The sequence below is a fragment of the Mesorhizobium sp. M1396 genome, from assembly GCF_040317725.1.
Classification (GTDB): domain Bacteria; phylum Pseudomonadota; class Alphaproteobacteria; order Rhizobiales; family Rhizobiaceae; genus Mesorhizobium.
This window is the reverse complement of sequence record NZ_JAMYLA010000036.1, coordinates 1-56621: the sequence shown is the minus strand read 5'-3', so window position 1 is coordinate 56621 and position 56621 is coordinate 1. Positions and strand designations below refer to the sequence as shown.

The 56621-nt window shown below is 62.8% G+C and carries 52 protein-coding genes, 1 tRNA gene and 1 pseudogene; 19 read left to right on the top strand and 35 right to left on the bottom strand.

What is annotated here, in order from left to right:
• Positions 1 to 58 precede the first annotated feature (58 nt).
• From dhaL to NKH02_RS22485, 7 genes are all read left to right on the top strand, one after another.
• Complete coding sequence (gene dhaL / locus NKH02_RS22515) at positions 59 to 661, top strand: dihydroxyacetone kinase subunit DhaL (protein ID WP_352869023.1); 603 nt, start codon at positions 59 to 61, stop codon at positions 659 to 661.
• On the top strand, positions 658 to 1047 hold the full coding sequence (gene dhaM / locus NKH02_RS22510) for a dihydroxyacetone kinase phosphoryl donor subunit DhaM (RefSeq protein ID WP_027040441.1): 390 nt from the start codon (positions 658 to 660) through the stop codon (positions 1045 to 1047). Before dhaL ends, dhaM begins: the two co-directional genes overlap by 4 nt.
• Positions 1048 to 1068: 21 nt before the next feature.
• Positions 1069 to 1371, top strand: coding sequence for an HPr family phosphocarrier protein (locus tag NKH02_RS22505; protein ID WP_352881572.1), 303 nt, complete (start codon positions 1069 to 1071; stop codon positions 1369 to 1371).
• Positions 1355 to 2941 carry a phosphoenolpyruvate--protein phosphotransferase gene (ptsP, locus tag NKH02_RS22500; RefSeq protein WP_352881570.1) on the top strand — a complete coding sequence of 529 codons (1587 nt, stop codon included), beginning with the start codon at positions 1355 to 1357 and terminating at the stop codon, positions 2939 to 2941. Before NKH02_RS22505 ends, ptsP begins: the two co-directional genes overlap by 17 nt.
• Positions 2942 to 2952: 11 nt before the next feature.
• Positions 2953 to 3375, top strand: a complete 423-nt coding sequence (locus tag NKH02_RS22495; RefSeq protein WP_352881567.1) for a hypothetical protein — start codon at positions 2953 to 2955, stop codon at positions 3373 to 3375.
• Positions 3376 to 3470: 95 nt separating this feature from the next.
• Entirely contained in the window at positions 3471 to 4457 is a 987-nt protein-coding gene (dhaK, locus tag NKH02_RS22490) for a dihydroxyacetone kinase subunit DhaK (RefSeq protein WP_352881564.1), read from the top strand.
• A gap of 70 nt (positions 4458 to 4527) precedes the next feature.
• Positions 4528 to 5547 carry a nucleotidyltransferase family protein gene (locus NKH02_RS22485; protein WP_352881563.1) on the top strand — a complete coding sequence of 340 codons (1020 nt, stop codon included), beginning with the start codon at positions 4528 to 4530 and terminating at the stop codon, positions 5545 to 5547.
• A 7-nt stretch (positions 5548 to 5554) separates the two neighbouring features.
• Here the strand turns inward: NKH02_RS22485 and NKH02_RS22480 are convergent, their stop codons facing one another.
• The 4 genes from NKH02_RS22480 to NKH02_RS22465 form a co-directional block, all read right to left on the bottom strand.
• A complete protein-coding gene (locus NKH02_RS22480) occupies positions 5555 to 6442 on the bottom strand; it encodes a phosphoenolpyruvate carboxykinase (ATP) (protein WP_352881561.1) in 888 nt (295 codons plus the stop codon).
• Positions 6443 to 6528: 86 nt separating this feature from the next.
• Positions 6529 to 6963, bottom strand: coding sequence for a lasso peptide biosynthesis B2 protein (locus NKH02_RS22475; protein WP_352881581.1), 435 nt, complete (start codon positions 6961 to 6963; stop codon positions 6529 to 6531).
• A gap of 20 nt (positions 6964 to 6983) precedes the next feature.
• Positions 6984 to 7268, bottom strand: coding sequence for a PqqD family protein (locus tag NKH02_RS22470; RefSeq protein WP_352881558.1), 285 nt, complete (start codon positions 7266 to 7268; stop codon positions 6984 to 6986).
• Positions 7269 to 7711: 443 nt separating this feature from the next.
• Complete coding sequence (locus tag NKH02_RS22465; RefSeq protein WP_352881557.1) at positions 7712 to 8488, bottom strand: DUF2259 domain-containing protein; 777 nt, start codon at positions 8486 to 8488, stop codon at positions 7712 to 7714.
• Positions 8489 to 8649: 161 nt separating this feature from the next.
• On the opposite strand from NKH02_RS22465, the gene NKH02_RS22460 reads away from it, so the two are divergent.
• The gene (locus tag NKH02_RS22460; RefSeq protein WP_352881554.1) at positions 8650 to 10557 is read left to right on the top strand and encodes a propionyl-CoA synthetase; all 1908 of its coding nucleotides are present in this window, start codon (positions 8650 to 8652) and stop codon (positions 10555 to 10557) included.
• Positions 10558 to 10840: 283 nt separating this feature from the next.
• Here NKH02_RS22460 and NKH02_RS22455 read toward each other — a convergent pair whose 3' ends face one another.
• The 6 genes from NKH02_RS22455 to NKH02_RS22430 form a co-directional block, all read right to left on the bottom strand.
• A complete protein-coding gene (locus NKH02_RS22455) occupies positions 10841 to 13228 on the bottom strand; it encodes a polysaccharide biosynthesis tyrosine autokinase (protein ID WP_352881552.1) in 2388 nt (795 codons plus the stop codon).
• 237 nt (positions 13229 to 13465) lie between these two features.
• Positions 13466 to 14362, bottom strand: a complete 897-nt coding sequence (locus tag NKH02_RS22450; RefSeq protein ID WP_352881550.1) for a UTP--glucose-1-phosphate uridylyltransferase — start codon at positions 14360 to 14362, stop codon at positions 13466 to 13468.
• A 71-nt stretch (positions 14363 to 14433) separates the two neighbouring features.
• Complete coding sequence (locus NKH02_RS22445) at positions 14434 to 15384, bottom strand: glycosyltransferase family 2 protein (protein ID WP_352869061.1); 951 nt, start codon at positions 15382 to 15384, stop codon at positions 14434 to 14436.
• Positions 15374 to 16324, bottom strand: a complete 951-nt coding sequence (locus NKH02_RS22440) for a glycosyltransferase family 2 protein (RefSeq protein ID WP_352869064.1) — start codon at positions 16322 to 16324, stop codon at positions 15374 to 15376. The genes NKH02_RS22445 and NKH02_RS22440 overlap by 11 nt, the downstream gene beginning before the upstream one ends.
• The gene (locus NKH02_RS22435; RefSeq protein ID WP_352881548.1) at positions 16324 to 17319 is read right to left on the bottom strand and encodes a glycosyltransferase family 2 protein; all 996 of its coding nucleotides are present in this window, start codon (positions 17317 to 17319) and stop codon (positions 16324 to 16326) included. The genes NKH02_RS22440 and NKH02_RS22435 overlap by 1 nt, the downstream gene beginning before the upstream one ends.
• A gap of 25 nt (positions 17320 to 17344) precedes the next feature.
• Positions 17345 to 18517 carry a glycosyltransferase gene (locus NKH02_RS22430; RefSeq protein WP_352881545.1) on the bottom strand — a complete coding sequence of 391 codons (1173 nt, stop codon included), beginning with the start codon at positions 18515 to 18517 and terminating at the stop codon, positions 17345 to 17347.
• Positions 18518 to 18808: 291 nt separating this feature from the next.
• Here NKH02_RS22430 and NKH02_RS22425 point away from each other — a divergent pair.
• A pseudogene (locus NKH02_RS22425) lies at positions 18809 to 19858 on the top strand (polysaccharide pyruvyl transferase family protein); the annotation flags it as partial.
• A 225-nt stretch (positions 19859 to 20083) separates the two neighbouring features.
• Here the strand turns inward: NKH02_RS22425 and NKH02_RS22420 are convergent.
• From NKH02_RS22420 to NKH02_RS22390, 7 genes are all read right to left on the bottom strand, one after another.
• Positions 20084 to 21550, bottom strand: coding sequence for a lipopolysaccharide biosynthesis protein (locus NKH02_RS22420; RefSeq protein WP_352881542.1), 1467 nt, complete (start codon positions 21548 to 21550; stop codon positions 20084 to 20086).
• Positions 21547 to 22629 (bottom strand): glycosyltransferase, encoded by a 1083-nt coding sequence (locus tag NKH02_RS22415; protein WP_352881540.1) that lies wholly within the window; start codon positions 22627 to 22629, stop codon positions 21547 to 21549. Before NKH02_RS22415 ends, NKH02_RS22420 begins: the two co-directional genes overlap by 4 nt.
• 483 nt (positions 22630 to 23112) lie before the next feature.
• On the bottom strand, positions 23113 to 24192 hold the full coding sequence (locus tag NKH02_RS22410) for a glycosyltransferase (protein WP_352881538.1): 1080 nt from the start codon (positions 24190 to 24192) through the stop codon (positions 23113 to 23115).
• 31 nt (positions 24193 to 24223) lie between these two features.
• Entirely contained in the window at positions 24224 to 25555 is a 1332-nt protein-coding gene (locus NKH02_RS22405) for a UDP-glucose dehydrogenase family protein (protein ID WP_352881536.1), read from the bottom strand.
• A gap of 67 nt (positions 25556 to 25622) precedes the next feature.
• On the bottom strand, positions 25623 to 26486 hold the full coding sequence (gene exoK / locus NKH02_RS22400; protein WP_352881533.1) for an endo-1,3-1,4-beta-glycanase ExoK: 864 nt from the start codon (positions 26484 to 26486) through the stop codon (positions 25623 to 25625).
• 150 nt (positions 26487 to 26636) lie between these two features.
• Entirely contained in the window at positions 26637 to 27032 is a 396-nt protein-coding gene (locus NKH02_RS22395) for a hypothetical protein (protein WP_352869085.1), read from the bottom strand.
• 288 nt (positions 27033 to 27320) lie between these two features.
• Positions 27321 to 28340 carry a glycosyltransferase family 2 protein gene (locus NKH02_RS22390; protein WP_352881531.1) on the bottom strand — a complete coding sequence of 340 codons (1020 nt, stop codon included), beginning with the start codon at positions 28338 to 28340 and terminating at the stop codon, positions 27321 to 27323.
• Here NKH02_RS22390 and NKH02_RS22385 point away from each other — a divergent pair.
• The gene (locus tag NKH02_RS22385) at positions 28279 to 28632 is read left to right on the top strand and encodes a hypothetical protein (protein ID WP_352881586.1); all 354 of its coding nucleotides are present in this window, start codon (positions 28279 to 28281) and stop codon (positions 28630 to 28632) included. The two genes, NKH02_RS22390 and NKH02_RS22385, sit on opposite strands and share 62 nt — an antisense overlap.
• A 302-nt stretch (positions 28633 to 28934) precedes the next feature.
• On the opposite strand, the gene NKH02_RS22380 is transcribed toward NKH02_RS22385, so the two are convergent.
• Positions 28935 to 29207 (bottom strand): exopolysaccharide production repressor protein, encoded by a 273-nt coding sequence (locus NKH02_RS22380; RefSeq protein ID WP_352869092.1) that lies wholly within the window; start codon positions 29205 to 29207, stop codon positions 28935 to 28937.
• Positions 29208 to 29809: 602 nt separating this feature from the next.
• On the opposite strand from NKH02_RS22380, the gene NKH02_RS22375 reads away from it, so the two are divergent.
• Together NKH02_RS22375 and NKH02_RS22370 are read left to right on the top strand one after the other, a co-directional pair.
• Positions 29810 to 30487, top strand: coding sequence for a sugar transferase (locus NKH02_RS22375; protein WP_352869095.1), 678 nt, complete (start codon positions 29810 to 29812; stop codon positions 30485 to 30487).
• Positions 30488 to 30587: 100 nt separating this feature from the next.
• Positions 30588 to 31853, top strand: a complete 1266-nt coding sequence (locus NKH02_RS22370; protein ID WP_352881528.1) for a polysaccharide biosynthesis/export family protein — start codon at positions 30588 to 30590, stop codon at positions 31851 to 31853.
• Between the two features lie 194 nt (positions 31854 to 32047).
• Here the strand turns inward: NKH02_RS22370 and NKH02_RS22365 are convergent, their stop codons facing one another.
• Positions 32048 to 33358: an O-antigen ligase family protein gene (locus NKH02_RS22365; protein WP_352869097.1), complete on the bottom strand. Its 1311-nt coding sequence runs from the start codon at positions 33356 to 33358 to the stop codon at positions 32048 to 32050.
• Between the two features lie 126 nt (positions 33359 to 33484).
• On the bottom strand, positions 33485 to 33640 hold the full coding sequence (locus NKH02_RS22360; RefSeq protein WP_352881583.1) for a hypothetical protein: 156 nt from the start codon (positions 33638 to 33640) through the stop codon (positions 33485 to 33487).
• Between the two features lie 194 nt (positions 33641 to 33834).
• Between NKH02_RS22360 and NKH02_RS22355 the strand changes: the two genes are divergently transcribed.
• The 3 genes from NKH02_RS22355 to NKH02_RS22345 all read left to right on the top strand — a co-directional run bounded on the left by NKH02_RS22355 (position 33835) and on the right by NKH02_RS22345 (position 38105).
• Positions 33835 to 35184: a glucoamylase family protein gene (locus NKH02_RS22355; RefSeq protein ID WP_352881526.1), complete on the top strand. Its 1350-nt coding sequence runs from the start codon at positions 33835 to 33837 to the stop codon at positions 35182 to 35184.
• Positions 35174 to 36703, top strand: coding sequence for a mercuric reductase (locus NKH02_RS22350; protein ID WP_352881524.1), 1530 nt, complete (start codon positions 35174 to 35176; stop codon positions 36701 to 36703). Before NKH02_RS22355 ends, NKH02_RS22350 begins: the two co-directional genes overlap by 11 nt.
• A gap of 226 nt (positions 36704 to 36929) precedes the next feature.
• Positions 36930 to 38105 (top strand): glycosyltransferase family 4 protein, encoded by a 1176-nt coding sequence (locus tag NKH02_RS22345; protein WP_352881522.1) that lies wholly within the window; start codon positions 36930 to 36932, stop codon positions 38103 to 38105.
• A gap of 81 nt (positions 38106 to 38186) precedes the next feature.
• Here NKH02_RS22345 and NKH02_RS22340 read toward each other — a convergent pair whose 3' ends face one another.
• Together NKH02_RS22340 and NKH02_RS22335 are read right to left on the bottom strand one after the other, a co-directional pair.
• On the bottom strand, positions 38187 to 38762 hold the full coding sequence (locus NKH02_RS22340) for a DUF1349 domain-containing protein (RefSeq protein WP_352881520.1): 576 nt from the start codon (positions 38760 to 38762) through the stop codon (positions 38187 to 38189).
• A 103-nt stretch (positions 38763 to 38865) separates the two neighbouring features.
• Entirely contained in the window at positions 38866 to 40305 is a 1440-nt protein-coding gene (locus NKH02_RS22335) for an aldehyde dehydrogenase family protein (protein WP_352881517.1), read from the bottom strand.
• Positions 40306 to 40569: 264 nt separating this feature from the next.
• On the opposite strand from NKH02_RS22335, the gene NKH02_RS22330 reads away from it, so the two are divergent.
• Positions 40570 to 41229, top strand: coding sequence for a TetR/AcrR family transcriptional regulator (locus NKH02_RS22330; RefSeq protein WP_352881515.1), 660 nt, complete (start codon positions 40570 to 40572; stop codon positions 41227 to 41229).
• A 143-nt stretch (positions 41230 to 41372) separates the two neighbouring features.
• Here the strand turns inward: NKH02_RS22330 and NKH02_RS22325 are convergent, their stop codons facing one another.
• From NKH02_RS22325 to ssuD, 11 genes are all read right to left on the bottom strand, one after another.
• Positions 41373 to 41858 carry a hypothetical protein gene (locus NKH02_RS22325; protein WP_352869115.1) on the bottom strand — a complete coding sequence of 162 codons (486 nt, stop codon included), beginning with the start codon at positions 41856 to 41858 and terminating at the stop codon, positions 41373 to 41375.
• Between the two features lie 121 nt (positions 41859 to 41979).
• Positions 41980 to 42540 (bottom strand): FMN reductase, encoded by a 561-nt coding sequence (gene msuE, locus NKH02_RS22320; protein ID WP_352881512.1) that lies wholly within the window; start codon positions 42538 to 42540, stop codon positions 41980 to 41982.
• A gap of 65 nt (positions 42541 to 42605) precedes the next feature.
• The gene (locus NKH02_RS22315) at positions 42606 to 43853 is read right to left on the bottom strand and encodes an SfnB family sulfur acquisition oxidoreductase (protein ID WP_352881509.1); all 1248 of its coding nucleotides are present in this window, start codon (positions 43851 to 43853) and stop codon (positions 42606 to 42608) included.
• 24 nt (positions 43854 to 43877) lie between these two features.
• Positions 43878 to 44684 (bottom strand): ABC transporter ATP-binding protein, encoded by an 807-nt coding sequence (locus tag NKH02_RS22310; protein ID WP_352881506.1) that lies wholly within the window; start codon positions 44682 to 44684, stop codon positions 43878 to 43880.
• An 80-nt stretch (positions 44685 to 44764) separates the two neighbouring features.
• On the bottom strand, positions 44765 to 46102 hold the full coding sequence (locus NKH02_RS22305; RefSeq protein ID WP_352881503.1) for an ABC transporter substrate-binding protein: 1338 nt from the start codon (positions 46100 to 46102) through the stop codon (positions 44765 to 44767).
• 82 nt (positions 46103 to 46184) lie between these two features.
• On the bottom strand, positions 46185 to 47225 hold the full coding sequence (locus NKH02_RS22300; protein WP_352881501.1) for a branched-chain amino acid ABC transporter permease: 1041 nt from the start codon (positions 47223 to 47225) through the stop codon (positions 46185 to 46187).
• A 3-nt stretch (positions 47226 to 47228) separates the two neighbouring features.
• Complete coding sequence (locus NKH02_RS22295; RefSeq protein WP_352881498.1) at positions 47229 to 48128, bottom strand: branched-chain amino acid ABC transporter permease; 900 nt, start codon at positions 48126 to 48128, stop codon at positions 47229 to 47231.
• The gene (locus NKH02_RS22290; RefSeq protein WP_352881495.1) at positions 48125 to 49060 is read right to left on the bottom strand and encodes an ABC transporter ATP-binding protein; all 936 of its coding nucleotides are present in this window, start codon (positions 49058 to 49060) and stop codon (positions 48125 to 48127) included. Before NKH02_RS22290 ends, NKH02_RS22295 begins: the two co-directional genes overlap by 4 nt.
• A 124-nt stretch (positions 49061 to 49184) precedes the next feature.
• A complete protein-coding gene (sfnG, locus tag NKH02_RS22285) occupies positions 49185 to 50288 on the bottom strand; it encodes a dimethylsulfone monooxygenase SfnG (RefSeq protein ID WP_352881493.1) in 1104 nt (367 codons plus the stop codon).
• A gap of 162 nt (positions 50289 to 50450) precedes the next feature.
• Entirely contained in the window at positions 50451 to 51902 is a 1452-nt protein-coding gene (locus tag NKH02_RS22280; protein WP_352881491.1) for an FAD/NAD(P)-binding protein, read from the bottom strand.
• Positions 51899 to 53071 (bottom strand): FMNH2-dependent alkanesulfonate monooxygenase, encoded by a 1173-nt coding sequence (gene ssuD / locus NKH02_RS22275; RefSeq protein ID WP_352869144.1) that lies wholly within the window; start codon positions 53069 to 53071, stop codon positions 51899 to 51901. Before ssuD ends, NKH02_RS22280 begins: the two co-directional genes overlap by 4 nt.
• A 328-nt stretch (positions 53072 to 53399) precedes the next feature.
• Here ssuD and NKH02_RS22270 point away from each other — a divergent pair, with 328 nt between their 5' ends.
• Positions 53400 to 53855 carry a GntR family transcriptional regulator gene (locus NKH02_RS22270; RefSeq protein ID WP_502913854.1) on the top strand — a complete coding sequence of 152 codons (456 nt, stop codon included), beginning with the start codon at positions 53400 to 53402 and terminating at the stop codon, positions 53853 to 53855.
• Positions 53750 to 54073: a GntR family transcriptional regulator gene (locus NKH02_RS34560; RefSeq protein ID WP_502913853.1), complete on the top strand. Its 324-nt coding sequence runs from the start codon at positions 53750 to 53752 to the stop codon at positions 54071 to 54073. The genes NKH02_RS22270 and NKH02_RS34560 overlap by 106 nt, the downstream gene beginning before the upstream one ends.
• 208 nt (positions 54074 to 54281) lie before the next feature.
• Here NKH02_RS34560 and NKH02_RS22265 read toward each other — a convergent pair.
• Positions 54282 to 54357, bottom strand: a tRNA-Ala gene (locus NKH02_RS22265).
• Between the two features lie 172 nt (positions 54358 to 54529).
• On the bottom strand, positions 54530 to 54922 hold the full coding sequence (locus NKH02_RS22260) for a TIGR02300 family protein (RefSeq protein WP_352881489.1): 393 nt from the start codon (positions 54920 to 54922) through the stop codon (positions 54530 to 54532).
• Between the two features lie 207 nt (positions 54923 to 55129).
• On the opposite strand from NKH02_RS22260, the gene aroA reads away from it, so the two are divergent.
• Positions 55130 to 56488, top strand: a complete 1359-nt coding sequence (gene aroA / locus NKH02_RS22255; protein WP_352881486.1) for a 3-phosphoshikimate 1-carboxyvinyltransferase — start codon at positions 55130 to 55132, stop codon at positions 56486 to 56488.
• Positions 56489 to 56621 lie beyond the last annotated feature (133 nt).

Here is a 56621-nt window from a genome sequence, read left to right as displayed (position 1 = left end):
GTCGAGTGACCGTTCTTTCGATACTGCCGGAAAGGTGGAAACCAGGAATGCGAGTGACATGGCGGCGCTGAACCTTGCCGGGTTGATCGCGGCCGCCGCGGATGCGATTGCCGCTCACGCCGAAGAGTTGACGGCGCTCGACCAGGCGATCGGCGACGGCGACCACGGGCTGAACATGAAGCGCGGCTTCGAGGCGGTGCGGGCCGAGGCCGAAGCGTTTGCTGCCAAGCCATTGCCCGAGGCCCTGAAGGCGATCGGCACCAAGCTGGTGATGACGGTCGGTGGCGCCTCCGGTCCGCTGTTCGGCACCCTGTTCCTGGCGCTCGGCAAGGAGATTTCGGCGGCGCCCGACCGTGCCGATCTGACGGCGGCTTTTGGCAAGGCGATCGAAGCGGTGGCCGCGCGTGGCAAGTCGCAGGTTGGGCAAAAAACCATGCTCGACGTGCTGCAGCCGGTGCATGACGCGCTGGTCGAGGGAAAGACTGGATCGGAAATCGCTGACTTCGCCGACGCCGCGGCTAAGGCGACCGTGTCAATGAAGGCCCTGCGTGGCCGCGCCTCGTTCCTCGGCGACCGCTCGATCGGCCATATGGATCCCGGCGCGCGTTCGACCGCGCTTCTGGTGCGCACGATCGTCGAAACGCTGGAAGGTCAGCCATGAGCAATGTCGGCATCGTCATCGTCTCGCATTCGCCGCTGGTCGCCGAGGGCACGGCCGACATGGTGCGGCAGATGGTGGGCGACGAAGTGCCGCTTGCATGGTGCGGCGGAAACGGCCATGGCGGGCTCGGAACCAATGTCGAGGCGATCATGGGCGCCATCGACAAGGCCTGGTCGGAAGCCGGTGTCGCCATCCTGGTCGATCTCGGAGGCGCCGAGACGAACTCAGAAATGGCGGTGGAGATGATCGGCGAGCCACGGTCGCAAAAGATCATCGTGTGCAACGCGCCGATCGTCGAGGGCGCGGTCATGGCGGCAACAGAGGCCTCCGGCGGCGCCTCGCTGAAAGAAGTGGTGGCGACGGCACATGAATTGTCGCCGTCGTGAGTGAACGGGAAGCTTGACGACATGTCCGCAGCAGCCGAAGCGACCGTTGTGATCACCCACGAGGTGGGCCTGCACGCGCGTCCTTCGGTGAAGTTCACCAAGCTGGCCAAGACTTTTGCCGCCGAGGTGGAAATAGCGCTGGCCGCCAACGGGCCATGGTTCGACGCCAAGAGCATCGTCAAGGTGATGGCGGCCAAGGCGCCGAAAGGCACGCTGCTGCACATCAGGGCGATCGGCGACGGCGCCAATGATGCCGTCGACGCGCTGGTCGAACTGGTGCGCCGCGATTTCGACGAAGGCACGGACCATGTTCGGACCGCTTAGGCTGCAAGGCATTTCGGCCTCGGCCGGCTATGCCGAGGGGCCGCTGTTCGATCTCGACCGGATTGCCGCATCCTATGTCGGCAAGGCCACAGCCGCCGAAGAGAAGGCCGCGCTTGAGAGCGCAATCGCCAGTGCGGCCGCTCGTCTCACCGCATTGATCCAAACCGCCGACGGCGACGCCGCCGATATTCTTGAATTTCAAATCGCCATGCTGGAAGACGATGCGCTGAGCAGCCCGGCCTTTGCCGCGATCGGGACTGGTCAACCCGCCGATGTGGCGTGGCGACAGGCACTGGATGCCGAGATCGCCGGCTACGATGCCTCAGACCAGGACTATTTCCGCGCGCGTGCCGCCGACATACGCGACATCAGGGACCAGGTGCTCCGGGCGCTGACCGAGGATGGCGACATCCAGGCACCGGCCGGCGCCATTCTCTATGGCGATGACATCGCGCCGACGCGCTTTCTCGAAACCGACTGGAGCAGCGGCGGCGGCATCGCGCTGAAGGCGGGCAGCACCGCCAGCCACGTCGCCATGCTGGCGCGCTCGCGCGGCATTCCCATGGTAGTCGGGCTGGGCGCTTCGCCGGCTCACCTTGCGGGCATCGCCCTGCTCGACGCCGAACATGGCGGCATCGTGCTGTCACCCTCCAAGGACGATATCGCCGCCTTTCGCCAATCGTCGTCGTCGTTCTCGATGCGCCGCGACCGGGCTGGAACGTTCCTGGCACGGCCGGCGGTGACCAAGAACGGCACGGTGGTGCGCGTGCAGGTCAACATCGCCGACCCGTCCGAAGTCGACGGCATCGACATCGCCACCTGCGACGGTGTCGGCCTGATGCGCACCGAATTCCTGTTCGGCAGGACGCTTCCGGATGAGGAGACGCAATATCGCGCCTACCGCAAGGTGCTGGAGTGGGCCGGCGGCAAGCCAGTGACGATCCGTACCGTCGATGCCGGCGGCGACAAGCCGGTTCCGGGCTTCACCGTCGAGGAGAGCAACCCGTTTCTTGGCCTGCGCGGCATCAGGCTGTCGCTGGCAAGACCGGAGGTTTTTCGTGTACAGATTCGTGCGCTGTTGCGCGCCGCCGTGCACGGCAGTCTGAAGGTGATGTTCCCGATGATCGCCGTTATTGTGGAATACAGGCAGGCAGCGGCGATGTTCGCCGAGGAACAGGCAGCACTTGCCGCGCGCGGCATCGCGCACAGGATGCCGCCGCTCGGCATCATGGTCGAGGTGCCTTCGGTGGCGATCGTGCCGGAAGCCTTTGCCGAGGCCGCCTTCTTCTCGATCGGCTCCAACGATCTCACCCAATATGTCATGGCTGCGGCCCGCGACAACGCCGCCGTGGCACATCTCAATTCGGTCCGTCATCCGGCCGTGCTGCGGCTGATCGCTGCCGTGACCGCGTTCGGCCAGCGTGAAAAGATTCCGGTCAGCCTGTGCGGCGATGCCGGCGGCGATCCCGCCTCGATCCCGTCGCTGCTCGAGGCCGGCCTGCGCGATCTTTCCGTCGCGCCGGCGCAACTCGCCATGGCCAAGGCGGCCATCGCCGATATTTCGGTCTAGGCGCGGCTGGCATGATCGACAAGAAGCCCGAACCCGGTTCCGAAGAGGCAATCCGCGCCTACAAGACGATCCTGTCGCACGTCATCGACCAGCGGCCGTCCGGTATGCGCCAGCGCCTCGCCGACGCGCTCGGCAAGCATCGCAGCTTCGTCACGCAGATTTCGAGCCCGGCCTATTCGATCCCGATCCCGTCAAAACATTTGCCGGCTATATTTTCGGTGTGCCATTTCAGCCCGGCAGAGCGCGATCAGTTTCTCGCAGCCTATCATCAGGCGCATCCGGGAAAAATGTCGGTCGCGGCAGGCATGCGCAAGACGCGGCATGTTTCATTGATCGTGCCGGATTTCGGCGACGACAAGCAGAACGCCGCGCTCGACAGGGCTGTCAACGATTTCATCCAGAAGATCACCAGCATCACCGGCAAGGGTGGCTGACCCCTTGGAGTTTGTACGCAATTCCGGACGGAAAACCGTTACACACTTTTCCTGGAATTGCTTCGATGTCACGCCTATTTCGGGAGGAGACGGCCGTGAAGAAATTCATGAATTCGGTGGACACGGTGCTGACCGAAAGCCTCGACGGTTTCGTTGCCGCCCATGCCGACATCCTGGTGCTGGGCGACGAGCATAAATTCATCCGCCGCAAGACCTTGCGGCCGGGCAAGGTGGCGCTGATCTCCGGCGGCGGCTCCGGTCACGAGCCGCTGCATGGCGGCTTTGTCGGTCACGGCATGCTGGACGCCGCCTGCCCCGGCCAGGTGTTCACCTCGCCGACACCGGACCAGATGCTGGCGGCGGCGGAAGCCGTCGACACCGGCGCCGGCTGCCTGTTCATCGTCAAGAACTACGAGGGTGACGTGATGAACTTCGACATGGCGGCAGAGATGTCGGAAGGCATCCAGCAGGTCGTGACCAATGACGATGTCGCCGTCGAGAATTCTTCTTATACGACCGGCCGGCGTGGTGTCGCCGGCACGTTGGTGGTGGAAAAGATCGTCGGCGCGGCGGCCGAACATGGCCTGGCGCTGGCGTCGTTGAAGGCAGTGGGCGACCGCGTCAACGCTGCCACCCGCTCCATGGGCGTGGCGCTGACCAGTTGCACCGTTCCGGCGGCGGGCAAGCCGACTTTCGACATCGGCAACGGCGAGATGGAATTCGGCGTCGGCATCCATGGCGAGCCCGGCCGCCGGCGCGATGCGTTGAAAAGCGCCGATGCTATCGCGCAGGAGATTTGTGCCGCGATCCTGGGCGATCTCGGCGACGGGGCGAAAGGCCCGGCGCTGCTGTTCGTCAATGGCTTCGGCGGCACGCCGCTGATGGAACTCTATCTGATGTACAACAGCGCGCGGGCGATTTTCGAGAAGCACGGCGTGACGGTGACCCGTTCGCTGGTCGGCTCCTACGTCACCTCGCTCGACATGGCCGGCTGCTCGATCACACTCACCATGCTCGACGACGAGACGACGGCATTCTGGGATGCGCCGGTGCGCACGGCGGCACTGCGATGGGGCATGTAACGCTGGCTTCCACTCCGCTTTTCTGCAACCATCCTGGACAATCCCTTTAGCCGCAACATTGTCCGGGTTGATGCTGCCATCTCTCACGCCACCCGAAGAAAAGCTGCTGCTGCGCTACGCCGATCCGGAAGCGTCGGCCTTCGACGCCGATAATTTGCCGGCAAAGTCCCTGACGGCGCTGCTCGACAATGCCGAGTTCCATGGTGTCCTGCCGATCATGCTGCGCAAGCTCAGCGGCGACGCGCGGCTGCCACCGGATCAGGGGCTGCGGGACAGACTGGAGGATCTGCGCCAGAAGGCGACGATCGCCACCGGCCAGTCGATGCTGCTGCGGTACCATGGCGACCGCATCATGAAGGGGCTGGCGGCGGACAACGTTCCGGCGCGGATCGTCAAGGGGCCGGTCTTCGCGCGAAAGCTCTACCGCAACGTCGCCGACAGGCCGTTCACCGACATCGACATACTGGTCGAGCCGGCCAATCTGGCGCGGGCAAACCGGGTGATCGCGGCATGCGGCTTCGAGCTTGGCAGCAACGAGGCGCAATCCTACGAGCTGCAGGAGTTCAAATGGCTGGAAAGGGAGAATTCGAGCCTGCTGGTCGAACTGCATGGCGATCTGGTGCATGACACCGGCATGCGGCGGCGCCTGTCGCTGGGTTTCCCTGAATTGCGCGCCATCGACGGCGAGGCGACGGACACGCCGGCGGCGCTTTTGACGATTGCCATCGTGCATGCCGCCGGCGGCCACAAATTCCACCGGCTGCAGCTTTGCGTCGACGTGCTGCAAGGGGTGCGGGCGTTGCAGTCGGCGGAAGCGGAAGCGCGCCTGTTCGACGCTGCCCGCATGACCGGCATCGAGCTCGAATTGGCTGTTGTGCTCAATGTGACCGGCGAACTGTTCGAGGAGACCCGCGCGCTTGAACTCGCCGGCCGCATCAAGCCCGATCTCTCGATACGATTGGCCAGACGGTTGATCACCACGAACACGCTGCTCGGCGTCAATTCCAGGGACAAGCTTGGTTCGCGCCTGCGCCGCGACGCCTTCCGATGGATCCAGCGGCTGGCCAAGGCCAGGCCACAGCTTGCCTGACTTGACGTCAATCCGGGGTAGAGCTGATCAGCGCCGCCGCGTCGGCCGGGTGCGCGCCCACCTCCAACCGGAAGGTCGGCACCGAATTGACCAGCCCGGCGATGGTCGCCAACCGGCGTTTTTGCATTGGCAGCAGCCCGGTCATGCCCGTGCGGACATTGTCCACTGCCAGCGCCACCATTGCGTCGGTCCTGGCCATGGCGACGAGCCGGGTCTGGCTGTCGGCGGAGCGCGCCAAGTGCAGAAGGGCCGCTACCGGCCGGGCGGACGCGTTTTCGACCCGCACGATCCCGGCCAGCCTTTCAAGCGAGACCGGCTGTTCGCCGTTGCGATCCCACGTCTGGCCGAGGCATGGCGCCACCCGCGGAATCATCTGCGCCGTCTTCCGGTGGATCTTGACGGCGCGCGGCAAGCCCCAGGCCACGACCTTGCTTGAAGCGACATTCACGATCATGGCGTCGTCGGAGCAGAGGCCAAAGCCCTGCGTTGCCAGAGCCAGCGACGTCGTGGTCTTGCCGGTGCCGCTCGGGGCATGGATCAGCACCACCGCATCATGTTCCGGCAGTGTCAGGCCCGCGGTATGCAGCATATGCTGGCCGCCAGCGTCGAGCGCGGCGTCGAGCACCAGCATCCAGGCCGTCCAGGCGACTTTCGTGCCGGGGCGCACCCGGAGCTCGGCCCAACCCTCGTCGCTCTCGATCGAGACGGTGAGACGTTCGGGAAAGACGAGATGGATGGTGGCGCCGGCCTCGATCATCCGGCAGTGGCCATCCTCCGGGACCTCACCATCGAAAACGAGGGATCCGTGGGGTGTCTCATCCAAGGTGTCGGTCTCGGTGATATCAAGGCGAAAGCCCGGCTCGACGGGTTCGGCGATACGCAGGCCGGCGAACATCCTGTCGAAATCCCGCCACAGCTCGGTGCGCTCGGCCGATATGCCGAGAATCTGGCCGTTGAGGGCGTAGCACGCTGAAGGTCTGGTCAAGCGGGACGCACCTTCGTGGCATCGGCATGGTGACGGTAGATCTCGACCATGCCGGGAAGGCTGTCGCTGACCACCGGCCTGCCGTCGAGGCAGACCCAGCAATGCGCCGACATGCGTGGCGCCTGCATCGACTGGGGATCAACGCCGAAGCGCAGGTCCGGATCGAAGCCGGCAAGGCGCAGGAAACGATGACCGAGCAGACCCTCTCTCAGACACCTGCCGTCGCGCATCAGCCAGGGATGGCGGACGGTGCGGTTGACTCTGGCGACGATGTAAGCGGACGGCAAGCCGCGATAGGGCGTCGACGAGGTGAGCGGCGCCCATTTGAGCACGTCCTCGAAGCTGCGGTTGGCGACCAGGACCGGCATCAGCCGCGCGCTTACCCAGAGATGGCAGCGAAACAAGGCGCGCATGAGCGGACCGTCGGCCATCAGGCGCGTATCTTTAGCCATCAAGCACCCGGCGCGGCGAGGATACCTTCCTCGATCAGATCGGTGGCCAGTGCCGCCATATCCTGATCGAGCGTCCCCTTGTCGACCTCGAACTCCCCGCAAAGCAGGTCGACGATCTGGTCGAGGTTGCGCGCGCCGTCCACCTTGTCGAGGAAGGCTTCGGTCGTGCCGTTGCATGTGTAAAGCTGGCCGCTGCGCGCCAAAAGCACGACTGCGCCATCGCCGACATGCTGGACCGAAGCGTCTTCCGCCAGCCGCAGAACCGTTCCAGAGGCAATTTCCATCACCAACCCCACCAAGCCATGCAAAAACCCCGGATTTCAGATAGCGCGGCGATGGAACGCTGTCTATCAGCCGATCATGGAGACCGGCGGCGGGCAGCCGCGGTTTTGCGTTCCGACAGATCCTCGTCCCGGTCGCGAAATCGCATCCGCGGCCTGCTCCCGGCCGGAATCGTCCCAGAAATCGACGCCAAGGCGAGGCACAGGCAAGGGAACCGACCAGCTCGGCCGTTGCTTTTCTTCCCTGGAGTAAGGTAAAGCCTGCCTGGGTCTTGGGGAGATAGCGTATGGGTTACAATTGGGAGCGGGCTCCGACGAGCTTCGAACGTCACAGAAAAGCGCTGGCGACGGCAATTTTGATCGCCGGCGGCATTGGTCTCATGCTTGTGGCCCTGCCTATCTAGAACAATCAATAGTCATCGACAGGGCAACTTTGGGCCGTCGTGTCAGCGCGGTTGCCCGGTCACGGCGAGGAAGCGGCGATCACGCCCCTCAAAACCCTGGCTGAAACGCTGTACCAGCACGACGATCACCGCCGGCTTGCCGGCCGGGGTGAATTCGTAGGATTCCGACAGGCTGTAGGAGGTCGGGCAGTTTCTTGAGCCCGGCACGGCCTTGTCCTCGTGCAGGATCTTGAACGGCTTGCCGTCTTGCCCTTGCAGCGTCAGCCGGAAGCCGAGCGCCTTGCCGGATGTATCGCCTTGCCGCGCCGCATCGAAACTCGCCGAACAATCGCCCGTGCTGGCCGCCAGGATCTGGTCGAGCTGGATGGTCGAAATATCCGTTTCGCCATAGAGCGGCGCCAGCCACTTCTGCGACACCTGTTCGAGGCGGGAAATGTCGTTGTAGGCAATCATCTCACCTGGAAAGGTGAACTCATCGGAAGCTGTCTGATCGCCGCGCGATGCGATGGCATATCTGGCAAGAACGGGCGCCGCCCTGACGGCGGCCTGCGCCCTCGCCTGTTCCAGGGTCAGCGTCGCCTCCTCCGACGCGTCGACGACGAGGATCGGCTTGCCGACGAATTCATCGGTGCGCGTGTCGATGATGTCGATCTCCGACCAGCCGGAGTCCGAGGCGCCGGCATCGAGCGTTCCATATTGCTCGAAGGCGAAATAGACACCGTCGGGCGAAAAACCGATGATACGCCGTGCCGCGGCGTCGCCGGCCTGAGCGGCTCCGGTGGAGATCGCGAGCACGACACCCAGGAAGGATGGAAGCAAGGATCGCCTGGCAAACACCGCGGCTCCAATCCCATATCGCAATTTCATAGCAGCTTGCCCCCAAGCACCAGGTCGATGTCGTCAGCACAATGGCGTACATTTGCGGCCAAGGTTAGAGCGCGCTATCTGGAGGGAAGAAAATCGTTCCTGGGGAGGGCCTTATGGCTTCACGCTATCACGAGGTCTATGACGGCTGGAAACGCGACCCGGAGCAATTCTGGGCTGACGCGGCCGGCGCCATCGACTGGTATTCGCCCTACGACAAGGTGTTCGACGCCACTGCCGGGGTCTATGGCCGATGGTTCACCGGCGCCACCTGCAACACCTGCTACAACGCCATCGACCGCCATGTGGCGGGCGGACGCGCCGACCAGATCGCGCTGATCCATGACAGCGCCATCACCGGCACGGTCAAGAAATTCACCTATGCCGAACTCAAACGCGAGGTGGTCGCACTCACCTCGGTGCTGAAGAACCGCGGCATTCGCAAGGGCGACCGCGTCATCATCTACATGCCGATGGTGGCCGAGGCGGCCATCGCCATGCTGGCCTGTGCCCGCATCGGCGCGGTGCATTCGGTGGTGTTCGGCGGCTTTGCCTCGCATGAGCTCGCCACCCGCATCGACGACGCCAGGCCGAAGCTGATCATTTCCGCCTCCTGCGGCCTGGAGCCGGGCCGCGTCGTCGCCTACAAGCCGCTGCTCGACAAGGCGATCGAGATCTCCCGCCACAAGCCGGACGCCTGCCTGATCCTGCAGCGCGACCAACTGCGCTGCGAACTGAGGGAGCATTTCGACATCGACTACGCCGATGCCGTCGCCCGCGAACGAGCAGCGGGCGCCAATATCGATTGCGTGCCGGTGTTTGCCACCGATCCGCTCTACATCATCTACACATCGGGCACGACCGGCCAGCCCAAGGGCATCGTGCGCGACAATGGCGGCCACATGGTCGCGCTGAAATGGACGATGGAAAACGAGTTCGGCGTCAACCCGGGCGAGGTGTTCTGGGCGGCATCCGATGTCGGCTGGGTGGTCGGCCATTCCTATATCGTCTACGGGCCGCTGCTGCATGGCTGCACCAGCATCCTGTTCGAGGGCAAGCCTGTCGGCACGCCCGATGCCGGCACCTACTGGCGGGTGATATCGGAGCATGGCGTCGTCGCACTTTTCACCGCGCCGACCGCGTTCCGCGCCATCAAGGGTCAGGACCCGAAGGGCGAGTTCATCGCGAAACACGATTTGTCGAAATTCCGCACGCTGTTCCTCGCCGGCGAGCGCGCCGACCCGGAAACCATCAAATGGGCGGAGCAGAAGCTTAACGTGCCGGTGGTCGACCACTGGTGGCAGACCGAGACCGGCTCGCCGATGACGATCAATCCCGCCGGCCTCGGCCTTCTGCCGGTGAAATACGGCTCACCGGGCGTGCCGATGCCCGGCTACGATATCCGCGTGCTCGACGATGCGGGCCACGAAGTGCCGCGCGGCACGCTGGGCAATGTGGTGGTCAAGCTGCCGCTGCCGGCCGGCTGCCTGCCGACGCTGTGGAACGCCGATCAACGGTTCCGCCAAGCCTATCTCGACGAGTTCCCCGGCTTCTACAAAACGGCGGATGCCGGCATGGTCGACGAGGACGGCTATCTCTACGTCATGGCCCGCACCGACGACATCATCAATGTCGCCGGCCACCGGCTGTCGACCGGCGCCATGGAAGAGGTGCTTTCGGCGCATCCCGATGTCGCCGAATGCGCGGTCATCGGCATTGCCGACGCCATGAAAGGGCAGGTTCCGCTCGGCTTCGTGGTGCTGAATGCTGGTGTGACGCGCGATATCGGCCTCATCGAGACCGAGGTGGTCGGCCTGGTGCGCGAACGCATCGGCCCGGTCGCCGCCTTCAAGACGGTGGTGACGATCAAGCGCCTGCCCAAGACACGCTCGGGCAAGATCCTGCGCGGCACCATGCAGAAGATCGCCGACAAGGAAGAATGGGCGATGCCGGCGACCATCGACGACCCGGTCATTCTCGACGAGATCGCCGCCGCCCTGAAGGAGCGCGGGATCGGCCTTTGAGCCGCTGAAGGGCTTGGCTTGTCGGGGCTGCGATGCTTGAGTGGCGATGGTCCGCGCCGGAGCGCCTTATCTCTATCTCCGGTCGATGGCAATCGGCGCGACGATGATCGCGGCAAGCTGGGGGCGACCTAAGCCGAGCCACGCATCCGGCTACTGCTCGACCACACCGTTTTTCCGCTGCCGGCTCAAGGCCGCGTAGCCAATCGTCTGCTCCGGTTAGCGCATCGCCACGTCACGTGCAGCCACAATGAACGCGGCCGGCCTTGCCCTGGCAGCGGTCAAATCAGACCGGTGCCTTGCTTCGTACTTCCGATTTTTCCAGATAGTAGGTCGAGTATTTATCGAAGAACTTTTCCGAGCCGCCGAACGATCCGTATTTGGCCAGCTTCTTCAGATCGACCTTGTTCAGCACCGCGCCGACGATCTTGTTGGCGACATACGGTTCGGATTCCAGCATCGACCTGACCATGGCGCGCGGCGTGCGCCCCCATTCGGTGACGAGCAGAAAACCGTCGACCAGCGGCGCGAAGGCCTTGGCATCGACCACTGGTCCAAGCGGCGGCAGATCGACGACGATGTATTCGAACGTCTCCTTGGCGTTCCCGATGAAGCGCCGCATGCCGGCGGAGGAGAGGAGTTCGCTGGTATGCGAGAAGTTGCCGCGCAGCACGGCCGGGATGATCGCCAGCTTCGTCTGCCTGTCGATCTTGCCGACGGACTGCCAGGTCTGGCCGTTGACCACCGCCTCCATCAAGCCCTGCTCGGCTTCCATGCCGAGGCCACGGCTGAGGCCGGGGTTGCGCAGGTCACCATCGATCAGCAACGTCTTGGCGCCATTGGCGGCAAGCAGGCCGGCGAGATTGGCCGCGACCGTCGACTTGCCCTCGCCGGGAAGCACCGAGATGATGCCGATGACGCGGCTGCCTTGCCCTTCCAGCACGACGTCGAACGCAATCTTGGCGCTGCGCAGCGTTTCGGAGAACATCGAGGCAGGCGAATCGATGCTGACCCGCATGCGCGCCCGTTTTTCCGCGGCCGACAGCGATTTGGCGGTCTTGGCATCCACCTGGGTATCGCCCGGCTTTTCTTCCTTGCCGAGTTTGCCGCCGATCATCGGCAGATAGCCGAGGAATTTCAGGCCGACCCGGTCGCGTACATCCTCGCCGGTCCTGAAGAACCGTTCGTTGAACTCGTTCAGGCCGCCGAAGCCGGCGCCCATCAGCATGCCAAGAACCAGCGAAAGTCCCAGCACGATGATCGTGCGTGGGCTTGACGCGGAGGTCGGCATCGAGGCGTCAGAGATGATGCGGATCTTGCCGACCGGGAAGGATTGCTGCTGCGCGGCTTCCTCATAGCGGCCGAGGAATGTCTGATAGAGCGTGGTGAGCGCCGTCGCCTGCTGTTCGAGTTCACGCAGCTTGACCTGCGTCTGGTTGTCAACGGAGCTCTTGCCTTGTGCGGCCGCGACGTTGGCCCTGAGCGCGGTCTCGCGCGCCTGCGCCACTTCATATTCGTTGCGATAGCTTTCGGTCAGCTGCTTCAGTTCGCCGAAAATCTGCGTCGATATGTCGGTCTTCTCCTTGGTAAGCGCCACCGCCTGCGGATGCTGGGGGCCGAAATTCGCCTCGACGTCCTGCAGCCGCTTGGAGACCGTGAGGTAGCGGGTCTTGAGCGCCGCGATGACCGAGCTGCTCGGCTGGTCACTCGATATGGCGGCATCCTTGAAAGCGTTGTCGGAGCCGCTTTCGACAATTGCCTTGTACTGCTGGTAGCGGGCACTGGCGCGTGCGGTGTCGGCCTGCGCGACGATGAGCTGGGCGTTGAGATCGGAGAGTTGCTTGTCGCTCATCAGCTGACCATCGCTGTTGGCGGCCAAGCCATGTTCGGCCCTGAATTTCTCGACCGCGAGCGATGCCGCCTGCGAGCTCTGGCGCAATTCCGTCAAACGGCCCTGCAGCCAGACCGCCGCCCGCTCGGTGGCGTCGAAGCTGGCATCGAGCTGATCGGCGAGATAGGCATCGGCATAGGCTTTGGTGACCGCGTTTGCGAGGGCCGGATCCGTTGCCTGATAACCTATGGTGATCACGAAGCTTCGCCCGGTGCGCTCCGCCTGGACCTCATTCTGCAGCTTGAGGATCGCGTAGTCGCGACGAGACGTGGCGATAAGCGCATCGCGGGCGGCGGGGTCGAGCTTGCTGATGTCACCGACGCCCGGCGTGGCGGGGCTGGGGCGAACATACTGGATCAGGCTCCGGGCCAGACCGACGCCCTGGGCCAGAGCCGATACGGGCGGATTCATGAACGCATCGTTCTGGTCGAGCTTCAGCTTGTCGACCACCACGGCGGCAAGCCGCGTCGAATTCAGTATTTCGATCTGGCTCAGGATGGCGGAATCGGTCTGCATGGTTGTCGATGCCGCTGAGATGTCATCGACGATCTTGTTCAAGCCTTCGTCGATCAGCACGCTGCTGACCGACTGATATTTGGGCGGCGTGGTCTGCAGATAGAGCACGCCAAGAATGAGACCGATGATGGCGCACACGGCAACCACCTTGGCTTGCCGTGCGGCCATGCCAAGCAGCCGCTCGATATCGATGAAGTCTTCGCCGTCTCCTGCGTCTGAATTCGGCAATGGCATCCTCTTGTCGAGAGGAAAGTTGGCATAGTTCATCTTCGGTCCAATTCTAGAGCCGGTCCCATTCCGATTGATCGCAATGGGCTCTATCTCACTGTTTGAACATGATCTTTTCCGGAAACCGGGACCCACTTTCCGGGATCATGCTCTGGCTTGCAGGCGCCGCCAAGATCGGGAGCGTTTGCGCAAAACGACGCAAACCTCGTGCCAGACAGCGCAAAGCCTATCGCCCCGCGCCATCCACCATCTGAAAATGCTCCCGAAACATGGGCATTATGCGGCTTCTTCCTGACGTTCATGCGTCCGGACGAACTCCTGAAGCATCTCGAAAACCGGGCCCTTCATGTCGTCGCGCGCCAGCGCGAAGGCGATGTTGGCCTGGATGAACCCTTCCTTGGAACCGCAGTCGAACATGCGACCCTTGAAAGGCTGGGCGAAGAACGGCTGATCCTTCGACAGACGGACCATTGCGTCCGTCAGCTGGATCTCGTTGCCGGCGCCGCGCTGCTGATTGCCCAGAAGCGCGAAGATCTCGGGCTGCAGGATGTAGCGGCCGTTGATGTAGAAGTTCGACGGCGCGTTGGCCGGCGCCGGCTTTTCGACCATCGCCGTCACCTCGAAGCCGCCGCCGATATCGGCGCCGCGGCCAACAATGCCGTATTTGTTGGTCTCGGTCGGTTCGCAACGCTCGACGGCGATGACATTGCCGCCGGTTCGCTCGTAGAGGTCGACGGTTTCGGCGAGGCATCCGCGCCCGCCAAAGGAGACCATGTCCGGCAGCAGCAAGGCGAAGGGCTCGTTGCCGATGACTTCGCGCGCGCACCAGACGGCATGGCCGAGGCCTTGCGGCGATTGCTGGCGGATGAAGCTGGTGGCGCCGGCCACCGGCAAAAGGCTTTCCAGCGACTGCAACTGCGCCTTCTTGCCGGTCTGTTCCAGGGTTCCGATCAGTTCCGGATGGAGGTCGAAATAGTCCTCGATTACCGCCTTGTTGCGACCGGTCACGAACACGATGTGCTCGATGCCCGCCTCGAAGGCCTCGTCCACCGCATATTGCACGACAGGCCTATCGACGACGGGAAGCATTTCCTTCGGCATCGATTTGGTCGCCGGCAGGAACCGTGTTCCAAGCCCCGCCACCGGTATCACGGCCTTCCTGATTTTCTTCATCGCAAATTCCTTCTGAGGAGATCGACTTCAGTCCATTCACAGGCCACGAAAACCTCCATGTGCCTGCATCTTCACCTGCCCACCCCAACGGCAAACTGCGCCGCCATTCTTCGCAACCGCACGGCGATCGGCATGCCCATATGCCTGACCGCCGCCGGGTCGCCGAGCGCTGTCAGGATCGCCTTGAGCGGTGACCGCGCCTTGATGTGCTGAACCATCGACAGGAATGAAGCGGCCTTGCGCAGGCTGCGGCCGCGCCGGGCGAACGCGGCCCGAGCGGCGTCATCCATCTGATGAGTTTGAGCGAACACCGCATCTGCCCTGTGCATCGCTTCGACATGGTGAAGCTCGAGCACGCGGGAGATGGAGCCGCTGCGGATATGGTAGGCATAGCCGATATCAGGTTCGACGACGCATTTGCCGCCCATGGCCAAGGCGTTGGCCAGGAGGATGTAGTCTTCCCCGATGATCAGTTTTTCATCATAGCGAAGTCCGTTCTCGTTCAGGAACTCGCGCTGGAAGATCGGCTTGAGATAGCCGAGATTGAACTTCGATTCGAAGAGGACGTTGCCGGCGATGTAGGTGGCTAGCGAAATTTCGCGCAAGCCTTCCAGATAGTGCCGCGGGAACATCGCGTCCTCGATGACACCGTCCTCGCGAATGACCTGGAGGTTGTCGACGGCGATCTGGGCGCCTGCACTCTCGGCACGCGCGATCATGGCGGCGAGCCTATCGGGAAAGACGGCGTCGTCGGAATCAAGAACCGCGATCCACCTGCCTCGGGCGGCGTCGAGGCCCGCATTCCTGGCGCCGCCAGGGCCGCGATTGCTGGCAAGGGCGACGACGCGGACGATATCCTGCGGATAGGCCCGCGCCACATCGAGCGTTGCGTCGCGCGACTGGTCGTCGACGACGATGATTTCGACGCTGACGTTGTTCTGGGCGATAGCGCTGGCGATCGCCCGGTCGAGGGTCGCCTCGGCGTTATAGGCGGCAATCACGAAGCTCACATCAGGCTGCACGATTGCCTCCCTCCTGTGGCGAAGGCTGGCCGTAGAGCCGGATTTCGCGGATGCCGACAAGGCCGCTGACGACGCCGACATGCATAATGCCGCGTAGCACGCTTCGGTTCCTTCGAACCGGACTGATGAGGACCGGAAGTGCCGAGGCGAAGCAATAGATGGCCTTTGCCGACGCCAGGCCGACCTGCTTGACCAGGCCGATGCCGCGCGCGTTGCGCCCTAGCAGGTGGCCATGCGTCTGCCCGACGCGAAAGCGGCGGCGGCCGAGCCAGTCGAATGCCGCCCTTGTGCGCGGCACCACCTCGTCGACCCAGGCTTCCGGCGCAAAAGCGATGCGGCCGCCGGCCTTGTGCATCTGGTCGAAGAACTCGGTGTCCTCGCCGCCGGTCTGGCCGCGCGCCAGGCTGAAGCGGCGGCCGCGCAGGCTGTCCGATCCCATCCGCAGCAGAACGTTGCAGGTGTAGCCGGTCTGGATCTCGCCGCGCACCCAGACGGGCAAGGTCGAATGGAAATCGCCGCGCCGCATCCAGTCCGGCGCATCCGGGCGATAGTGCGCCCTGACCGGGCCGAGCACAGCGGCGGCACCGCTTGCTTCAGCCATAGCGACCAGTTCGGCGAGCCATGCGGGCGTGGCCGTCTCGTCGTCATCGATGAAGGCGACGAAATCTGCGGTGCTGGCGTCGAGGCAAGCGTTGCGGGCGATCGAGATGTTTCGCGCCGGGGCATGCTGATAGCGGATCGGCACCGTCAATTCCCGCGACAGCGCCGTCACCAGATCACGGGCGGTCGGGGCGTCGTCATTGTCGGCGACGACGATGCTGACATCGAATCCCGCCGGAATCTCCATGGCGTCGAGCGAGCGCAGCGTGTCAGCCAGTTCCGGTCGGCGGAACGTGCAGACGCCGATGTCGATGCCGCGGTTCTTGGCCTGCGCCGTCATCACGCCACCCCGCGCCGCGACCCGAGGCCGAGAAGCTGCAGCCAGAAGCCGACCGACCAGCCAAGATGCATGACCATCGCCGAGACGCCGGCAAGCGCGATATCGGCATTGCGCTGGCGGATGGCCGTCCACATGCCGTAGCCGAGGCATACCGACGCCCAGATCAGCAGCGGCACCGCCGCCAGCCAATGCACGAAAGAGAAGGCCGCCAGAAGCACGACCGGAAACACCAGCAGCGGCACCATCTGCCGGACCTTCGGGATGACGCGGTGCTTCAGCACGTTCTTGGCGCGGCCGCGACCGTAGCCGAGATACTGGAAATAGAGGCCGATGAGCGAGGCGCGCGGATAGTACACCATCTGCGTCTTGCCGCTCATCCAGATCTTGTAGCCGGCCTGACGAAGGCGGTAGTCAAGCTCTGCGTCCTCATTGTGGCTGAACGTCTCGTCATAACCGCCGACCGCCCCGAAGGCCGATATCCGCATCAGCGCGTGATGGCCGTGGTCGATCCACTCTCCTCCCGAAAGGTGCCGATGCTTCGAGCCGCCGGTGCCGAGCTTGGAATTCTGCGCCGCGGCGGCGGCCTTCTGCACGGTGCCGCTGCCGCTGGTCAGCATCGAAACCACAACCGAATCCGCGCCGGTGGCCAATGCCTCCTCGACCAGCCGGTCGCAATAGTCGTCGGGATAGCCGCCATGCGCATCGATGCGGATGAGATAGTCGGCACCCTTACCGAACGTGCCGACGGCGAGATTGATCGCCGCACTCTGGATGCGCCGCTCATTGTGAAGCAGGATAACGCGCTGGTCCTTTGCAACGATGTCCTGGACGATGGCCAGCGTGCCGTCGGTGCTGCCGCCGTCGGCGACGATGATGCTGGCGTCAAGCCTGGCGGCCGCGGGCCGCAATTGATCGAGCAGCGCGCCGATATGGGCGGCTTCGTTCAAGCACGGAATAACGATCAGGCAGGATGAGGGTTTTTCAGTCTGCGTCATCCGCCTCTGTCCATCTCTGGCCATCCTATGCCAATGCCTCGGCTGCAAAGGAGCCGGGCACGGCGGTCAGGCCGCGCAACCGCTCGACGAGCGCCCGGCAATCGCTTCGATCGTAGCTCCAGGTCCTCGGGTTGCGGGCCAGAACGCGCGACTTCAGCCTGGCGAAGAGATGCTCTTCCATCTTGCCGAGCGCGGTTTCGAGCGCCTCGGGCGAAGCCTGCGGCAAGAGCACGCCGATATCCTGCTGTTTGAGGAATCGCCCGGTCTCGGTGTTGCCCATCGAGATCGGCACCGCGCCGAAACGGCAGCCTTCATAGAGCCGGTTGGGCAGAAGCCATTCGGAGTTCTGCCCCGCCTCGAAGAAATCGATCGCCCAGGAAAAATGGACGTCGTTATAAATCGCCGCCATGTCCTCCGGGTTGCGGTAGGGCCCGCGAAACGACAGCCATGGCTCGGCTTCGACGAAGCCATGGAAATCCGGGAATTCGGACAAAGCCGGACGGCCGCGCAGCACGATCTCGAAGCGTCCATCCATGCGGCGGGAGAAATCGGCCAGCAGTTCGAGCGAACGGCGGCAGCGCAAGGCGCCGAACCAGCCGATCCGCCATGGCGGGCCGAGCGGACTCTCCAAGGCCTCGGGGGCGCCAGGCAAGATCGCCGCGGCCTCGAAATACTTGTTTTCGACCAGCTCGATGGGTGCCGCGACCTGGCCGAACGGCTTGAAATAATTGGCGATGAAGGCAGGCGAACTGGTCACTAGCAGCTTCACGTCCCTGGCCAGGAAGCGTTCCGTGGCGCGCAGCGCCTTGCCCAGGACATCGTTGCGCAGCACAAGGCGATGAATGTCGAGGCACTCGTAGACGATCGGAACCGACGCACCGAAGGCTGAACTGGCGCGGCGGGCGAGCGCCAGCATTTCCAGGTTGCGCGCGATGATGAGATCGGGCCTCGGCACCCCGGCAAGCTTCGAGCCGACCGATAGAGCCGCCTTGGCGACCGCCGCGAGGCGCTGGCCGAATCGCCCATCACGCGTCGCGCCAAGGTCGATCGGCCGCAATCCCTCGACATCCGCAATCGGATTCGTGGTGCGACGGAAGCCGGCCAAAGTGACCTGGGCCCCACCTGCCTTGAGCATCGTAATCCTTCGGCGCACGGCCGGGTCGGAAACGTCGTGCACAAGGTACAAGACATGCAGCATGAAAACTCGACCGCTGTTGGCCCACCCACAAGAATGCTAGTACACCTCTTGCTGCATCGCAACATTTTTGGTGCAGTGATCCACGTTTTCTGTTGCACTGCAAAATTGATGCGTTAATCTCGGGCTTGCTTTTAGTGCCACTCGGACCGTGCGGTCACCGACCTGGTGCGGCGCCCTAATCGTGACGCGGAGCGCATCGGGATCGTCCTGGCGTGCAGCATTTTCGGTCACCCCCGTCTTAAGCACCGCTGGCCTAGCTGCGGAATCTGCTGACGATATGAGGTAAATTCCATGAAGATCGTGGTCGAAAACACAGTCTGCCTGAACACCGGGGATGCAGCGATTCTCCTAGCGATCCGGCACATCCTAAAGGCAGTCGCCGGGAGCGACCTGCAGTTCTTCATCTTCGACAGCCAGCCCGAGGTCGCGGCGAGGCTCTACCCGAAAAGGGAGTATCCGGACCTCGAATTTCACAAGCTGCTGTCGGAATCCCTTTTCAGGTACAAGAATGGCGATGGACTGAAGAACCGGATCAAACCGATCTACAACAAAATTGTCCTTCAGGCCCTGCGGTGGTTTGGGAGCAGCGCGCTTGGCACTTTCTTCAGCCGGAGTGACCGTCGCAGCCTCGATATCTACACTGGCGCCGATCTCGTGGTCACGACGGGCGGCACCTATCTCGTCGAGAACTACAATCTCGAGAGGCGTCTCAATCAGTTCCGGCTTGATGCCGTGCTCGGCAAGGATCCGGTCTTCTTCACGCAATCGCTCGGCCCGTTCAATAAAAGTTACAACCGCCAGGAATTGAGTCCGATCTTCGACCGCAGCCCGCTCATCCTGCTGCGTGACGAACGGTCCAGAAACCATATTCAGGATCTGGTTAAGGATTTCGGCAAATGCCATGTGGTTGCCGATGCCGTCTTTGCCCTGGCCGAAACCGACAGGATCGAGAAAATTCTAGCCTCCAGTCCGCCGCCGGCGCCGACGGGCCGCGTCGCCATTTCCGTCCGCCACTGGAACTATGTCAGCGACGGCGAAGGTGGCATGCGCCGCTATCTCGATTCGATCCACCAGATCGCGACGATTCTCGTCAGGGACCACGGCAAGGAGGTGACCTTCGTCTCCACTTGTCAGGGGGTGCCGGAATACGCCCATGACGATTCCAAGACCGCACGGGCGATCGTCGCCGAACTCGATCCGGAGATCGCCAAACATGTGACCGTAGACGCTGCATTTCACACGCCGGACCAGTTGATGGCACTGGTGAAAGGGTTCGACTTCGTGGTCGCCACGCGTATGCACATGATGATCATGTCGCTTTGTGTCGGCACGCCGGTGCTGCCAATCGCCTATGAGTTCAAGACCAAGGAAGTAGCCAAGCGGATCGGTGTCGCCGACGTGTTGCTCGACATCGACACAGTGACGCCTGAGGAAGCGAGCGAAAAGCTCGGCAGATTTGCAGGAAACCTCAACCTCTATCGCCAGACCAGCCTTCAGGCCGTGCTTGAGGAGCATGCCTCGGCAATGTCGGCCACAAACCTGCTGGCGCCTTTGATCGAGGGTCACTCAGCGGATGTTGCGCGCGGCATTGGACAGGGTGGTGAACAACGCGCGGCGCGATTGAGCGACCGCAAGCATGAGAATGAGACCGATCCCGTAATTGAGGGCAATCGCAAGAAAGACCGCGAGCAGGTCTGACTGTCCGGTCAGCGACGCCGGCAACCACGAGTATGCGTGCCAGGCGAGCAGGGACGAGGCAATGAAAAGCCCCTGCATGACCAGAAAGTCGGCGGCTGTGACGGGACCGACTCGATGGACCAGCACGGCAAGCACGGGAACGCGCAGCACGTAACCGCTGATGGCATAGGCCGCGGCAACGCCGACGGCACCCCAGTGCAAGCCGACGATGAAGGCGGCGACGGTCGTCAGTGACGAATAGATGCCCCAGTGGAACATGGTCTTCGTCTTGCCCTGACAGATGAATATCCAGCCTGTGGTGCTTGAAACGGACTGGACCAGGCTAGCGATGCCCAGCCACGCGAAAATCGGCGCCACCGGCGCCCAACCCTGGCCGAAGAGAAGCCCTACGACCTGATCGGAGGTCATCGTCAGCGCCGCGATGCCGGGCATGGTAACGGCAGCCAGCATCCAGTTGGTCCGCACGTAAATGTCGCGAAATCGAGCCTTGTCCTCATGGATGCGGCTTAGCAGAGGCACCATCACGCGCGTCAGCGGCTGGTTGATGTTCTGCAGCGGGAACAGCAGGAGCTTATAGGCGCGGTCGTAATAGCCGAGCTCGATCGCGCCGGAATATTTTCCGATGAGAATGTTGTCGAGATTGCGCGAGAAGAAGTTGGCAAGATTGAAGCCCGTCAGATTGGCGCCGAACGACAATATGTCGGCATCGACTTTCAAATCCGGCCGTAGCGGCCTCCACCGCGCCACCCGCCACGCGGCCGCCAATGCGACAACCGCTGAAACAGCCGGGCCGATGACCAGCGACCAGTAGCCAAGCCCCGCATAGGCCGCGACCGCAGCGGCCAGAAGTCCGGCGGCGGCGCTTGTCACATCGTTCACGGCGAGCTGGCCGAATTGCAGGTGGCGATTCATCAATGCCAACGGCACCGCGGCAAGACTGCCGAGGAGCAGCGGCAAGGCTGAGCCAAGAGTGATGCCGGACATGCGCTGATCGCCGTAGAAAGCGGCAATCGCGGGCGCCAGGCCGGCCACTACCACGGCACTGCCCAGCCCGACGAGCGCACTGATCCAGAAAACCTGGTTGAGTTGCTGGTCGCTGATGTCCTTGCGCTGAACCACAGCCTGCTGGAGGCCCAGGTTTTGAAGCAATCCAACAAAGGCCACGATCGGCCCGACGGAAGCCACCAGGCCGAAATCCTCGGGAACAAGCAGACGGGCGAGCACGATGACGGAGAGAAACTGGATCGCCATCTTGAAGCCCTGCGCACCGATCGTCACCAATCCGCCACGAAGGGCGACACGACCGAAATGGGGGGGCGGCGGATTGACATTCATGAACCGAACCTCGTTTCGCCAAGCTGCTCGGCTATCTGTGCGAAATGTTCGTTCAGCACATCTGCGTTGAAGTCCGCCTCGATCTTCTTGCGCGCGGCGAGGGCAATTTGCTCGCAGGGCTTCGGATTCTCGGCGATCCAGGCAAGTTTGCTAGTCAGCGCCGCAATGTCTCTCTCGGGAGCGAGAAAACCTGTCTTTTGATCCTCGATCAGTTCGGGAATCCCCGAGTGATATGTGCTGACCACTGTCAGGCCGGCGGCCATTGCCTCCATCAGTGAAACCGGAATGCCTTCCAGATCGCCATCGCGCGCAGTGACGCTAGGCAGCAGGAACACATGAGCATCGCGCAGCCGCTGCTTCACTTCGCTGTGCGAACGCGGGCCAAGAAAGGTCACTCTGTCGGCGATGCCGAGATTTGCGGCGATCCCCTTCAGCTCCTCCAGAAGTTCTCCGCCTCCGATCACCGAATAGACCCAATCGCGCCGCGGCAGGCCGGCGAGCGCGCGAAGCGCATATTCGATGCCCTTTTTTTCGGTCAGGCGGCAGACCGAGATGAAAGATAGAGTGGCGTGCTCCCATGAACGCCACCGATAGCCGATCTCGCTCGGCCGCACGCCCATATGGTGAACCATAACTTGCGTCGGCGATGCACCGACGTCGATCAAAGCATCGCGGAAAAACGCATTCACCGGCAATTGAAGAGCGCCCTTTTCGAACACAATTTTGTAGCGCGCGAGTGAATTGTCATGCAGCGGCTCGCCGACATCGCGGCCATGAAATATCGTCATAAGGGGAGCGGAAATCCTGCCTCGCTTAATAGCGCGGGCCACGCGCATGCCGTTGTTGCCGAAATGGGCGACGATCAGGTCGGCGTTCTGCAATTTACGCGCATAAGCAATGTCGATGGCGGTCGACAGTTTATCCCAGAACCTGCCAGACCACTTCCTGAGCAGCGGGCGATAGCGAGCCAGGCCACCCCACCAGCATACGACCTTTCCCGGCAGCGCGTGCCAGCGAGAATCGTCGATATTGCCGTCCTTGCCAAACGACATTTCATTGCAGACGACGCCGACTTCCATGCCGCGCTCAAGGCATCCGGCTATCTGGTCGAGAACGAAAGTCTCCGACAATGAGGGGAACTTGTCGACTACGAAGCAAATCTTCATCGGCAGGATGCGTTCGTGCGAACACCGATCAAGCAGCCCGTTGTGAACCGCCCCGCATGGGGACTGACAGGTGACACGGAAACCTTGCAAGGTGGCTGCAGGTCAACCGCGCTGGGAGCCGGTGCGCGCCCGACGACGGCCGGGCCGAAAACATCGTGCCCGAGGCACAAGACGTGCAGCATAGAATTCTACCGCTGTTTGGCCACCCGGACGGACGTTAGTACAGGTCTTGCTGCACTGCAACATTTTTGGTGCGACCTTGCAAGATTTCAGGCAATTTGGCGTGTCTGCCGATCAACCTCCAAGGCCTACAGGATCCGCCAGAACCCCGGCATGCTTGGCGGGTCCAGGTGCGGAGGCCGGCATGGCCAGTTGGGCAAATCCAACGCAGCGCGTTTAGGCAGCACGCTCCAGGCCGACGCGCCGAGCGCTGTCGAGAACGTCCATGAACGTGGCAAACTGACGGTCTGGGTTCATTTGCGATCGCTCGGAAAACTGAATCGCCGCCGCCGACAGACGCTTGTACTCGGCCTCGTCGCTCCACAGCCGCCTGACGGCCGAGACCCAGTCGGCAAGCGGTGCGTCGTAGTCCAGAACCACGCCGCCGGAGCCGATTGCTTCCGGCAGACCGCCGCGACGTGAGCCGACCACGGGAATGCCGCTGCAATGCGCTTCTGAGGCTACCCTGCCCCAGGCCTCCTCCCATTTGCTGGGCGCAAGCAGTATCTTCGTGCGGCCGTAGACGGTCTTCATGTCACTGGTGCGGCCTTCCAGCTTGACGTTTTGCAATGGAGAGATTGTCGCTTCGATCCGGGCCCGATGATCGTCATCGAGCTTCCAGCTTTCGACGAACAGGAATGGGATCTCAGGACAGGCGGCGGCAATGCGGACTGCAAGGTCGAAGCCCTTTTCCTCATAGGGGTTGATGAGCGTGACAAATTCACCGGTCGTGGGAGTGCTGTAGAACCCGGGATTGATGGTCGGCGGAATGACCGTCGAATCGATATCGAATTTTGCCTTGTAGGTGCGCGCGGTGAACTCGGAATTGGCGATATAGAGCGCCGATTGCAGGTCGCGCAGGTCACCGGCCAGTTCGCGGAATTCGACATTCCTCAGATAGACGACGACAGGCACGCCTTCGGCTTGCAGTGCCCTGCCGATCGGAACCGAGTTGTGGCATTGCACCACGGCAACATCCGGCCTCAGCTTTTCGACCGCAAAGCCGACCGCTTCCCAGGGAAACCATGCGCGCACCACCGGATAGCCCGGAAAAGTGTCGATGACAGCGCGCTGACGAAGGAGCTTCATCTTGGCGCGCGCCCTGAAGCCGAACATGCCATCGCCGAACAGCGCTGCCAGAACGGAAGCATCATGACCGTTCTCGCGCAATTGTTCGACCAGATGGTGGGTGCTCGACTGCACACCGCCGCTGAATTGCGGCGTGTAGCCGCTGCCGCCCGCAAATAGAACTTTCATGGACCTGGCTCCTTGTTGTGCCGCCCTGCCGTCACGCCGCCATTCTGCCGATCGAGTGATATTCGATGCCGTGACGGGCGATGACCTTGGGATCATAGAGGTTGCGGCCGTCGAAGATGACCGGTGTGGTCAGCGCATCTCTCAGCGCATCGAAGGACGGCGCGCGGAAATTCTTCCACTCGGTGGCGATCAGCAGCGCGTCGGCGCCGCGCAGTGCCGCCTCCTTGGTGCCGCACAGAAGCAGATCGTCGCGCAGGCCGTAGATGGCCTGGCATTCCTGCATCGCCTCGGGATCATAGGCCTGGACATTGGCGCCGGCCTTCCACAGCGCTTCCATCAGGACGCGCGCCGGCGCCTCGCGCATGTCGTCGGTGTCGGGCTTGAAGGCAAGGCCCCACAGCGCGAATGTCTTGCCCTTGAGATTGCCCTTGAAATAGCGGTCCACCTTGTCGAAGAGAACCGATTTCTGTGCGTTGTTGCGCTCCTCGACCGCGCGCAGCAGCTTGGCGTCGAACTTGACCCCTTCGGCGGTCTTGATCAGCGCCCGCACGTCCTTCGGGAAGCACGAGCCGCCATAACCAAGACCCGGATAGATGAAATGGTAGCCGATGCGCGGGTCGCTGCCGATGCCCTTGCGGACCTCCTCGATGTCGGCGCCGAGTTGCTCGGCCAAATTGGCCATCTCGTTCATGAAGCTGATCTTGGTCGCCAGCATGCAATTGGCGGCGTATTTGGTGAATTCGGCGCTGCGCACATCCATCACGATCATCTTCTCGTGGTTGCGGTTGAACGGTGCGTAGAGTTCGCGCATCACCGCCTCGGTGTCCTCGCTGTCGGTGCCGACGATGATGCGGTCCGGCTTCATGCAATCGGCAACCGCGGACCCTTCCTTGAGGAATTCCGGATTGGAAGCGACGTCGAAGCTCAGGTCCTCGCGGCCTCGTTTCTTCAGCGTCTCGGCGATCCTCGCCTTGACCTTTTCGCAGGTGCCGACCGGCACCGTCGACTTGCCGACGACGATCTTGGGTTTGTCCATCTCGCGGCCGATGGTCTCGGCGACGGCCAGCACATATTTGAGGTCGGCCGAGCCGTCCTCGCCGGGCGGTGTGCCAACCGCGATCATCTGGATGTCGCCATGCCTGACGGCGGCGGCGGCATCGGTGGTGAACTTGATGCGGCCGGCGGCATGGTTCTCCTTGACGAGGTTTTCCAGCCCGGGTTCGAAAATGGGAACCAGGCCCTGATTGAGCCGCTCGACCCTGGCGGCGTCGATGTCCACGCACACCACATGGTGCCCTACTTCGGCAAGCACCGCCGCCTGCACGAGGCCGACATAGCCAATTCCAAACACCGTCAAATTCATTCGTTTTCATTCCCATGCAAGGCGGCGGACCGTTCTCGGTCCGGCCAGTTCAAATCGACTATCCCAACTACTTTACGCTGCATGCCAGCGATTCCGGAAATTGACAGGGTTCGCCGAGCGCCGTGAAAGCAACGCGCTCGATCTGCAGCGAAAGCTTGCGGCCTGGGTCGGCGAAGGCTCCCATCCAACCCTTCATCGTGTCGCTGCCCCAAAAGCTGAAGAATATCTTCTGCGCATGGGTCGGCAATTTCGCCGGATCGGTGATGGTATTGACCAACTGGCCGTTCACGTACCAGCGCAAACTGTCCTTTTGCCAGACGAAGGCGTAGTCGTTGAAAGCACTCTCGGTGCCACCCGGCACGTCGACCAGCTTCTCGTTCTTGCCCTTGCCCGCGATATAGGCATTGACCTGCACCTTGGAGGTGTCCTTGGTCAGGATTTCGAAGTCGATCTCGTCCCAGGGCTGCTTGTCGGGCGGACCGATATAGGAGAAGAACGCCGCGTTGAGGCCGGAGCCGGTGTCGGTCTTCAGCCGTGCCTCATAGGTGCCGTAGCCGAAGCGCTGTTTGGTCTGGATCTCGCCGCAAGCAAACTCACGGTCTTTCAGCTGCTGCTTCTCGAAGCCCAGCGACAGCACCCCGTCCGACAGGCTGACCTGTCCCTTCGACCAAGTGCAATTCTGATGGTTGCCATTGTTCCAGCCGTCGGAAACATACCAGCGCGCACGATCGAAGCTCTTGAAATCGTCGACAAAGGACGGCGATGTCGGAATGTCCTGGGCATGGGAAGGGGTTGCCAGGAAACTGCCAAGAGCGGCCAGCAGCAACGCACCGAGCGAAACCAGTCGCCGCCGGCCGGCTTGCCCGGGCCGCTGTGCGAACGACGGTGCGTCAAGTGTTGTCGTGGACTTGGATTTCGGATTCGAATTCATACCAAACTCACCCTTGCGCTGTGCGTCCCCAACCCAAAGTCGACGTTCGAACCGCTCCTGAACGGGCAACCTTGATCTCTTTTGTGACCCTCCCGAATTGCTTTTGCTGCCTTGCATCAAATCCGTTGCGACAATTCCGAGCCCTCACCTTCAACCCCTGCCGACTCCCGCCGGCCTGGCGAATTCAGCCTTGGCTGCCGGTTCGGCATTCTCGTCGAAGACCATATCCAGCGAATGACGGAGCTCTTTCATCATGCCATCCTGGCGCGACAGTGCCGCGATGCGGCGTTCGCAATTCAGGATCGACTGCGTCAATGCGCTGACTTCCGAGGACCGTTTGTCGGAGGCGGAGCCGTTTTCCATCGCTTCGACCAGGAAGGCGGCGTTGGTCGCCTTCGTCCGGTAGCGATTCTCGAGCCCGGCCCTCTCGGACTCGATCTCGGCCGCGATTTGCTCGAACAGCTTTGCCAGACGATCAAGACGTGAAACATCGGTCTGCCGGTCGCGGGCCGGATCCCTTGATCTGAAACCGAATATCGAGGCCATGAACTCAAATTCCTGTCATCGCCGGCTTGTGGGCCGGGCTTCTGGCCGATCCCCGCAGCCGGGGCTCAAAAAACTCGCGTCGCATTGTCCTGCTCCTCTTAAGGAGAGACATCAAACCAATCCGATCGGGGGCCAGTTCGGCTGGTCGTCTAATTTGCTGCACCGCAACATAGACTGCCATCGTCGGAGCCGTGAGGCAACTACCCAATTCGTAAACTCATAATTCCGGCCGAAATGGTTTGCGTGATGAAGTGTCCCTTGGCAGGCAACCGCACGCATGGACCGCGCTTAATGTTCCTTGCCCGTGCTGGTCCCGGCCATCAGAAAACGCAGCGGCGGCACGTTTTGCCTGGAGACAAGGCCGACACGGCGAAACAGCGCCTCGAGCTTGTCGGCGGCCACGCCCTGGACGATAGGGACGAGGTTGGATTGGCTTGACAAGGCATAGGCCGCGGCCGATGCCAGCCCCCGCTCGGCCTTGACGTCGAGGAAATTGCGCAGCCGATACTTGTCGCGCACGTGCCGCTCATGCCGCCGCAGCACCGCTTTCGAGCCTTCCGGCAGGCTGTCGATCGCCAGCAGTGCCAAATCCGCATCGGCCAGACGCTTCAAATCCTGCGTCTTGTGGCGGCCGCTCAGCGAATCGGCGCGGACGATGGCGCCGTAGCCGCAGGAGCGAATGACCTTGAACCGCGCCCCGCGGGCGACCGCACGGGCGTAGAGTTCATAGTCCTCGCCCAGCCGCAGGCTCTCGTCATAGCGCAAGCCGTGGTGGTCGAGGAAGGCGCGGCTGATCACCGGCTTCAAAAAGCCCAACTCGCCCCTTTGCACGCGGCGCCTGGCGATATTGCCTTCGACGAAGCGTTCGAAATCGAGGAATTCCGGATCGGCGGCAAATTCAGGCGCGACGATTTTCGTCGCATCGCCCGTCGCACCATCCCTGATCAGCATGATGTTGTCCGCCGCGAAATCCCAATCGGCACCGGCAAACAGGCTGCGAAACCGACCTTCGAGGAAGAAATCGTCGGCATCGAGAATGGCGATGAACGGCGATTTCGAGCCGGCGATCGCCGCGTTGCGGGCAACGGAGGGGCCGCGATTGACGTCGAGGCGCATCACCGTGAGCCGGCCGCTGCCGTCGTCGGCGGATCGTGCGACGTCAGCGGTGCCGTCGGTGGAGCCGTCATCGACGACGACGACCTCCGCCACCTCCGGTTCGCGCAACGCGGATGCGATGGCGACAGCGATGGTCGCTGCCGCGTTTTTTGCCGCGATGATCACGCAGACCTCGGATTTCATCATCGACATGGATTTGCCTCTCGTACAGGTGATATCGATTTGCCCTCGCCCCATGCTCGTTCGATGCCCGATGGAATTGCCATCGGCAAATGCCCGGCCGCTCAAAGACGCGGCGACCGAAATCGACTGCCGCGGCAAGTGTCGAGCCACTGGAAAAGCTCAGGCGGCCTGTCATGCGCAGCTGCGCGCGACGGGCTTTGAGGACGAAGGTCGCGAGCTTGTTCAGCCAGGCAATGTCGGCAATTTTGGTGGCGCCGGGGCCAGGCATCGACACGGCGGCGGCGCGCAATCATTCGTATGAACCATCCGGCAAGGCCATTTAGCGCACAGTCTCCCAAAGAAAGCGGTTCGCGCGACGCTTATGCTGCAAGTGCGAAGCAAGCATCACCAAAAACCTTGATGCCGTAAAGCCTTTCCTTTTGCCGTGCGGAATTTTGCAACCAGAGCGTTACATAAGTGCGGTCATGCGCCGTATCGTCGAGGTCGGCCAATATTAGCGGCTGAAGGAAAAAACCCGGCAGCCGGTTGTCGAGGATGCTGTCGGGGGAACAGTCGGAGAGCGAAGCCGCCAACGTCGCGTGAGGGCGGCGCGATTCCGACCGGCTAATGCAGGCCGCGCCTTGCGCTCAGCTTTTCGCCTTCGGCAACCTCGGGCGCATTCAGTTTTCGCTCGGCGTCACGAGCCATGTCGGCCGGCGTCGGCGGGCTCCTGGCGATCATGGCATAGACGAGCACGAAGTAACCCGCCTGGATGACAACCGCGCAAATGATGGCGCGCACCAGTATTGTGCCTATCGACGCGCCGCCCAGCCAGGACCAGCCGACCACGATAGCCAAAGCGAAAATCATCCCGAGGATGAATTTTGGAAGTGCCATACCCAACAGCCCATAAACCGGCTCGGGTACATATAACGTTTGCCCCACCCGAGCGCCGTCCCTTGTTATGTGGGCTTGTTAAGGTCGCCCACTCTCGGCCAGTTGCTTCCGGCCTTTTCTACCTGTCGCCACTCTGACAGATATAATTTGCAATTCTATTAAGGCGAGCAATAGGCGGCAAGGGCAACTCCGGATATTTTTCATCGGGCTTTTGCGATCGACTCCATCATGCTGCAATGCACGCAATGGGATTCAAGCCGATCTCCGGCCATCAGTTACCTCCAGTAGAATAAGCAATATTAAGTAGTATTTTACGTGGTTTTGCCCAAGCATCACCGAACACTGAAGCACTAATATGGGCCGTGCCTTGGCAGATAGGTAGGCTTGCCTAAAAACCGCCCTAAAAATGTCCGTATTTTTTCGACGATGCCCATTTCTTGTCACAAATGTGCTAAATATGCCGAAATTTGTGCATGGCTAGCTTATTATTTAGTCAATTCATGACGCGACTATTTCAACGAGATGGGAAATTGTGTGTTGCGCTGCAACATTTTTTTGGTATCTTGCCGCGAACCATTCGTTCAACGCATGGAGTTTACGGCATGAGGGACGTTGCCAAGTCGGCCACGGCGGGCTTTTCGCAGGCTGACATCGATTTTCCGCCGCCGATCGGCGGCCTGCTCAAACGCAGTTTCGACATCACCGGTTCGCTGATTGGCTTGATCGCTCTCAGCCCGCTGTTTGTCATGATAGCGCTGCTCGTCAAGTTTTCCGACGGCGGTTCGATTTTCTATGGCCACAGGCGAATAGGGCGCGGCGGGCGGATTTTTCCGTGCCTGAAGTTCCGCACCATGGTTCCGGACGGCGACAAGGTGCTGGCAGCCTATCTCGCCGCCAACCCGGATGCCAACGCGGAATGGAATGCGACCCGCAAGCTGAAGAACGACCCGCGCGTCACCCGTGTCGGAGCCGTACTGAGGAAACTCAGCCTCGATGAACTGCCGCAGATCATCAACATCCTGCAGGGCGACATGAGTCTTGTCGGCCCTCGTCCGGTCGTGCGCGACGAACTGGAAATCTATGGCACGTCCGCGGTCTACTACCTGAAATCCCGCCCGGGCCTGACCGGCCTGTGGCAGGTCAGCGGCCGCAACGATGTGTCCTATGACAGCCGCGTCGCCTTCGACCGCCACTATGTCGAGAACTGGTCGCTGTTCGAGGACGTTCGCATCATCATCAAGACCGTCCCGGCCGTCTGGATGTCGCGTGGTTCTTACTGACCGGCCGGTGGTCAACGCCAGACATTGGCGCCGGCCATTCGACGCAAGCTCATCGGGCGATGGGGCTAACGCGGATCGGAATGTTCAGTTGAAAACAGATATGTTCGAAGCCTTTCGCAGCGGCCCGGTTTCCGGCCGCCTGCGACGGGCGCGTTTGCTGGCCACATGCCTTGCCGTGTCGCTCGTTCTCCCCCACGTCGCCGTCGCAGGCGACTACCGCCTCGGGTCGCAGGACAAGCTCACCATCCGCGTTGCCGAATGGCAGACCGTGGAAGGCACGTTTCGTGACTGGTCGGCGGTGAATGGCGAGTACACGGTCGGTCCATCGGGCACGCTGTCGGTGCCGTTCGCCGGCGAGCTGCCGGCAGCAGGCAAGACCACGTCCGAAATCGCAACGGCGATAGGCGAGGCGCTGCAACGCAAGCTCGCTCTGTCGGATAGGCCGGAAGCCTCGGTCGAGATGGCGCAGTTCCGGCCATTCTACATTTCGGGCGAAGTACAGAACCCCGGCAAATTTCCTTATGTGCCCGACCTGACAGTGTTGCAGGCGATCAGCGTCGCCGGCGGCATCAGGCGCAACGCCGACTATGGCCCCCAACTTGGCAAGGATCTGGTCACCGCCAAGGGCAACTTCGATATCTCTGACGACGTGCGCGTTCGGCTGATCGTCAAGCGCGCCCGCATCGACGCGGACATGGCCGGCAAGACGAGTTTCGACGTACCGAAGGAGGTCGAGGGCGATCCGAGATTGCCAGCCATCGTCGCCGACGAGATGACGATCCTGACAGCCGACCAAAAGGCGCTGAAGCTGAAACTCGAGGCGCTCGACGAGCTGAAGGGGGTTCTACAGTCCGAAATCGAATCTCTGCAGAAGAAGATCGTCAACCAGCAGCAGCAGGTCGACCTGGCGCAGCAGCAACTCACCAGCATCGGCCCGCTGGCGCAGAAAGGCCTGATCGCCAACGCCCGACTGCTGGATTCGCGCCAATCCGTTGCCGACCTGCAGGGCAAGATCCTGGATTACGAAACGGCCATCCTCACCGCCAAGCAGGCGATCAGCAAGGCTACGCAGGATGCCATCGATGCCCAGAACACCTTGAGTTCAAGGCTCGCCACCGACCGGCAGCAGACCGAAGCCGACCTGAATGAGGCGGCGCTGAAGGCGAATATGCAGAAAGGCCTCATGGCCCAGGCAACCGATCCCGCCACGATAGCGGCCAGTGCTACCAACGAAGAGCCTACCCTGATCTACACACTGGTGAGGGTCGCCGACGGCAAGACCAGCGAAATCGCCGCGAAGGAAGACACGCCGGTGCTGCCTGGCGATGTGATCAAGATCAAGCTGGCGCCGCTGGCCAGCCAATAGACCCGCCGGCACCATCCAGAGTCGATCCATCCCAAAGGAATGGGTTGGGACGTGCCCGGTTTTGAAAATTTGAAATCAGCGTTGGGCGGCGGCTTGATGTTATGCCGCCGGCTTCGTCGCCTGTGGCAATGCGCTTGACCCGGACGGCATTGCCGATTTTGCGAGCGCCTGCTTCAACCAACGAGTTGATAAGGTCATGACGGGCCGGCGGCCGCCGGCCGGCCGGCATGCCGGGGCCAGTCAGCCTCCCCCCTGGCCTCTGCCTGCTCCAGGGCCCGCGACCGCCGCGTGCGGGTAACGGGCAGCCGCGCCAGCTTGAAGAAGCTGAAATACATCAGGAAAGAGCCCATGATGTAGGGGTTGAGTACCTCGACCTCGACGAAAGAGCGGATCAGCAGCAGCACCATGACGCCGAAGAGGACCACCGAATCCGCCTGCCATGTCCTGAAGATCACCGCCGAAACATGGCCGTAGAGCGTGCGCAGCATGATCAGCGATACCAGCGTCGCTCCGACGAAGCCAAGTTCGACGAGGGCTTCGATGTAGGTGTTGTGGAAGTGGAAGCCGGTGCGTGTGGTGATGTAGAATTCGTTCCACAGCCGCTCGGCTTCGGCAAAACCCTGCACCCAATAGGCGGCATAGCCAACACCGAGAATCGGCGATTTCTGTATGGCATTCCAGCCCTGCTCCCACAGATAGGTCCGCCCGGTGAGCGTCGAATCCTTGCCGAAGATGCCGAGGACGAAGTCCATCAGCCCGAGATTCAAGGCGACAAAGGCAGTCACCACCAGCAGGCCGGCGCCGATCAGGAAGATCACGCGGCGGTAGCGGCGTGACAGTAGTTTGCTCATGGCAAGAAGCGCCACCAGCGCCAGAACCGCCGGTATCGAGGCCATCGAGGTGGCGGAATGCGAAACGACCAGAACATAGGCCGACAGCAGCACGACGGGCGCCGCCAGGATGAGGCTCAGCCGGCCGCGCCTGTAAAAGGCGAGGAAGACGGCGCAGAAATAGACGCCGAGCGACCCGACAAAGCCGATCTGGTTCTTGGAGGCGAAGGCGCCGACAAAGTTGACGGTGCCATCCAGAACGTCCTCGGAATAGTTCGCGACCTTCAGTGAATAGATGAGGACGACGAATATCCCGACCAGGGCACCTATGGTCAGGGTGCGCACACTGACGGTGCGCGCGGCGACGTAGGCGCAGGCTATATGGGAAAAGTACTGGATGGCCGTTCTCGCCGTGACGCCGGGCGCCTGCGACCAGAAGACGGAGGAGCAGACATAGGCCGCAAACAGCAGCGGCAGCCAGGCGCTGGACAGTTGGCGCAGGAACCGCCGGTAATCGACCAGGATGAGCGGAAGCCAGACCGCATAGTAGGCCAGGATCAGCACCTGGCCGAAAATGACGGAGTAGGAAAACGCCCAGATCGAGACGGCTACGGCAAAGGCGCCATAGACCGAATTTCTCTCGGGATCGATCAGCAGGGACTTTGGGATCTTCATCTCAGAGTCCCGTCGGCGCGACCCGGAACCGCCAAGCCATGGGCCAGACGGCATATCCGCAAACAAGGGCGTGCAATAAACGGCGTCTCCATTGTGCAGTGCAATATAACCTATCGCGTCCGGCGCTCAATGGCAAATCCGGTCACCTTGTCTTACGGCGAGGCATTTGCGGAGAGGTCCGCACGGCCGCACGGCACGGGTGACGCGGAAGGTGTCGACGATCTTGTCCCACAGCGTATCGCAGACCGGCTGCTGGATCGCCTCGGAGGAGTGTTCGTTCACGACGGCCGCCGTGTTCGACGTATCCGGCGGCCGCGCCAGCTAATGAGGCCGGATGCATCTCAATTCCGCGTGACGGTGCAACGAACGGGAGCGTACGGGCGTATAGTCCCAGACTTCGAATCGACGATCATGCAAGGAAGCTATGCCGGGAACCATGACACGGAACGAAGCCATCGGGCGGGAGCCAGCTTCTTTTGCTTAAAGTCGACCCTGCCGCATTGTCCGACGACGAGCTTCTGGAGCGCTATCAGCGCGCCGCCTTCGACTACTTCCTCGAAAACGTGAACCCCGACAACGGACTGGTCGCCGATACCTCGCGGCTGAATTCGCCGGCCAGCATCGCTGTCGTCGGCTTCGCGCTGTCTTGCTACCCGATCGGAGTCGAGCGCGGCTGGATGACGCGCGACACGGCCGTGAAGCTGACGCTTGCCGCCCTGCGTTTCTTCTCGACCAGCCGGCAAGGCAATGGCGACGACGTCACCGGCCACAAGGGCTTTTACTACCATTTCCTCGACATGCGGACTGGCCTGCGCGTCTGGCGTTGCGAACTGTCGATGGTGGATACTGCATTGCTGATATCGGGCATGCTGGTGGCAGGCGCCTATTTCTCCGACGACAGTGGCGACGAAGCCGAAATCCGCCAACTGGCCGAGGCGCTCTACCGGCGCGTCGACTGGCGATGGGCGCAAGGCTCAAGCTCGACCCTGCGGCAGGGCTGGAAGCCGAAGAGCGGCTTTCTCCACTATGGCTGGGAAGGCTACAACGAAGCGATGATCCTCTACGTGCTGTCGATGGCCTCGCCCGACAACCCGACCTCGGACAACAGCTACGAGGGTTGGACGGCGACCTACCAGTGGGAAAACATCTACGGCTACGACGTGCTCTATGGCGGTCCGTTGTTCATGCACCAGTTCTCGCATGCCTGGATCGACTTCGCGGGCATCCGCGACGTTTTCATGCGTGAGAAGAATTCGGACTATTTCGAAAACAGCCGCCGCTCGACCTACCTGCACCGCGACTATGCGCGCCACAACCCTTACGGCTACGGCGGCTACGACGAGAACCTGTGGGGACTTTCGGCGGGCGACGGACCAGGCCGCCTTCGTGCCAGCGTAGCGCGACAGCGTCGCCGGTTTTCCGGCTATGCCGCGCGCGGCGCGCCTTTCGGGCCGGATGATGGAACGATCACCCCATGGTCCTATCCGGCGTCGCTGCCCTTCGCCCCGGACATCTGCCTGGCGGCATTGCGCCATCTCGGGGAGCGCTACCCCGAGGTGATCGACAATTTCCGGCTGCCGAGCGGCTTCAATCCGACATTGGCCAATCGGCGAAAATTCGGCCGCGACGGCTGGGTGTCGGAAGGCCATTACGGGCTGGATCAGGGCATCGTGGTGATGATGATCGAGAACCACCGGTCGCGCTTGATCTGGGAGCTGATGCGGTCCAATCCGCACATCCGCCGCGGCCTGGGCAGAGCCGGATTCAGCGGCGGCTGGCTGTCTCAGCCGGCCAGCCCGGCGTCAGGTGACGGCGATGTCGCGTGACCGGACCATGGCCAACGCCTTCCCAGTCGACCGCGATGACATCGAGCTGATCAGGGGTGCCCATCCACCGCTCTGGAAGAATCCCGAGCCCAATGGCCCATACAATCTTGTCGTCATCGGCGCCGGGCCAGCCGGCTTGACGGCTGCCAGCGAAGCGGCAAACCTCGGTGCGAAAGTCGCGCTGATCGAGCGCGGGCTGATCGGCGGCACCTGCATCAATGTCGGCTGCATCCCGTCGAAAGCGATCATCCGCACGGCCAGGCTCTATGCCGATATGCGCGATGCCGAGAATCTTGGCGGCGACACGCCGGACAGTCTTCACATCGACTTTCAGCGGGCAATGACGCGGATGCGGCAGATCCGGCAGCGGATCAGCCGCGCCGATTCGGCCGCGAGCCTGGCTTCCGCGGGCATCGATCTCTATTTCGGTGAAGCGCGATTTTCCGGACCTGACGAGGTCACGGTTGCCGGGAAGACGCTGCGTTTCAGGAAGGCGCTGGTTGCGACGGGCGCACGTCCGGCCCTGCCGACGATTCCGGGCCTCGCCGAAGCCGGCTATCTCAGCAACGAAACCATGTTCGATCTCACGGAGTGCCCGAAACGGCTTCTGGTCATTGGCGGCGGACCGCTCGGCTGCGAGGCGGCGCAGGCCTTCTGCCTGCTGGGCGCGAACGTCATCCTGGTGCAGCGGGAACCGATGTTCCTGCCTGGCGAGGAACGCGACGCCGCCCAGATCCTTTCGGACGCGCTGGCGCGCGAAGGGGTCGAGGTTCGCCTCAATACCGAGGCGGTGGCGGTGCGGACAGAAGGCGGCAAGAAGCTCGCCGACCTTGTGCGCGACGGCGACACAATGACGGTTTCCGTCGACGAGATCATCACGGGCATCGGCCGTTCGCCCAATGTCGACGGACTCGACCTGGAGAACGCCGGGGTGGCGTACGACGCCACCGGCATCAAAGTGGACGACTACCTCAGAACCACCAATCCACGCATCTATGCGGCTGGCGATGTCTGCCTTGCATACAAATTCACCCATACCGCCGAGGCTACAGCCCGCATGGTCGTGCGCAATGCCCTGTTTCTCGGACGCAGGAAACTGAGCGAACTGGTCATTCCGTGGTGCACCTACACCGATCCGGAGATCGCCCATGTCGGCCTCTATCCGGCGGAGGCGCGGCAGAACGGCATCCCGGTCAAGACCTATACGGTGCTGATGCACGACGTCGCGCGCGCGGTCATGGACGGCGAGGAGGAGGGTTTCGTCAAGATCCACGTCAGAGAGGGGTCCGACCGCATCCTGGGTGCCACGGTCGTCGCCAGCCATGCCGGCGAGATGATCAATGCGGTGTCGCTCGCCATGCGGTCTGGCATGGGATTGCATGCGCTGGCCAACGTCATCCATCCTTTCCCAACGCAGGCGCAAGGCATCAAGATGGCCGGCGACGCTTATCGGCGGACAAGGCTCACCTCATTTTGGAAGCGTCTGGCGGCCCGCTGGCTGGCATGGTCCAGGCGGTGATTGCGCTATACCGGCAGGCCTGCCGCAAGGCTGGGGCACCGGACATCCACAGAGGATACGACGCTTGACGAAAGCCCCGTTCGGCTAAACAAGTCGAAGCTGATTGTTGTGGCTTGGGGCGGTCGTGAATGCCATCTGGAATGAAGCCTTTAAAGCAGTGGCTGGTGCAACGTCCCGGGCCCCCGCTTTGAACCCTACTGTTTTCACGCGGAACGCCGAGCGGCGCGTGCTGCTCGTCTCCCACGATCCGGCCTTTCCGCCGACATCCGGCGCTGACCTGAGGAATTACCGCAACGCTGAGGCGGCAACGGAATTCGGCCCGGTCTGCCTGGTGTCGGTGCGGCCGCGGACCGTGGAAGCAGCCGATCCGTCGATCCGTATCGAGGCTTTGTCGATCGAAGGAGAGGCCCGCTCCGGTTCGATCGGGTGGTGGCGCATAGGGGCGGAGCATCGCATTTCGCGCGCCGCCTTGACGCGGCTGGAGGCACTGGTCCGGGACTTCCGCCCGGACACCGTGCTGGTCGAGGGTATCGGCCTGTTCAAGCTGCTGCGGCCTTTGCGAGCGCTGACAAGACAGCTCATCCTCGACATGCACAATGTCGAGTCCGATCTGGCGGGACAGTTGCGGCGCGCCGATGCGAAGCGACCTGCCATGGCGACGATCACGCCAGGCCTTGGCATCAGGCGCCTCGAGCGAAAGACGCTTGCCCTTGTCGACAGGGTCTGGGTCTGCTCGGGCCAGGATCGCGAGAGGCTGATGGCCCTCTCGCGGCACACGGTGCCGATCGATGTCGTTCCAAACGGAATTCCCCACGCCGGGCACAGTCCCGAAACGCTACCCGCCGAGCCCGGACCCGGCAATGGCTTTCCGGTGATCCTGTTTATCGGCCATCTCGGCTATCCGCCAAACGTCGATGCCGTCGAGCGGTTAGCCGGCTCCATATTGCCGCGCATCCGGCAGGCTTTGCCGGCGGCGACACTGGTTCTCGCTGGACGCAGCCCGAAGCCCGCGGTGCGGGCACTGGCCGGATTGCCTGGCGTGGAGCTCGTCGAAGACCCCGAAACCGTGGCGCCGCTCCTGTCCAGGGCGCATCTCAGCATCATGCCGCTTGCGGCAGGCGGCGGCACGCGCATCAAGATTCTGGAGGCGATGGCCTGGGGCGTGCCGGTGATCGCGACGCCGCTGGCGGCCGAGGGTCTGGACCTTGCCGACAACGAGGAGTTGCTGCTGTCGGATACCGATGAAGGGCTTGCCGACATGGCTGTCGAACTTTGCCTGGACGCTGACCGCCGGGCATGGCAGCGCATCCGCGCGCATCAAGCGGTTTGGGCCAGGTTCAGCCCGCGTGCCATCCGCAATGCCGTCCGCGCCGGGCTGGGACTGGACGAGGCTGGCGCATGATTCCACCGATCCTTCACCAGACGTGGAAGAGCGACATCGTTCCGCATCGTTTCAGGCCTAACGCTGGAAGCGACGGCAGTGTCAGTCGTGCAATTCCCGCGATATCGGTGGGCCGACCGAAAAGCCGGCGAATGTGACCTCGAAGCCTTCGCGCTGCGGCGAACAGCACATCATGCCGACATCGACCGTCTTGGAGATCGGAAAATAGGCGAGCCGCACCGGCTTCCAGTGGCCGTCGGAAGCATCGAGGTATTGGACGCGGATCGTCTCGGCGTGACGGGTCAACCGGATCCTGACACCGTCGGGACTGGCCGGAATGGTGGCCAGCGACCAGTCGGAGGCATCATTGGTGACGACGACGGAAAAGTACATCACGCCGTCGGTGTATTCGATGCCGGCCTTGATCCAATGCGTTTCACTCAGACGGACCATCAGCCCGGCTTGATCATAAAGCACCTCGTAGTCGCCTTTGACCGTGACCTCGGCGGTGAAATCGCCCTCGACCTGGCGGTACAGGAAGTGACCGTTGTCGCGCCAGAAACCGTAGAAGGTTTCGCGCCAGAAATCGGTCTCCTTGCCGGTGCGCACACGAACGCTGTCGCCGTCGATGGAATGCTGCGGCGGCGGATTGAGCCAGGTCAGGCCCTGCACTGTCATCGCTTCGCGCCGCTCCAATCTAGAATGTGCCCAATCTTGATGTGCATGGCGGGTTGCCGGCCCGATCGACCGATCATCCTGGCATGATCGGCCAAGTGGCCGATCAGCCTGGGAACGTATAGGCGGTTTTCACGGTGGTGTAGAATTCCGCCGCGTAGCGGCCCTGTTCGCGCGGGCCGTAGCTCGAGCCCTTGCGCCCGCCGAAGGGAACATGGAAGTCGACACCCGCCGTCGGCAGATTGACCATCACCATGCCGGCCTCCGAATTGCGCTTGAAGTGGGTGGCGTGCTTGAGGCTCGAGGTGCAGATGCCCGAGGTCAGCCCGAAGGGCGTGTCGTTGGCGACGGAAAGCGCCTCGTCATAGTCCTTGACGCGAATGACGCTGGCGACGGGTCCGAAGATCTCCTCGCGCGAACTGCGCATGGCGTTGGTGGCCTGCGTCAGCAGCGCCGGCCGCAGGTAGAAACCCGGCGTCTTGCGGTCGAGCCGCTCGCCGCCGAAGGCAAGCGTGGCACCTTCCCTGACGCCGATAGCGATATAGTCCTCGTCTTGCTTCAACTGGGTGGCGTCGACGACCGGGCCGATCTGGGTTTGCGCGTCGAGCGCGTCGCCGATGACCAGTTTGCTCATGCGATCCTTGAGAGCTTCGACGAAACGGTCATGAATGGCGTCGGTCACAATCAGCCTGGACGATGCCGTGCAGCGCTGGCCGGTCGAGAAGAAGGCGCCATTGAGCGCGCAATCGACGGCAATCGCGAGGTCGGCATCGTCGAGCACGACCAGCGGGTTCTTGCCGCCCATTTCAAGCTGGAACTTGCGCATATGCTCGATGCTTGCCGCGGCGACGCGCTTGCCGGTGCCGACCGAGCCGGTGAAGGTGATGGCGTTGACATCGGGACTGTCGAGCATCGCCTGGCCGACCACCGAACCCTTGCCCATGACGAGATTGAGCACGCCCTTCGGCAGGCCGGCGCGATGCAGGATATCGACGATGGACCAGGCGCTCTCGGGAACCAGTTCGGCCGGCTTGAAGACGACGGTGTTGCCGTGGCACAGCGCCGGCGCGATCTTCCAGGCCGGGATGGCGATCGGAAAATTCCATGGCGTGATGATGCCGACGACGCCGACCGCCTCGCGCGTGATCTCGACGCCGACACCCGGCCGCACGCTCGGCACGACCTCTCCCGCCTGGCGCAATGCTTCACCAGCAAAGAAATCGAAGATTTGGGCGGCGCGAATGGTCTCGCCGATGCCCTCGGCCAGCGTCTTGCCTTCCTCACGTGCCAGGTTGCGGCCGATCTCGTCCTTGCGCGCCATGATCTCGTCCGAGGCTTTTTTCAGCACCGCGTGGCGCGCCAGCGGACCGGAGCGGGACCACGCCGGAAACGCCGCCTTGGCCGCGGCGATCGCCTGTTTGGCCTGCTCGACGCCCGCCGAGGCATAGTCGCCGACGACATCGCCGGTATCGGAGGGATTGATGTTGCGCGAACCGGCCTCGCCGACCCATTCGCCATCGATAAGGTTCTGTCGAAACAGCGTCATGTTCCTATCTCCCTGCTGGTTGGCCGCGCGGCGGCATCTGTCTGAACTGGTATTTGCCAGACAATTGGCTTGCGGGAAAGCACGCACTGATCCAGCAGCCGCGACAAAAACCCCCCTCGCTCGATATGACGCTGCGACGACAGCGCCATATCGATCCCGTCCGGCTAACATCTGTGCCGAACCATTCGGGCCAGGTCGAATTGCTCTGTACATTAGTGTCCATAGCCTTGATTTGCCTGAGGCAGCATGTCATGCGTCGTGTCGATGGCAGCTCTCGAAACGACGATTCAACGCGCTGGCGCCACCGGCAACATCAAGGCCACTCGCGAAGACTGGCTGAAGCTTGCGCTTGAAACGTTGATCTCGGACGGTGTCGAACGCGTCCGCGTGCTGACGCTTGGCCAGAAGCTCGATGTGTCGCGTTCCAGCTTCTACTGGTATTTCAAGAGCCGGCAGGATCTGCTCGACCAGTTGCTCGACTACTGGCGGCAGACCAACACCAAATTCATCGTCGAACGCGCCAGGCGACCGTCCGCGACCGTCATCCGCGGGGTGATGAGCATTTTCGAATGCTGGGTGGACGAAAGGCTGTTCGATCCGCAGCTGGATTTCGCGATCAGGGCCTGGGCCCGCCGCTCACCTGCCATCCGGCGCGCGCTTGACGAGGCCGACGAGGAGCGCGTCAACGCCATTCGCGACATGTTCATGCGTCATGGCTATGAAGAGGTGAATGCGTTCGTGCGGGCTCGCGTGCTCTATTTCATGCAGATCGGCTATTACTCGCTCGAGCTCAACGAGCCGATGAGCAGCCGGCTGGCTCATGTTGCCTCCTATCTGCGCAGTTTCACTGGCCAGGAACCGTCACCCCGGGACGTCGAGGATTTCTCGCGCTATGTCGAGAAAACCGTTCCTCGCGGCCGGTAGCCATGAAATTGCCGGGGCCCGGCAATTTCATGTGGCAGTGATCGCATCCATATCGACCGTGGTCTCGCGGCCTATCTCTGGACATGGATGGAAATTGCCGCCTGCAACATCGCCGCCGGATCAGCGGATTAGCCGGCGCCAGGTCAGAGCGTGAACGACCAGAACAGGCAGGCCAGCGTCGCGACGGCGAAGACCACGAAAAACAGGCTGCGCAGCAGAACGTTGCGGCGCAGTTCGTTCATGACGAAGTGGCAACCGACGATCGCCGCGGCAAACAAAAACCGCCAGTTCAGCAGCGCCCACACGGCGCTGCCCTGGCCGAAAGCCCATCTGGCGGCGAGACAGCCGACGATTGCCGCAAACAGCACGATCACCGTCCAGAAGATCGCGTCGGCGGCATGGGTCAGGACAATGCCGGCCGCCCTGATCGGCAGGATCATCATCAGCATCGCGCTGAAGAAATAGACCGCGGCGATCGGGATGAACACGCCGGCATCGGCGATGCCGTCAAGGCGCCTGACGCCGATCGCGCCATAGGGATAGCCGTGCCTGGCCACGGCCAGGCTCAACGCCATGAGCAAGGCGGTCAGCACGGCGACCAGTGCGAAAGAGGTGAGGGCTTTGCTCATGAGGTTCCTGTCCCAGGCGAATCAGACAGGAACAGGATGTAGCGTGCGGTCGTAAACCGCGCGTAAGCGAGGGTGCGGTCCTTGCTTATTTCGATCGTGGCGAAATTCCGGTGACGGCAGGCTATTCGGCGGCGATCCTGCCGGCCGAGCGATTGGCCAGCACGAAGCCGACCTCATCGACCGCCTGCGCCGCACGCTTCAGGATGGCCTCGGAATGCAGCACACCGTCGGTGAAATCCTTGTCGGTGGCATAGACGGCGGTGGGCAACGCAAAAGCCTCGAAGAAGCCGAACAGCGGCCGCAGCTGATGTTCGACGATCAAGGCATGGCGCTCGCCACCGCCGGTCGCCGTCAACACGATGGGCTTGCCCCGCAACGCTGCCGGGTCGATCAGGTCGAAGAAATGCTTGAACAGGCCGGTATAGCTGCCCTTGTAGGTCGGCGACCCGACGACGAGCACGTCGGCGGCGAGGATCTGTTCCAGGATCGTGCGCGCTTGCCCGTCGAGTTCGCGGGCCCATCTTGCCGTGCCGAGCGACGGACCGAGATCCTCGATATCATAGGTACTCGCCGACAGGCCGTGACTGGCGGCGATGTCCCTGGCGACCAAATCGACGAAGGCGCGCGTCTTTGACGGCCGGGTGATGTTGCCGGAAAAGCCGACGACTGTTGGGTTTGACATGGCAGTGGGCCTCTCTTGGATGGTCGAAGTTTTGACGCGGCGAGCCGCTCGCCGCCGATGGGAAATCAGCTCCAGGCGTGCAGCGGCGGATTCTCGCCGTTCAGGAAATATTTGCCCAGGATCGCATATTTCCAGCGTACCGGGTCGTGCAGCGTGTGCGTGCGGGCGTTGCGCCAATGCCGGTCGAGATTGTGTTCCGCCAGGGTCGAGCGGGTTCCCGCCAATTCGAACAGCTTGTTCGTCGCGGCGATGGCGATTTCGGTCGACAGGATTTTTGCCTCGGCGGTGACGATCTGGGCATGCGCCACCGTCTCGGCGGTTGGCTCAATCACCGCCCGGTCGATTGCCACGCCGGCCTTTTCGAGCAGCGCCTGCGCCGCGTGCAGGCGCAGCGTCAGATCGCCGATGGCCTGGATGGTGTAGGGATCGTCCCAGGCATTGTCGACGCCGCTGTCGATCCAGGCGCGGCTTTTGGTCCTGACGAAACTGACCGTCTCGTCGATCGCCGCCTGGGCGATGCCGGTGTCGACCGCCACCTGGATGATCTGGAAGATGGCGCCGTCGGCGGTCGGCTTGTCGTAGCCCTTGTAGCCGGGCACCAGATGGGTCTTCGGCACCTTGACGTTGTCGATGATGACGGTGCCCGACAGCGTCGTACGCTGGCCGAAGCTTGACCAGTCGTCGATGACCGTCAGGCCAGGTGCGCCACGGTCGGCGATCGCATACCAGGCGCGGCCCTCGTCATCGAGCGCGACGATCGGCACCAGATGCGCCAGCAGCGCGCCGGACGAATAGAATTTCCGGCCATTGACGATCACATGATCACCGGCTTCGGTGAAGCGGGTCTCGAAATCGGCGGCACGCTTGGAGCCGAACTCTGAAAACGCGTTGCCGAACCGGGTGCCCATCAGCACTTCGGCGAACAGCAGCTTCTGCTGATCCTTGTCGGATACGGTGCGGATGGCGGCGACGACGCCGAGATGGTTCTGTGCCACCTGGCCGATCGAGGAATCCGCCGCCGAGATGATCTCGATCACCTTCGCCAGCGTGGCATAGGACACCTCCGGCCCGCCGAATGTCCTGGGCACGTTGATCGACCATAGGCCGCTTTGCGAAAACGCATCGAGTTCGGCAACCGGCCAGATCCGCTCGCGATCACGCCTGGAGGAATCCCTGACGAATTCGGCGGCGAGCGCGTGGGCGATCGCAATCGCTTCGGCGTCGTCCTTGATGATATGCGCCGGCACGGTCGGCCTTGCGACTGGCGGCACGGCGGCGGAAGCTTGGTCGGTCTTGACGGTCGAAACGGTCATTTCACTGCTCCTTGAGATTTCGGTTCAGGCAACGGCGTGGAGATGGGCTGGCTTGGTGGCAGGCGATGCCTGCTGCCCGGGGGTCGATTGACCGAGATAGAAGGCTCTGATGTCCTCGCGCTGGCGAAGCTCGGCGGCCGCGCCGGAGAGAACGGAGACGCCGTTTTCCAGCACCGTGGCGTGGTCGGCGTATCTGAGGGCAACCGCCGAGTTCTGCTCGGCGACCAGGATCGACAGGCCCGTCTCGCGGTTGAGTTTTCTCAAGCTCTGGAAAATGTCCTGGACGATGAGCGGGGCGAGCCCCATCGATGGTTCGTCGAGGACCAGCAGGCGCGGCCGCGACATCAGCGCCCGCCCAATCGCCGTCATCTGCTGTTCGCCGCCCGAGGTCAGGCCGGACAAAGTCCGGCGCTTTTCCCTGAGACGCGGAAAATAGCCGTAGATCCGTTCGAGATCCCCGCTGATCTCGGCGCGGCTGCCGCTGCGGCCAATGCCGCCGGCGACCAGGTTTTCCTCGACGGTGAGGCTTTTGAAGCAGTGGCGGCCTTCCAGCACCTGGACCAGTCCGGCGCGCACCAGATCGCCCGGCTTGCGGCGTGAGACATCCGATCCTTCATAGCGGACGGTGCCGGCGTTGACCTGCCCGCGTTCGGCCGGCAGCAGGTTGGAAACAGCCTTCAGCGTCGTGGTCTTGCCGGCGCCATTGGCGCCAAGCAATGCCAGGATCTGGCCCCGCCTCAGCTCTAAGCTGACGCCGTGCAGCGCCGTGATGGCGTGGTTGTAGGTAGCATGAACCGCGTCCACGGCAAGAATGACGTCATCGTCCGACATAGGCTCTCATTTCCGTGGTTCGATGAACCGAAACAGGCCGGACGCTACGGAAAGTTGTCCGAAGCACCGGCCTTGGCTGATCAGTTGGTGGTCACCGCATCGGCGTCGTCAGCCGTGCGCAGCTTGATACCCTTCTCGGCCGCATAGGCTTCGGCGGACTTCTCGATGATCGGCCGCAGCAGCGCCCAGTCCGGCGCGATCCAGTCGGAGACGACGTTCCATTTCTTGCCATCCCACTGCTGGAAGGTCACGTAGCCTTCGCCCTCGTGATTGTCCCAGCTGACATTGATCGAGTGGAACAGGTCCTTGGCGCCGAGCGCCTCGACCTTGGCCGGATCGAGCTTGAGGTGCTCGAAGCCCCAGCGGACCTCGTCGCCGGTCAGCGTGCGGTGGCCGAATTTCTCCTGCGCGACGCGGATCGCCTCGACATTGAGGATGCCGTTGACGATGCCGAGGTTGTGGTAGACCGAGCCGATGCGCGACTTGTCTTCCAGATTGCCCTTGCCGGCGCCGTAGACCGTCTTCACGATCTCCTGCACCACCGGGTAGCTGTTGCCGGAAGCCTGGGTGGTGATGGCGGTGTAGCCCTTGGCGGCGTCGCCGGCCGGGATCACGTCCTCTTCCGAATTCGACCAGACATTGCCGACGATATGGTCGACGGGATAGCCGACCTTGACCGCCGTCTTCAGCGCCACCGGGTTCATCACACCCCAACCGCGCAGGACGACGAAGTCCGGCTTGGCGCGACGGATGGTCAGCCATTGCGACTGCTGCTCGTTGCCGGGATGCGGCACCTCGATCTGCTGCACGGTGAAGCCGTATTTCTGCGCCAGCAAGTCATAGATCGGGATGGTTTCCTTGCCGTAGGGCGAGCCGTGATAGAGCACGACGATCTTCTTGCCCTTCAGCTTGTCGATGCCGCCTTCCTTGGAGGCGATGTAGTTCACGATGCCCGAGGTCTCGCTGTAGGGATTGAGCAGCAGCGGGAAGACATAGGGGAAGACGCGCCCGTCGGTGGAATCGGTGCGGCCGTGGTTGACGGTGATCAGCGGCACCTTGTCGGCGGTGATGCGGTCGATCATGGCATAGGCAATGCCCACCGAAAGCGGGTTCCAGGCCGCGGCGCCGGCATGGCTCTTCTGCCGCTCATAGCACTCGACGCCGCGCTCGACCTCGTACTGGGTCTCGCATTCGTCCCAGGTCAGCTTGACGCCGTTGACGCCGCCGTCACGGATGTTGATGAGGTTGAGATAGTCGATGAAGCCGCCGAAGAAGCCGGTGCCGCCGGCCGCATAGGGCCCGACTCGATAGCTCTGCAGCGGGAAATATTGCTCGTCGGCGTGCGCGGCGGGCAAGGCCACCGACACGATCATCGCCGCGGACAGCGCCGCCGCCTTGATTGTGCTGAGGAAAGTCATGGTCGAGGTACTCCCGGTATGGGCCGTCTTGGGTTCGGCCCCTGTTCATTTTCGAATGTGATCTATTTTCAGATGCACGGGCTCAAGTCGTCTGCCAGGCGAACAGGAGCCGTCTTCGGAGCCTGTCCCAAAGGGCCACCAGGCCGTCGGGTTCCAGGATCAGAAACAGGATGATGAGCGCGCCCAGCACGATGCGCTGGCTCATGTCGAGCACGCCCGAGTCGAAGAGATCGCCGAGCAGGAAGCCGCCGAGGCGCGACAGGGCGAGCGGGAAGACGACGATGAGGGCGGCGCCGAAGAAAGCGCCGCGGATCGAAGCCAGGCCGCCGATGATGATGATGAACAGTATCTGGAACGACCGATCGAGATCGAAGCCGTCCGGCTCGACGGTCCGCAGATAGGCGAAGGCCCAGATGACCCCGGCAACGCCGATGATGAAGGACGAGATGGCGAAGGCCAGAAGCTTGGTCTTCAGCACCGGGATGCCGATGATACGGGCGGCGGTTTCATTGTCGCGGATGGCGATGAAATTGCGCCCGGTCTGGGACGAGACCAGCCGATAGGCAAGGAAGGTCAGCACCGTGACGATGGTTAGCGCGAACAGGTAGCGGCCGACCGCGTCATCCAGAGCGAACCCGCCGATCGAAAGTCTCGGCGCGTCGATGACGCCGGAAGCCGAGTTGTTGGAGAACCAGCTGAATTTGGTCAGCGCCCATTGCACGAAGAACTGCGCGGCCAAGGTCGAGACCGCGAGATAAAAGCCCTTCAGCCGCAGGCTGGGCAGGCCGAATACGATACCGATCGCGGCCGCGACAATGCCGGCCAGAAAGATGCTACCGATCAGCGGCAGGCCTTCGATCCGCAAGTTGAAATTGTAGGCGGCGAAGGCGCCCGCCGCCATGAAGGCGGCACTGCCCAGCGAAACCTGGCCGGCATAGCCGGTCAGGATGTTCAAGCCCACGCCGGCGAGGCTGAGCGCCAGGAATGGCAGCAGGATGGCCTCGAACAGATAGCTCGAGCCGATCAGCGGCACGACACCGTAGGCGAAGGCGAGCAGCAGCGCGGGCACGACCCATTTCGGCAGGACCGGCGCGGAGGCGAAATCGCTTGTTATCGCGGTCATCGCTCAGATCCTCTCGACGAGTTTCTGGCCGAACAGGCCGGAAGGGCGGAGCAGCAGGAACACGAGCGCGACGACATAGGCGAACCAGCTCTCGATGCCGCCGCCGAAATAGTCGCCGATATAGACTCCGGCGAGCTTCTCACTGGCGCCGATCAAGAGCCCGCCGACGATGGCGCCGAGGATGGAGTCGAAGCCGCCGAGCACCAGCACCGGCAGCGCTTTCAGCACCACCAGCGACAGCGAGAACTGCACACCGAGGCGTGCGCCCCAGAGCAGTCCGGCGACCAGTGCGACGAGGCCGGCGGCGGCCCAGACGGTCGCCCATATCAGCGGCAGACGCAGACCAACCGCAAGCGCGGCAAACTGGTCGTCGGCGACGGCACGGAAGGAGAGGCCGATGCGGGTGTAGCGGAAGAACAGCGACAGCAGGAGAACCATGCCGGCGGCAACCACGGCGGCGAAGATGTCGAACTGGCTGATCAGCACGCCGCCGATTTCCAGCGGCACATCCTCGATGCCAAGGTCGAGGCCGTGGACCTGCGTGCCCCAGATCAGTTGGGCGGCGCCCTCGATGATGTAGGACAGGCCGAGCGTCGCCATGAACAGCGTGATCGGCGGCTTGTTGGTGAGCGGCCGCAGCACCGTACGCTCGATTGCGACACCCATCGCCACCATGATGGCGAAGGTGATCACCAGCGCCAACGCGAACGGAATACCGCGCTCGACAAGGCTGACGAAGGTGAGTGCCGCGAACAACAGCATCGCGCCTTGCGCGAAATTGAGCACGCCCGAGGTCTTGTAGATCAGCACGAAGCCGATCGCGACCAGCGAGTACATGACGCCGGAAAGCAGGCCGCCGACGAGCACTTCGATAAAGAACTGGTAGTCGAAATCGGCGATCATATGCCTGCCCTGTCCTCATTGTCCGAGGCGACACCGAGATAGGCATCGATGACCCGCTGGTCGTTCCTGACTTCATCGGGCGTGGCGTCGGCGATCTTGCGGCCGTAGTCGAGAACGGCGATGCGGTCGGACAGGCCCATGACGACGCCGACATCGTGCTCGATCAACACCACTGATGTGGCGAAGCGGTCGCGCGCGGCGCGGACGAAGGCCGCCATCTCGCTCTTTTCGTTTGCGGTCATGCCGGCCATCGGCTCATCGAGCAAAAGCAGGCGCGGCTCGGCGACCAGTGCACGGGCGAGTTCGACCCGCTTCCGCAGCCCGTAAGGCAGCGTGCCGGCAAGGCGATCGCGAACAGACATGAGATCAAGGAATTCGAGGGTCTGTTCAGCACGGCTGCGCGAGTCGCGCTGCTCGTCGCGCGAGCGGCCGATGCCCAGCACCTGACCGGCAAAGTTGGAGCGGGCCTTGTAGGCGAGGCCTGAAGCTACATTGTCGAGCACGCTGAGGCCTTTGAACAGCGCAAGGTTCTGGAAGGTCCTGGCGACCCCGAGATGCGCCAACCGCTGCGTCGGGACCTGGGCATAAAAAGTACCGTCGAGCTGGACATGGCCGCGATCCGGCCGGTAGACGCCGCTGATGACGTTGATCAGCGAACTCTTGCCGGCGCCGTTCGGGCCGATGATGGCGCGGATCTCGCCGGGACGGACCGACAGGTCGATGTCCGCCAGTGCCACGACGCCGCCAAACGACAGGCCGATGCCTTCCAGCGAAAGCAGCGCAGCGGGTACGCCGGCAACGGAGCCGACCGGCTCGCCCTTGTCTTCGGGCTGCTGCTGCGGCCGCGAACTTGACGGCAGGCCGCGCGCAAAGACCTCCGGTGCATAGGCGGAAGCCTCCATCACTCCGAGCGTATAACTGGGCAGAGGCATTCCAATCGTCCTCGATTGCTTCAGCAGGCGCGCAAATCCCCGTTGCCGCTCGATGGATCGAGCGCGCTGGGTAGCTTTCATGTGTCCGCCGGCCGGAGCCTGTCCGGCCAGCCTGTGGGGCCGGCTACTCTGCCGCCAGCGACGCCGCTGCCTCGGCGTTTTCCAGCTCGCGGACCAACGGGATGACATGCTTGCCGAAATGCTCGACCTCTTCCTGGAAATGCAGGAAGCCGAGCAGGATGAGATCGGCACCCGCGCGCTTCAGGTCGACGATGCGCTGAGCGACCTGCCTTGGCGTGCCGATCAGGTTCGAGCGGAAGCCGTCATTGTACTGGACCAGATCGTCGAAGGAGGATTTCGCCCAATTGCCCTCGCCCTCCGGCGAGGCCTTGCCGGCATTCTTCACCTCGTGGCCAAAGGCGTTGACCGCCTCGGGGTTGGCCTTGGCAATGATTTCGGCGAGCACCGCCCTGGCCTCGTCCTCGGTCTCGCGGACGACCGCGAAGGCGTTGACGCCGACCTTGACGGAATGGTTGTTGGCCTTCGCCTTGGTCCTGAGATCGTCGACCTGCTTGGCGATCTCGGCCGGCGTGTTGCCGTTGGTGAAGTACCAGTCCGAGACGCGCGCGGCCATGTCGCGTGCGGCGCGCGACGAGCCGCCCTGGAATATCTCGGGCAGCGGATGTGGCGGCTTCGGCTTCAGCGAATATTCGTTGAAACGATAGAAGTCGCCTCGGAAGGTGAAGCTGTCTTCTGTCCATATTCCGCGCAGCGCACGAATAAATTCCTCCGAGCGGCGGTAGCGCTCGTCATGGTCGAGCCAATGCTCGCCGATGGCGTGGAATTCGCCGCGGAACCAGCCGGAGACAAGGTTGATCGCGACACGGCCATTGGTCAGATAGCTGATGGTGGCGATCTGCTTTGCTGCCAGCGCCGGATTCCAGGGGCCGGGCAGGATCGCCGCGATGACCTTGAGTGTGGTGGTCGCGGCTAGCAGGTCATGGCTGAACGCCACCGATTCATGCTGTTCGTCGGCGCCGTAGCCGGCGGTGAAACGTATCTGGCTGAGCGCATAGTCGAAGCCGGATTTCTCGGCGATCCGCGCCAGCTTGCGGTTGTACTCGGCCGAATGGTTGGTGCGCTGCTCGATGTTGGAGATCACCAGGCCGCCCGAAACATTCGGCACCCAGTAGGCGAACTTGATCGCGTCGGTTCCTGCGTGTGCCATGAACTGTCTCCCATCCAGGCCGTGTCGTTGATCGCTCCGGTCACGCCGGCTTCCAATATTTATTATGTTTATAGAATATATATACAAAGGAGGATTTTCCGTTTTTGAGGCCCTCTTGGGACGGAAATACCAATTTTGCCCGACCAATCCGGCTTGCCGATGTCAGCTCGCGAGCGGACCAGGCACAACATTGGCGCTGATGGTGGCTGGCGTTTCGAGCAGCTTGACAATTTCGGCCGCGACCGCCTGGGCATGGCGGGCGACCTCGGGCAGGCCCATGAGTTCGCCGAAAGTCGCTCGCGCCAGCGGACCCGCGACGAACAGTGTCGTGGTTGTCCCGCCATCCCGGCCGACGGCGCGGCTGTCGAGACTGGTCTCGATGCCCAATCCGTATTGGTCCATCCTGATCAGCCCGGCTTGCGCCAGCGAGCTTAGCGCCGGGTTCAGCCGCGGTGCCTGCCCATGGGCCGGACCCGTGGTGTTGATGACGGCATCGAAGCGCGCCGTCTCGATCCGCGTCTGCCCGCGCCGCTGAAAGCTGACCGCCAGGCTGCCGTCCTCAACGTTCGACGCGACAAGCCTGGCGGCGATGGTGTCGAATGTGCCGCCCTCATGACGGCGGTCGAGCACGGAAGCGACCTGCGGAGCGATCCGGAAGCGATGCACGTCCCAGAACACGCGCAGCTGGCGGACCAGCCTTGCCCGCTCTGGCGGGGTAAGTGCGGCCCACAGCACAGGACCTTGCAGGCGCAACTGGTCGAAGACGGACTGCCAGTTGACATTGGCCGCACGCGCCGCCGCCAGCGTCGCGCGAATGTTCTTGAGCAGGCCAAGCGCCGTTGTTGCCGGGGCCGAGGCAAAGTCGCCGAAAGGCTCGCCCCTGATGTCCGGGTGGCCACGCGAGCGCAGCCCGCGGCGCGACAGCGCCACGATGCGGCCGCGATGGCCACGGCGGGAGAGTTCGGCGACCATGTCGGCCGAAGTCAGTCCGGAGCCGACGATCAGCACCGAGGCCTCCGGCCCGATCCCGGCAAGCGCTGACGCGACGTAAGGGTCGGCGATGAAACCCGGCGCTTCCGCCAGTTGGATCAGCGCGGCTGGAATCGCGGGGTGCGGGTGCGTCGCTGCCAGGACGACGATGTCGGCGGCGACCAACCCACTGGACGTATGCACGGTCCAGCCCGCGCCACTGGCATCGCGCGTTACATTTGTGGCGGACCCTTCAACATGGTGGACAACGCCTGAGCCGAGATGCGGCGCCAGATGTTCGGCGACGTAGCGGCCAAACACGCGCCGGCGCGGATAGGCGTCGCCATTCTTCCAGATGGCGTCCGTGTCGCGCTCGAGTTCTCCGCTGCCGGTCAACCAGCGCGCGAAGTGCCGCGGGTCGTCGGGTACCATGCTCATTCTGACAGCCGGGACATTGACCCGGTGCGACGGCTCCTCGGTGGAGTAGGCAAGGCCGCCGCCGAGCACCGGCCGCGGCTCGATCACCGAAATGGAAATACGCTCCGGCCGATGCATTCGTGCCAGGTGCCAGGCCACCGCCGCGCCGGAAAAACCGCCGCCGATTATGGCGACACGCAACCGGCGGATCGGAGGGAGCGCGTTCATGAAGCGCTGGCGAGCGACTTCGGCCGGTGGTCGCCGGCGATGGTCTCGCCGAACGGGCCGGTATTGACGGACGAAGCGGCAACTTTGACCGGATGATCGGTCGGCAGTCTTGGCAGCACCAGTTCACCGAAGCGATAGGCTTCTTCCAGATGCGGATAGCCGGAGAGGATGAAGGTGTCGATGCCGAGGCGCCGGTATTCATCGATGCGCTCAGCGATCGTGTCGGGGTCGCCGACAAGCGCGGTCCCGGCGCCGCCGCGCACCAGGCCGACACCGGCCCAGAGATTGGGCGCGATCTCGAGCTTGGCACGGTTGCCGCCATGCAGCGCGCTCATCCGCGCCTGGCCGACCGAATCCATGCGGGCAAAGACTTTCTGTGCCGAGGCGATCGTCGCATCGTCGAGCCGGCTGATCAGCCTGTCGGCGGCGGCCCAGGCTTCCTCGCTCGTTTCGCGGGCGATGACATGCAGGCGAATGCCGAAGGAGAGTTTGCGGCCGGCCTTCTGCGCCAGTTCACGCACGCCATCCAACTTGCGCTCGACATCCGCGGGCGGCTCGCCCCAGGTCAGATATTTGTCGATCTCCTGCGCCGCCACCACGGATCCGGCGTCGGATGAGCCGCCGAAATAGAGCGGCGGATAGGGCGTCTGCACCGGCGGAAACAGCAGCCTTCCATCCTCGATGCGGAAATGCTTGCCCTCGTGCTCGACCGTCTCGCCGCTCAGCACCCGCTTGTATATCCGCAGGAACTCCTGCGTCACCTCGTAGCGCTCGGCATGCGATAGAAAGATGCCGTCGCCCTTGTTCTCCAGCGGATCGCCGCCGGTGACCACATTGATCAGCAGGCGCCCGTTGGAGATGCGGTCCAGCGTCGCCGTCATGCGCGCGGCCAACGTCGGCGACTGCAGGCCGGGCCGCACGGCGACAAGGAAGCGCAAGCGCTCGGTCAGTGGCACCAGCGCCGACGCGATCACCCAGGAATCCTCGCAGGCCCGGCCGGTCGGCAGCAGCACGCCGTAGTAACCCAGCGTGTCGGCGGCCTTCGCGACTTGCGTCAGATAAGGCAGATCGACGGCCCTGCCGCCTTCCGTCGTGCCGAGATAGCGGCTGTCGCCATGCGTCGGCAGAAACCAGAGCACCTTGATGCGTTCAGGAATGTCGCTGGTCATGGCCTGCCTCCCATGTGGTGACGGAGACTGCCGGCAATGCCTGCTTTGGTTGAGAGCAAGCGCAAAAGGGTGGGCATGGCGTGGTCCTGTCCGTGTGGAAACCAGATCGCCCGTGCAGATTGCTTATTCCATAAATTCTGTAGAGTTAGTTTATTCCAATTCCGCCGACGGGATTAGAAATTCTCTCCAGCCGGCCCGAATCCGAACTCACTGACTGTGACGCTTTGCCCGGGTGCGAATTCCAAGTCGAAGCCGCGCCTCGCATTAGGTGCTTTCTGATTTACATTCTAATTTGATCATTTCCGGCGACCTAAGCCACGGATTTCCCATGGACCTGGACCCTTCGACTCTCAATCGGGCTCTTCCGCTCCGCGATCAGATCTATCATCAGATTCGCAACCTGATCGTCATCGGACAGATGAGGCCTGGGGACGTGATCAGCGAGGTTAGCATCGCGGAAGCACTCGGTGTTTCGCGTACCCCGGTGCGCGAAGCGGTCAAGCGCATCAGCGACGAGGGTCTGGTCAACATCCTGGCGCAGACCGGCACCTATGTCGCCCCGATCAGCCGAGCCGACCTGGAAGAAGCCTATATCATCCGCCGGGCCTTGGAGATGGAAAGCACAGGGGCGCGGCCGCCAAATTCTCACCGACAGCCGGCGAATTGCTGGAAGACAATATGGCGGCGCACCGGCTTGCCATATCGCGGGGCAGATATGCCACCGCGATACAGCTCGACGACGTCTTTCACCGGACCATCGCCGAAATCTGCGGCCTGCCGATGATCTGGAGAGCCGTCGACATCTCCAAGGCGCAAATGGACCGTGGCCGCTATCTCGTCATTCCGAAGCCCGGCTATGGCGAACAGACGATCGAGCAGCATGAAGCCATTCTCGAGGCGCTGAAGCGTCACGACGCCGAGAGCGCCGCGCAAGCGATGGAACACCATCTCGAGACGTCGTTGCGCAACACGCTTGAAGTCGCGGCCCACCTTCTCGGCTGAAGCCGCCAAGCCGCACCAGTTGCTGCGCCCTTCGATGCCGTCTTGTGTCCCACCAAAGCGTCGGCGACTAGGCCAAGGGCTGAGGTTGTTGGGGCTGAAATTCGCCGAAGCGCAGTCTTTGTCAGGCGGGGTAAAACTCGAGCTGGCAAGCCTTTGAAGAGGCGCGATTATCCCGCAAGGGAATAGCCCGTTTTGCAGAGGGACTGTTTGGTGGAGCCAATCGGGATCGAACCGACGACCTCTTGAATGCCATTCAAGCGCTCTCCCAACTGAGCTATGGCCCCACTTCCGGCAGTCTACCGGCGCCGTTTCCGGCGAAGAGATCCGGCGCGGGTTGGAGACCGCGCCGTTAGTGCAGGCGGCTTCTAACCCCGCCTTTCGTCAATATCAAGCCTTCGAGAGCCGCTTTTTCGCAACAGGCCACGAAAGCCTGCAAACGCCCGCTTTCAAGGCCGATCAGACCTCGTCGTCGTCGTCGCCGACGCCGATCATGTCGGCAACGTCGTCGTCTTCTTCCTCTTCGTCGGCAAGGAAAGTGTCATCCTCGTCGTCGCCGAGATCGACATCGTCCTCGTCGTCGCCGAGATCGGGCAGGTCGTCGCCCTTGGCGTCCTCGTCTGCCTCTTCGAGCGAGACGACCTCAACGCCCTCTTCTTCCTCGGCGTCCACTTCCTTCTCGACCACTTCCTCTTCCTCCTCCTCGAGAGCGGCAATCTTGCCTTCCTCGAAATAGGAACGCGGATAGGTCTTGCCGGTATAGGGCGAGACGATCGGGTCCTTGTTCAGGTCGTAGAATTTTCGGCCCGTCTCCGGGTCGATACGTTTTGTGCCAAGTTCGGTTTTTGCCACGGCAAGCCTCGTCGATAAAAGAGTGGTCCCCTTAACCACAGTTTGCAGCGCTGTCAAAGCGAAAAGCCGGCGTCACAAAACCATGCATTGAAGGGCCTCGCGTCAAGCGACGACCACGGGGGATGACCATTTCGGCCCGCCGTGATACGAGACCGCCGCAACAAATGAAAAGCGCCGGCCCGCCGGCATTCCGTCCAGGGAAATTCCATGTCTCACGCCGCCGCCCCTAAGCCGGCCACCGCCCGCAAATCATCAGCGCTTTCCGGCACGGCCCGCGTGCCCGGCGACAAGTCGATCTCGCATCGCTCCTTCATGTTCGGCGGCCTCGCCTCCGGCGAGACCCGCATCACCGGCCTGCTCGAGGGCGAGGACGTGATGCGCACCGGCGCGGCCATGAAGGCGATGGGCGCGCATATAGAAAAGCGCGGCGCCGAGTGGGTAATCCGCGGCACCGGCAATGGCGCGCTGCTGCAGCCTGAAGGCCCGCTCGATTTCGGCAATGCCGGCACCGGCTCGCGGCTCACCATGGGGCTTGTCGGCACCTATGACATGGAAACGACCTTCATCGGCGACGCCTCGCTGTCCGGCCGGCCGATGGGCCGGGTGCTCGAACCATTGCGCCAGATGGGCGTGCAGGTGCTGAAGGCGACGCCCGGCGACCGCATGCCGATCACGCTGCATGGGCCCAAGCATGCCGCACCGATCACTTATCGTGTGCCGATGGCCTCGGCGCAGGTGAAGTCGGCGGTGCTGCTCGCCGGGCTGAACACGCCGGGCATCACCACGGTCATCGAACCTGTCATGACGCGCGACCACACCGAAAAGATGCTGAAAGGCTTCGGCGCCAACCTTTCGGTCGAGACCGACGAGCGCGGCGTGCGCCACATCTTCATCGAGGGCCAAGGCAAGCTGACCGGCCAGACCATCGCGGTGCCGGGCGACCCCTCCTCGGCCGGCTTCCCGCTGGTGGCCGCGCTGATCGTGCCGGGATCGGACATAACAATCGAGAACGTGCTGATGAACCCGACCCGGACCGGCCTGCTTTTGACGCTGCAGGAAATGGGCGGCAAGATCGACATTTTGAACCCGCGCAATGCCGGCGGCGAGGACGTCGCCGATCTGCGCGTGCGTTACTCCGAACTGAAAGGCGTCATCGTGCCGCCCGAGCGGGCGCCGTCGATGATCGATGAATACCCGGTGCTCGCGGTCGCCGCCAGCTTCGCCGAAGGCGAAACGCTGATGCAGGGGCTGGAAGAGCTGCGGGTGAAGGAATCCGACCGGCTGTCGGCCGTCGCCAACGGGCTCAAGCTCAACGGCGTCGACTGCACCGAGGGCGAAGCTTCGCTTGCGGTGCGCGGCAAACCGGGCGGCAAGGGTCTCGGCGGCCATCCCAACGGCCAGGACACGACCGTGCAGACCCATCTCGACCACCGCATCGCCATGAGTTTTCTGGTGATGGGACTGGCGACGGAAAAGCCTGTCACCATCGACGACCAGGCGATGATCGCGACGAGTTTCCCGGAATTCATGGGCCTGATGAAGGCGTTGGGCGCGGAGATTGGGTGACGTTCATGGCAATCGCTAGCGTTGAAGATTGCGCTCTGGCAGAGACGTCGGCAGGACAGAGGGGGGTGTGAAGGATCGCGGCGCTCGTCTTATTCATCGCGCTTTTCGGTCACGGTGGCCCGCAAATGACACA

Excerpts from the sequence above, each read along its gene's own strand:
- NKH02_RS22370 (WP_352881528.1), top strand. The coding sequence starts at position 30,588 with ATGTTCGAAGCCTTTCGCAGCGGCCCGGTTTCCGGCCGCCTGCGACGG.
- NKH02_RS22440 (WP_352869064.1), bottom strand. The coding sequence starts at position 16,324 with ATGACGGCGCAGGCCAAGAACCGCGGCATCGACATCGGCGTCTGCACG.
- NKH02_RS22395 (WP_352869085.1), bottom strand. The coding sequence starts at position 27,032 with ATGGCCTCGATATTCGGTTTCAGATCAAGGGATCCGGCCCGCGACCGG.
- exoK (WP_352881533.1), bottom strand. The coding sequence starts at position 26,486 with ATGAATTCGAATCCGAAATCCAAGTCCACGACAACACTTGACGCACCG.
- NKH02_RS22385 (WP_352881586.1), top strand. The coding sequence starts at position 28,279 with ATGGTCGCTGCCGCGTTTTTTGCCGCGATGATCACGCAGACCTCGGAT.
- ptsP (WP_352881570.1), top strand. The coding sequence starts at position 1,355 with ATGTTCGGACCGCTTAGGCTGCAAGGCATTTCGGCCTCGGCCGGCTAT.
- NKH02_RS22415 (WP_352881540.1), bottom strand. The coding sequence starts at position 22,629 with ATGGAAGTCGGCGTCGTCTGCAATGAAATGTCGTTTGGCAAGGACGGC.
- NKH02_RS22310 (WP_352881506.1), bottom strand. The coding sequence starts at position 44,684 with ATGTCGGACGATGACGTCATTCTTGCCGTGGACGCGGTTCATGCTACC.
- sfnG (WP_352881493.1), bottom strand. The coding sequence starts at position 50,288 with ATGGCACACGCAGGAACCGACGCGATCAAGTTCGCCTACTGGGTGCCG.
- ssuD (WP_352869144.1), bottom strand. The coding sequence starts at position 53,071 with ATGACCAGCGACATTCCTGAACGCATCAAGGTGCTCTGGTTTCTGCCG.
- NKH02_RS22295 (WP_352881498.1), bottom strand. The coding sequence starts at position 48,128 with ATGATCGCCGATTTCGACTACCAGTTCTTTATCGAAGTGCTCGTCGGC.
- NKH02_RS22300 (WP_352881501.1), bottom strand. The coding sequence starts at position 47,225 with ATGACCGCGATAACAAGCGATTTCGCCTCCGCGCCGGTCCTGCCGAAA.
- msuE (WP_352881512.1), bottom strand. The coding sequence starts at position 42,540 with ATGTCAAACCCAACAGTCGTCGGCTTTTCCGGCAACATCACCCGGCCG.
- NKH02_RS22335 (WP_352881517.1), bottom strand. The coding sequence starts at position 40,305 with ATGACGCTGTTTCGACAGAACCTTATCGATGGCGAATGGGTCGGCGAG.
- NKH02_RS22330 (WP_352881515.1), top strand. The coding sequence starts at position 40,570 with ATGGCAGCTCTCGAAACGACGATTCAACGCGCTGGCGCCACCGGCAAC.
- NKH02_RS22410 (WP_352881538.1), bottom strand. The coding sequence starts at position 24,192 with ATGAAAGTTCTATTTGCGGGCGGCAGCGGCTACACGCCGCAATTCAGC.
- NKH02_RS22390 (WP_352881531.1), bottom strand. The coding sequence starts at position 28,340 with ATGTCGATGATGAAATCCGAGGTCTGCGTGATCATCGCGGCAAAAAAC.
- dhaM (WP_027040441.1), top strand. The coding sequence starts at position 658 with ATGAGCAATGTCGGCATCGTCATCGTCTCGCATTCGCCGCTGGTCGCC.
- dhaL (WP_352869023.1), top strand. The coding sequence starts at position 59 with ATGGCGGCGCTGAACCTTGCCGGGTTGATCGCGGCCGCCGCGGATGCG.
- NKH02_RS22430 (WP_352881545.1), bottom strand. The coding sequence starts at position 18,517 with ATGCTGCATGTCTTGTACCTTGTGCACGACGTTTCCGACCCGGCCGTG.
- NKH02_RS22315 (WP_352881509.1), bottom strand. The coding sequence starts at position 43,853 with ATGACCGTTTCGACCGTCAAGACCGACCAAGCTTCCGCCGCCGTGCCG.
- NKH02_RS22435 (WP_352881548.1), bottom strand. The coding sequence starts at position 17,319 with ATGACGCAGACTGAAAAACCCTCATCCTGCCTGATCGTTATTCCGTGC.
- NKH02_RS22325 (WP_352869115.1), bottom strand. The coding sequence starts at position 41,858 with ATGAGCAAAGCCCTCACCTCTTTCGCACTGGTCGCCGTGCTGACCGCC.
- NKH02_RS22450 (WP_352881550.1), bottom strand. The coding sequence starts at position 14,362 with ATGAAGAAAATCAGGAAGGCCGTGATACCGGTGGCGGGGCTTGGAACA.
- NKH02_RS22460 (WP_352881554.1), top strand. The coding sequence starts at position 8,650 with ATGGCTTCACGCTATCACGAGGTCTATGACGGCTGGAAACGCGACCCG.
- NKH02_RS22405 (WP_352881536.1), bottom strand. The coding sequence starts at position 25,555 with ATGAATTTGACGGTGTTTGGAATTGGCTATGTCGGCCTCGTGCAGGCG.
- NKH02_RS22280 (WP_352881491.1), bottom strand. The coding sequence starts at position 51,902 with ATGAACGCGCTCCCTCCGATCCGCCGGTTGCGTGTCGCCATAATCGGC.
- NKH02_RS22475 (WP_352881581.1), bottom strand. The coding sequence starts at position 6,963 with ATGGCCGACGGTCCGCTCATGCGCGCCTTGTTTCGCTGCCATCTCTGG.
- NKH02_RS22480 (WP_352881561.1), bottom strand. The coding sequence starts at position 6,442 with ATGTTCGCCGGCCTGCGTATCGCCGAACCCGTCGAGCCGGGCTTTCGC.
- NKH02_RS22420 (WP_352881542.1), bottom strand. The coding sequence starts at position 21,550 with ATGAATGTCAATCCGCCGCCCCCCCATTTCGGTCGTGTCGCCCTTCGT.
- NKH02_RS22305 (WP_352881503.1), bottom strand. The coding sequence starts at position 46,102 with ATGACTTTCCTCAGCACAATCAAGGCGGCGGCGCTGTCCGCGGCGATG.
- NKH02_RS22270 (WP_502913854.1), top strand. The coding sequence starts at position 53,400 with ATGGACCTGGACCCTTCGACTCTCAATCGGGCTCTTCCGCTCCGCGAT.
- NKH02_RS34560 (WP_502913853.1), top strand. The coding sequence starts at position 53,750 with ATGGCGGCGCACCGGCTTGCCATATCGCGGGGCAGATATGCCACCGCG.
- NKH02_RS22455 (WP_352881552.1), bottom strand. The coding sequence starts at position 13,228 with ATGAACTATGCCAACTTTCCTCTCGACAAGAGGATGCCATTGCCGAAT.
- aroA (WP_352881486.1), top strand. The coding sequence starts at position 55,130 with ATGTCTCACGCCGCCGCCCCTAAGCCGGCCACCGCCCGCAAATCATCA.
- NKH02_RS22290 (WP_352881495.1), bottom strand. The coding sequence starts at position 49,060 with ATGCCTCTGCCCAGTTATACGCTCGGAGTGATGGAGGCTTCCGCCTAT.
- NKH02_RS22485 (WP_352881563.1), top strand. The coding sequence starts at position 4,528 with ATGCTGCCATCTCTCACGCCACCCGAAGAAAAGCTGCTGCTGCGCTAC.
- NKH02_RS22505 (WP_352881572.1), top strand. The coding sequence starts at position 1,069 with ATGTCCGCAGCAGCCGAAGCGACCGTTGTGATCACCCACGAGGTGGGC.
- NKH02_RS22375 (WP_352869095.1), top strand. The coding sequence starts at position 29,810 with ATGAGGGACGTTGCCAAGTCGGCCACGGCGGGCTTTTCGCAGGCTGAC.
- NKH02_RS22470 (WP_352881558.1), bottom strand. The coding sequence starts at position 7,268 with ATGGAAATTGCCTCTGGAACGGTTCTGCGGCTGGCGGAAGACGCTTCG.
- NKH02_RS22495 (WP_352881567.1), top strand. The coding sequence starts at position 2,953 with ATGATCGACAAGAAGCCCGAACCCGGTTCCGAAGAGGCAATCCGCGCC.
- NKH02_RS22350 (WP_352881524.1), top strand. The coding sequence starts at position 35,174 with ATGTCGCGTGACCGGACCATGGCCAACGCCTTCCCAGTCGACCGCGAT.
- NKH02_RS22365 (WP_352869097.1), bottom strand. The coding sequence starts at position 33,358 with ATGAAGATCCCAAAGTCCCTGCTGATCGATCCCGAGAGAAATTCGGTC.
- NKH02_RS22380 (WP_352869092.1), bottom strand. The coding sequence starts at position 29,207 with ATGGCACTTCCAAAATTCATCCTCGGGATGATTTTCGCTTTGGCTATC.
- NKH02_RS22340 (WP_352881520.1), bottom strand. The coding sequence starts at position 38,762 with ATGACAGTGCAGGGCCTGACCTGGCTCAATCCGCCGCCGCAGCATTCC.